The following is a 57,132-nucleotide window of genomic DNA, read 5'->3' as shown; positions in this document are numbered from 1 at the left end:
TCGTCGAAGCGCTTCGATAAAGTAGCGCGCCGAATTAATCTTGTCTAGGGCCAGACATTCGGGATCTGGCAGGGCATCATGTGACCTGCGCGTCGAAGCGCTTCGCCAACTGCAACGGAACTGGGCACACGGCCGCTAGGGTTTCTCCCGGCTGGTCGGAGCACGAGGGACGGAGGGCACCGCGTTGACCACGATCGACGACGTCGCACGCGCGGCCGGAGTCTCGGTGTCCACGGTCTCCTACGCGCTCTCCGGCAAGAGGCCGATCTCTGCCTCGACGCGCGAACGCATCGAGCGTGCGGTCCAGGACCTCGGCTACCGCCCCCACGCGGGCGCCCGCGCTCTCGCGTCGCAGCGGACCAACGTGCTCGCGCTCATGGCGCCCCTGCGCGTCGCCGTCAACGTCGGCGTGATCATGCAGTTCGTGACGGGCGTGGTCACCCGTGCCCGCGACTTCGAGCACGACGTGCTGCTGCTGACGCAGGACGACCACGCCGGCGTCGAACGGGTCGCGGCCGGCTCGATGGTCGACGCCGTGATCATGATGGACGTCGAGGCCGAGGACCCACGGCTCCCGATCCTGCGCCGCCAGCGTCAGCCGGCGGTCCTCATCGGCCTGCCCCGCGACTCCGCCGGGCTGTCGTGCGTCGACCTCGACTTCGAGGCAGCCGGCCGGCAGGCCGTCGACCACCTCGTCGGACTCGGCCATCGCGAGGTCGCGCTGATCGGGTCACCACGCGTCGTCATGGACCGCCACACGACCTACGCCCAGCGCATGGTCGCCGGCTTCCGAGCCGAGACCGAGCGGCTGGGCGTCGCCGGCGTGTTCGAGCCCTGCGAGTCGTCCCACGCGGGGGCGGCCGAGGCGCTGGAACGCGTGCTCGAACGCCTCCCGAACGTGACCGGTCTCGTCGTGCACAACGAGGTGGCGCTGCCCGCGGTGCTCGCCGGCCTGCGCGAGCGGGGCATCCACGTGCCGCGCGACATGTCGGTCGTCGCGGTCTGCCCCGAGGACGTCGCCCTCGGTCAGACCCAGCAGCTGACGTCGATCGACATCCCCGCGACACGCATCGGCGGCGTCGCCGTCGAGATGGTGATGCGCCTGCTCGACCACGGCGACGAGATGGAGACCCGCCTGCTCGGCCCCGAGCTCACCGTGCGCGCGACGACCGACCGGGCCTCATAGCCACGCGCCTGCGCGCAGCACACGCACCGGGCGCAGGTCGTCGTCGGTCACGACGACGTCCGCGCGCCTGCCGGCGGCCAGAGCGCCGAGGTCCCGCCGGCCCAGGACGTCCGCAGGAACCGTCGCCGCGGCCAGGACGGCGTCCTCGAGCGGCACGCCCGCCGCCACCACGGTCCGCACGACGTCCAGCAGGTGAGCGGTCCCGCCCGCGATGGCACCGCCCTCGACTATCCGCGCGACGCCGCCGTCGACGTGGACCGCCATCGGGCCGAGCTGGTAGGAACCGTCGGGCATACCCGCGGCCGCCATCGCGTCCGTGACCAGCGCGATCGAGCCCGCGCCCAGCAGGTCGAAGACCGACAGCACGGTCGCGTCGGCCAGGTGCGTGCCGTCCGCGACCAGCTCGACGACGAGCTCACCGCGCGCTGCGGCGGCCAGGCTCGCCGCGACCGGTCCGGGATCCCGGTGGTGCAGAGGCCGCATCCCGTTGAACAGGTGCGTCGCGGTCAGCCGGCGGTTCGTCCTGGCCGCCAGGAGGTCGAACCCGCGGTCGACGGCCGCCTCGACCTGCTCCGCGGACGCGTCGGTGTGGCCGATCGACGGGATCACGCCCGCCTCGACGAGCGCCGGCAGCGCCTCGTCGGCCACGCCGGGCACCTCGGGGGCGATCGTCATCGTGACCAGGTGGCCCCGCGCGGCAGACTGCAGGTCCGCCACGAGCGACGCGTCGCCGACCTGCATGTCTGCCGGGTTCTGCGCCCCGCAGCGGTCCGCCGAGAGGAACGGCCCCTCGAGGTGGATCCCGACGATCTCGCCCGCGTCGGCAAGGTCCGCGAGCAGCGCGGTCCGCTCCAGCAGGACGTCTCGCGGAGCCGTGACCAACGACGCGACCAGGCTCGTGGTCCCGTGCCGCCGGTGCTCGTCGACGGCGACCTGGGCCGCTGCGGCGTCGAGGGCGTCCGGGAAGCTCGCTCCCCCGCCCCCGTGGCAGTGCAGGTCGACGAGGCCCGGCAGGAGCGTGTCGTCGGTCGGCTCTGGAAGCACCCACGCGGGAGGCAGCCCGTCCGACGGACCGACCCAGACGATCGTCGCATCGTCGACCACGACCGCTCCGTCGTCGACGATGCCTCGGGGGGTCACCAGGCGTCCGCGCAGGACGAGGGGCTCGTTCACGGGTCCATCCTGGCCCACCGCGTCACTCGGTGACGGCACGCGTCGCCGCCCCGTCCTCGACCTCTTCGTCCGACGGGTGCCGGCGCGCGCGTGGCGGCCTGCCGGACCACCAACGGGCTCCCCCGGCGCCGACCGCCCCTTCAGCCGCCGCGACGAGCCACCCGAGACCGCCGCCCGGCGCCCACCCCACGAGGGCGCAGATCGCGACGCTGAGGACCGCGCCGACCAGCGCGAAGGCGAGGACGTGGACGCCCAGGCGCGGTTCGTCCTTCAGGAGCTCGGTGAGCAGCCGGCCCGCCGGGTACCCGACGAGCAGCACCGGCACCGCGGCGACGAGCACGACGAACGGCGCGACGACCAGGGTCGTCCCGACGGCCCCGTCGGGTGTGACGAAGGCCGGGAGCACGAACAGAGGCGCGTTGACGACGAACAGGATCACCAGGCATCGCCGGCACAGCCGCAGGACCCCCGCCGGGCCGCGGACGGGAATCGTCGCACGCCTCGCCGCTGGACCTGTGGGGTGCGTCGGCGCGGCTCTGCGCACTAGAAGAGCCGCGAGCCGCTGTCGTCGACGCCCTTCATGGCGTCGTAGTCCAGGACGAGGCAGCCGATCCCGCGGTCGGTGGCGAGCACGCGCGCCTGCGGCTTGATCTCCTGCGCGGCGAACACCCCCCGGACGGGCGCCAGGTGCGGGTCACGGTTGAGCAGCTCCAGGTAGCGGGTCAGCTGCTCGACGCCGTCGATGTCGCCGCGGCGCTTGATCTCGACGGCGACCGTCCCGCCGGCGGGGTCCTTGGCCAGGATGTCGACCGGCCCGATCGCGGTCGGGTACTCGCGGCGCACGAGCGTGTGGCCGGTGCCGAGCAGGATGATCTGCGCGGCGAGGAGCTCCTGCAGGTGGGCTTCGACGCCGTCCTTGACCAGCCCCGGGTCGACGCCCAGGTCGTGCACGGAGTCGTTCTGGACCTCGTGCAGCTCGATCTCGAGCCGGTCGTCCGACTTCTGGTGCTGGACGGTCCACACCTGCGTGACACCGCGCTCAGCAGCCTCGTCGGACGGCTCCAGCACCGCGAGCGTGCACGGCGGGCTCATCCAGTTCAGCGGCTTGTAGGACCCACCGTCGGAGTGCAGGAGCACGCTGCCGTCCGCCTTCACGACGAGCAGCCGGGTGGCGAGGGGCAGGTGGGCGTTGAGCCGACCGCTGTAGCGCGCCGAGCAGGACGCGACGACGAGGCGCATGGAGCTCGTTTCTGTCAGGTGACCGAGTTGACGCGCATCGGCGTCGCCTCGATCCAGGACGTCAGGCCCGTGTAGGCCTCGGCGCTCAGCAGGAGGTAGAAGTCCTCGGTGGACCGGCAGGTCGCCACGATGAGCCGGTCGCCGGCCGCTGCGTCCGCATCCTGCCAGCGGCGCTCGACGACCGTCAGCCCGACGCGGTCCCAGCGGATCCGCGGGCGGGGCGCCAGCGAGTAGCGGCGCCAGAAGTAGAGCTTGGCCGAGCCGTACTGTGCGACCCCTGCCGTCCACGGTCCCTCGGCGCTGGGACTGTTCCAGCAGTGGAACGAACCGACGCGACGGTCGAGGGTGTGGACCCGGGAGAGCCAGAGCGCGAACGTGACCAGGGCGAGCAGGGCGGCGCCGATCACCAGCGCGACGACCACCCCGCTCACTGCGTCAGTGACCCGTCGGAGCCGCGGGGCGCGTGCCGACCACGGCGTCGTCGACGACGATCGTCAGGTGGTTGGAGTCGAACGACAGGAACCCGCCCTCGACCTGCCAGCGCTCGGGCTGGCCTCCCCCGACCGGGAACACGCGGACCTCACCGGGCTGGAGCACGGAGAGCACGGGCTCGTGACCGGCCAGGATGCCGATCTCGCCCTCGCCGGCCTTCGCCGAGACCTGCCGGGCGGTGCCGGACCAGAGCTTGCCCTCGGCGCCGACGATCTCGACCTCGATGTCTGCCATGAGCCCTCCTTCGAAAGTATGTGGCGGCTAACGATGCGCACGGACGCCGTCAGAGACGGCGTCCGCGCGGGACCAGCAGGATCAGACGCCGTAGTCCTTCTGGATACGGGCCCAGTTGCGCTCGAGGTCCTCGAGGCCACCGATGTTGAAGAACGCCTGCTCGGCGATGTGGTCGAACTCGCCGTCGGCGATCTTGCCGAAGGCCTCGACCGTCTCGCTCAGCGGCACCGTCGAACCGACGACGCCCGTGAACTTCTCGGCCATGTACGTGTTCTGCGAGAGGAACTGCTGGATGCGGCGGGCACGGGCCACGACCGTCTTGTCCTCCTCCGACAGCTCGTCGACACCGAGGATCGCGATGATGTCCTGGAGCTCCTTGTTGCGCTGCAGGATCGACTTCACGCGGGTCGCGGCGTCGTAGTGCGCCTGGCCGACGTAACGCGGGTCGAGGATCCGGCTGGTGGAGGTCAGCGGGTCGACGGCGGGGTAGAGACCACGCGAGGCGATCTCACGCGACAGCTCGGTCGTGGCGTCCAGGTGCGCGAACGTCGTGGCCGGGGCCGGGTCGGTGTAGTCGTCGGCAGGCACGTAGATCGCCTGCAGCGAGGTGATCGAGTGACCACGCGTCGAGGTGATGCGCTCCTGCAGGAGGCCCATCTCGTCGGCGAGGTTCGGCTGGTACCCGACGGCGGACGGCATGCGGCCGAGCAGCGTCGAGACCTCGGAACCGGCCTGCGTGAACCGGAAGATGTTGTCGATGAAGAGCAGCACGTCCTGCTTCTGCACGTCGCGGAAGTACTCCGCCATCGTCAGGGCGGACAGGGCGACGCGCAGACGCGTGCCCGGCGGCTCGTCCATCTGGCCGAAGACGAGCGCCGTCTTGTCGAAGACGCCGGCCTCCTCCATCTCGACGATGAGGTCGTTGCCCTCACGGGTGCGCTCGCCGACACCGGCGAACACCGACACACCACCGTGGTTGAGCGCGACGCGCTGGATCATCTCCTGGATCAGGACCGTCTTGCCGACGCCGGCGCCGCCGAAGAGGCCGATCTTCCCGCCGAGCACGTACGGGGTCAGCAGGTCGATGACCTTGATGCCGGTCTCGAACATCTGCGTCTTCGACTCGAGCTGGTCGAAGGGCGGGGGCGTGCGGTGGATCGGCCAGCGCTCGGTGACCTCGAACTTCTCGCCCTCCTTGAGGTTCAGCACCTCGCCGATGACGTTGAAGACGTGGCCCTTGGTGATGTCACCGACGGGCACGCTGATCGCCTCGCCGGTGTCGCGCACGAGCGCGCCGCGGACCAGGCCGTCGGTCGGCTTCAGCGCGATCGCGCGGACGAGCGAGTCGCCGAGGTGCTGTGCGACCTCGAGCGTCATCTCGACGCCGCCCTCGGCCTCGCCCTCACCCTGCGCGGACAGGTCGATGGTGACCTTGAGCGCGTTGTAGATGTCGGGGATCTGGTCCGACGGGAACTCGATGTCGACGACGGGGCCGATGACCCGGGCGACGCGGCCCACGCCGGGACCGCCAGCGTGCTCGACGGCAGCTTCGGTGGTGGTGGCAGTCATGTTCTTCTCCGGTTGGATTCTCGGAAGGGTCTGGTGGGATCAGCCGGCGAGCGCGTCGGCGCCCGACACGATCTCGCTGATCTCTTGGGTGATCTCGGCCTGGCGGGCCTGGTTGGCGAGGCGGGTGTACATGCGCACCAGGTCCTCCGCGTTCTCGGTGGCGGTGTGCATCGCACGTTGACGAGCAGCGAGCTCGGACGCCGCGGCCTGCAGCAGGCAGGTGTAGATGCGGCTGCGGATGTACCGCGGCAGGAGGGCGTCCAGGACGTCCTCGGGCGACGGCTCGAACTCGTACAGCGGAGCGATCTCGTCGTCGCCGGTCGGCTCGACGCCATCGACGATCTCGAGCGGCAGCAGCCGGATCACGCGCGGGGTCTGCGTCACCATGTTCTTGAAGTGCGTGAACACGACGTGCAGCTCCGAGACGCCGCCCTCGTCAGCCGGCGCTCGGAATGCCGCGAGCAGGGCGTCGGCGATCTCGTCGGCCGTGTCGACCGTCGGAGCGTCCGAGTTGCCCGTCCACTGACCGGCCAGCTCGCGTCCACGGAACGCGTAGTACGACACGGCCCGGCGACCGGTCGCGTACACGACCGGCTCCTTGCCCGCCGTGGTGAGCCGACCGATGAGGCGCTCCGCCTCCCGGATCGCGCTCGCCGAGTACGCCCCCGCCATGCCGCGGTCGCTCGTCACGACGAGCACCGCCACGCGCTGGGTGTCGGTGCGCTCCGTGAGCAGCGGGTGCGTCACGTTGGAGTGCGTCGCCACCGCGGACACGGCTCGGGTGAGCGCACGAGAGTACGGCGTCGCCGCCGTCACTCGCGCGCGGGCCTTCCCGATGCGCGAGGCAGCGATGAGCTCCATCGCGCGGAAGATCTTCTTCAGCGACTGTGTCGACCGGATCCGCTGCCGGTAGACGCGCTGCTGACCTGCCACGGTCAGCCCTTCTTCTGCCGGACGATCTGCTCCTGCTCGACCTCGACACCTTCGCCGTCGTCGGCCGTGCCGACGAGCGTGGTGCCGTCACCCACGAGGAAGCCGTTGCGGAAGTCGTCGATCGCGGCGCCGAGCGCCTTCTCGGTGTCGTCGTCGAGCTTGCCCGAGGACGCGATGGTCGAGAGGACCTCGGTGTTGCGGCGCAGGTGGTCGAGCAGCTCGGTCTCGAACCGGCGCACGTCGCCGAGCGGGACGTCGTCCAGCTTGCCCTTCGTGCCGGCCCAGATGGACGCGACCTGGTCCTCGACCGGGTACGGCGAGTACTGCGCCTGCTTGAGCAGCTCCATCAGGCGGGCACCACGCGTCAGCTGCGCACGGGACGCCGCGTCGAGGTCCGAGGCGAACATCGCGAACGCCTCGAGCGAGCGGAACTGCGCCAGGTCGAGCTTCAGCGTGCCGGAGACCGACTTCATCGCCTTGACCTGTGCGGCACCACCGACGCGGGACACCGAGATGCCGACGTCGACGGCGGGGCGCTGGTCGGCGTTGAACAGGTCCGACTGCAGGAAGATCTGGCCGTCGGTGATCGAGATGACGTTGGTCGGGATGTACGCCGACACGTCGTTCGCCTTGGTCTCGATGACCGGCAGACCCGTCATCGAGCCCGCGCCGAGCTCGTCGGAGAGCTTGGCACAACGCTCCAGCAGGCGGGAGTGCAGGTAGAAGACGTCACCGGGGTACGCCTCGCGGCCCGGCGGACGACGCAGCAGCAGCGACACGGCGCGGTACGCCTCGGCCTGCTTCGACAGGTCGTCGAACACGATCAGGACGTGCTTGCCCTGGTACATCCAGTGCTGGCCGATGGCCGAGCCGGTGTAGGGCGCCAGGTACTTGAAGCCGGCCGGGTCGGACGCCGGAGCAGCGACGATCGTCGTGTACTCCAGGGCGCCGGCCTCCTCCAGGGCGCCGCGGACGGCGGCGATGGTGGAGCCCTTCTGGCCGATGGCGACGTAGATGCAGCGGACCTGCTTCGTCGGGTCGCCGGTCTCCCAGTTGGCCTTCTGGTTGATGATCGTGTCGATCGCGATCGCCGTCTTGCCCGTCTGGCGGTCACCGATGATCAGCTGACGCTGGCCACGGCCGATCGGGATCATCGCGTCGATGGCCTTGAGGCCGGTCTGGAGGGGCTCGTGGACCGACTTGCGGTCCATGACGCCGGGGGCCTGCAGCTCGAGCGCGCGGCGACCCTCCGTCTCCAGCTCGCCCAGGCCGTCGATCGGCTGGCCCAGCGGGTCCACGACGCGGCCGAGGTAGCCGTCGCCGACGGGGACCGAGAGGACCTCGCCCGTGCGGCGGACCTCCTGGCCCTCCTCGACGCCCGTGAACTCACCCAGCACGACGACGCCGATGGTGCGGACGTCGAGGTTCAGAGCGAGGCCGAGCGTGCCGTCCTCGAAGCGGAGCAGCTCGTTCGCCATCGCGCCGGGCAGACCCTCGACCTGCGCGATGCCGTCGGCCGTCAGCGTCACGCGGCCGACCTCTTCGGTCACCACGCCGCTCGGCTCGTAGGACTTCACGAAGCTGTCCAGCGCGGCCCGGATCTCGTCCGGCCGGATCGTCAGCTCAGCCATTGCTCTTCTCCTGTCGTGACCACGCGGTGCGCGGTCGTACGTTCGTTCACGTCGTTCGATGGGCCGGCCTGGGGCCGATACTCAGCTGGCAAGTCGTCGTCGTGCGTCGGCGAGCCGTGCGAGCACGGTCGAGTCGACCACGTCCGCCCCCACCTGGATGCGCAGACCGCCGAGGATCTCGGGGTCCACGGTCACGTTGAGCTGGACGTCCTGCCCGTAGGCCTGCTGCAGGATCGAGCCCAGTCGGTCCATCTGTGCCTGCGACAGCTCCGAGCCGGAGGTCACCGCGGCGACGAGGCGGTTCCGGCGCTGCGCGGCCATCTCGGCCACGTCGCCGAGCGTGGCGACGAACCGCTTGCCCCGCGGCGACGCCGTCGCGCGGCGGGCGATCTGGAGGGTCGCGTCGGCCACCTTGCCCTGGAGCAGGTTGTCGACGAGCTGCACGCGGTTCTCCCGCGTCCCCCGCGGGTCGAACAAGGCCGAGCGCACCTCGCGCTGCCCGACGAGCGACCGCGTGATGCGGAACAGCTCGTCCTCGACCTGCTCGAGCTGCTTGCCCGCCTCGGCCGACGCCAGCACCGCGTCGAACCCCAGCTGCTCGACCGCGTCGCCCAGGTCGTTCTCGGACGTCCAGCGCGACCGCGCCAGACCCGAGACGGCCGTCACGACGCGCTCGTCGGAGCGGGCCAGGACCGCCGAGACCAGACCGGCCTTGGCGTTCGCTTCGATCGCGGGGTCGGACAGGGTGCGCCGCAGCGAACCCGAGGAGTCCAGGGCGTCCACGACGGCGAACAGCTGCTCACCGAGGTCGGCCGCCTGCTTGCCCGCCGCGGTCAGGACCGGCGCGAACCGCTCCTGGACCGCCGTGAGCGAAGCGAGACTCGTTCCGCGCATCAGTTCTCCTTGGCCGCAGCAGACGCGGCAGTAGACGCCTCGAGGTCCTCGAGGAACCGGTCGACGACGCGCGACTGGCGTGCCGTGTCCTCAAGGGACTCGCCGACGATCTTGGATGCCAGCTCGGTCGCGAGTGCACCGACGTCAGCACGCAGGGAGACGGCCGCCTGCTGGCGCTCCGCCTCGATCTGGCGCTGGGCCGTCTCGACGGTGCGTGCCGCGTCCGCGGTCGCCTTCGCCTTGATCTCGGCCGAGATCGCGCCACCCTCGACGCGCGCCGCTTCCTTGATGCGGGCCGCCTCGGTGCGCGCGTCGGCGAGCTGCTGCTCGTACTCGGCACGCAGCGCCGCTGCCTCGGCCTGTGCGGCCTCGGCGTGCTGCAGACCGCCCTCGATCTTCTCCGCGCGCTCGTCCAGCACCGCCTGGAACTTCGGCAGGGCGTACTTCTGGAACACGAGGAAGAGGATCACGACGATGACGAGCGACCAGATGATGTCGTACGTCTCGGGCAGGAGCGGGTTCAGCTCCTCGGTGTCTGTTGTCTCCGCCACGCTCTGCGCGGCAGCGACGAGCGTCGCGGTGATCACTTCAAGAAGAAGGGCGTGGCGATCGCGAGGAGCGCCAGGATCTCGATGAACGCCAGGCCGATGAACATCGTCGAGCGGAGCTGGCCGGACATCTCAGGCTGGCGCGCCATGCCCTCGATCGTCTTGCCGAACAGGATGCCGAGGCCGATGCCGGGGCCGATGGCCGCCAGACCGTATCCGACGAGGGCGAGGCCGGTGATTTCCACTGGATCTGGTTCCTTTCATCTGCGCGCCGCTCGGCGCGTCCGTTGCGGGCGACGGTCCGGGTTCAGCCCGTCGCTGGGGGTGCGTCGATCAGTGCTCTTCGGTGATCGACATCTGCAGGTAGACGGCGGTGAGGATCGAGAACACGTACGCCTGGAGCAGCGCGACGAAGACCTCGAGCAGGAAGAACGCGAACCCGGCGACGAAGGTCACGGCGCCGAACGCCTTGAGCCCGGCCGACGCCTCGAAGAACAGGAAGGAGGTCGCCGCGAAGCACAGGGCCAGCAGGAGGTGTCCGGCCATCATGTTGGCCAGGAGTCGGATGACGAGCGTCGCGGGCCGCAGCAGGAACACCTGCAGGAACTCGACGGGCGTCAGCAGGAGGTAGATCGGCCACGGCACGCCGGGCGGGAAGAGGCTGTGCTTGAGGTAGCCGCCGACGCCGAACTTCTTGACGCCCTGTGCCAGGTACATGAAGTAGACCCAGAGCGCGAAGATGATCGGCAGGCCGATCACCGAGGTCCCCGCGATGTTCAGGAAGGGGATCACGCCGGTGATGTTGAAGAAGAAGACCGCGAAGAAGATCGTCGTGATCATCGGGACGTACTTCTTGCCGTCCTTCTCACCGAGGATCTCGTACGCGATCTGCGTCCGGCAGAAGTCGAGCCCCATCTCGAGCACGCTCTGGAAGCGCCCCGGCACGAGCTTGGCGCGACGGGCGCCGATCACGAAGATGACCAGGAACGCGATGACGGCGATGAAGCGGACCAGGATGATCCGGTTGATCTCGAACGGCGTGCCCTCGAACCAGATGGCCGGCGGGAAGAAGTCGATCAGCGAAGGGGCGTGGAACCCACCGCTGCCGTCATCCGTGGCAAGCGGCAGGATCGTCGCAAGGCTGGACAGGGCGGTCTCCTGGTGGTCGTGTGCGCCGCGCCGGCCGCATCAGTGCGGGCACAGGCACGGCGCCGGGCCGTCGTGGATGGTCGAAGCCTAACCTATGAAGTCTGTTGGTCCCGACCCTGGCCGGCGGCGTCCGAGGGGCCCTGGACACCCGTCTGGGTGGGCTGCTCGTCGAAGTACGTGATGCGTCCGCGCTGCACCGCGCGGGCGTCGAGGATGGCCGAGCCGATCACCCCGACCATGAGCACGACCGCGAGCACCTGGGGGTTGTAGAAGTCCAGGTGACGGATCGATGCGAGCACGACGATGACCACGATGAGCTTGCCGAGCCACGCCCCCATGAGGACCGCGAGCATCGTCGTCGGGTTCGACCTGGAGGTGCGCCACACGGAGATCACGGTGGTGCCGGAGAAGATCAGCGCGACGAAGACCCCGATGAGTGCACCCCAGACACCGGCCATGCCGTCGACGAGGTAGCCCACGGCGACGCCGACGACGGTGAGGACGCCCAGGAGCACGAGCATGTCGCGCAGCGCCTGACGGAACACGGCGTCGGCGGCGGTCGGGTGGGACGTGGTCACGACGTGTGCTCCAGGGGCGGTGTGGTGGCACGACCGCGCAGTGGGCCGAGCGTGAGGATCGTGGCGACGATGACGGCGGCGCCGAACAGCAGCAGCACGGTCGTCGTCGACCACTTGTACAGCGCGATGACGCCGAAGGCGAAGACCGCCGTCCAGACGTACATGATCGCGACCGCGCGGCGGTGGGAGTGGCCCAGCGCGAGCAGGCGGTGGTGCAGGTGCATACGGTCCGGGTGGAACGGCGACTTGCCCTTGCCGACCCGGCGCACGATCGCCAGACCCATGTCGAGCAGCGGCAGGAGCAGGACGGCGAACGGCAGCAGGATCGGCAGGAACGCGGGGAACTGCTGGCGCTCGAGCACCTGCTCGGTCTGCCCGGTCACGACGATCGCGGCCGCCGAGAAGACGAACCCGAGCACCATCGCGCCCGAGTCCCCCATGAAGATGCGTGCCGGGTACACGTTGTGCGGCAGGAAGCCGACGCACGCGCCCACCAGCACGATGAGCACCAGCGCGGCGAGGCTCGCGTTCGCGTAGGTGCCCGAGTTGACGTCGCGTGTCAGCAGGTAGGCGTAGATGAAGAACGCGGAACCGCCGATCGCCAGCACGCCCGCAGCCAGGCCGTCGAGTCCGTCGACGAAGTTCACCGCGTTCATCGCGATCACCACCGTCAGGACCGTCAAGAAGGTCCACAGTCCCCACGAGCCGACGGTCAGGCCGCCGATCGGCAGCTGGTAGAGCCGCACGCCCTGCCACACGAGGAAGCCGGCCGCGAGGACCTGGCCCATGAGCTTGGTCAGCCAGTCGAGGTCCCAGATGTCGTCCGCGACGCCCAGCGCGCAGACGATCCCCGCGCCTCCGACGATGCCGATCAGCGGGCGCGGGTTCGCGTACACGCTCTCCAGGAACGGCAACCTGCTGGCCATCACGACCGCGACCAGGATGCCCGCGAACATCGCCATGCCACCGAGACGCGGCGTCGGGATCGCGTGCACGTCGCGCTCACGCACGGCGGTGATCGCGCCCCAGCGCAGCGCGAACCAGCGGGCCAGCGGGGTGGTCAGGTAGGCGACGGTCGCCGCGATGAACAGGAGGAGCAGATAGACCCTCACGGGGCGGGTGCCTCCACGTCCGTGACCTCGCGCAGCTCCTCGAGGCTGATCGCTCCCGCACGCACGAGGCGCAAGGTCTCCCCCGTCGCGTCGACGATGCTCGACGCGACCTGCCCCGGGGCGTCGCCGGCGTCCAGGTACACCGCGACGGCGTCGCCGAGCTGGTCGTATGCGCCCTGCGCGCTCACCGCAGCAGGCTGTCCGGTGGTGTTGGCGCTCGACACCGCCAGCGGGCCCGTGCGCTTGAGCAGCGCGAGCGCGGTGGGGTGGTCCGGCATCCGCAGCGCGACCGTGCCGTGCGTCTCGCCGAGGTCCCAGGCGAGCGACGGCTGCGCGTGCACGATGAGCGTCAACCCGCCGGGCCAGAACTGCGCGGCGAGGGCACGCGCGCCGACGGGCACGTTGATCGCGAGCCCGTCGAGGGTGGCCACGTCGCCGATGAGCACCGGCGGCGGCATGTGCCGTCCGCGGCCCTTGGCGTCCAGGAGCGCCTGCACCGCGGGCGGTGTGAAGGCGTCGGCACCGATCCCGTAGACCGTGTCGGTCGGCAGGACGACCAGGCCGCCGCGCGAGACCACGTTGACCGCCTCGTCGATCGCAGGCCCCCAGGTCGCGGGGTCGCTCGCCGGCGTGATGCGCTCGTTCACGGCGCCGAGTCTGTCACGAGAGGGCGGGAGTTCCGGCGCGCGACGAGCATCCGCGGACGTCCGGTGAGGTCGTCGCGCGACTCGATCTGCTCGAACGCGCCCGTCGCCTGGGCATCCGCCCGCGCTGCCGCGTCCTGCACCTCGGCGTGCTCCATGACGAGCAGACCACCGGGCTTGAGCAGCCGAGCGGCCGCGCGCAGGACCGCGCGCGGGACCTCGAGGCCGTCCAGCCCGCCGCCGTACAGGGCCAGGTCGGGGTCGTGGTCGCGCACCTCGGGATCGACCGGCTCGGCGTCCGGGGGGATGTACGGCGGGTTGGCGACGAGGACGTCGACGGACCCGTCCAGCTCACGCAGGAGGTTCGCGTCCGCGACGTCACCGACCTCCGCCAGGAGGCTCGAGGCGCCGTTGTGCAGCGCGTTCCGCCTGGTCAGCGCGACCGCCTCCGGTGAGAGGTCCACCGCGTGCACGGTCGCCGTCGGCACCTCCGTGGCCACCGCGATCGCGATGCCGCCGGCGCCGCAGCACAGGTCGACGACGAGCGGGGCCGCCTTCCGGACCGCCTCGTCGATCGCCGCCTGGGCCACGACCTCCGTCTCGGGCCGTGGCACGAACACGCCGGGCTCGACCAGCAGGGTCAGGTAGCGAAACCCCGTGGAGCCGACCAGGTGCTGCAGCGGCTCACGGTTGCGGCGACGCTCGACCAGCGCCGCGTAGGTCGTCGCGAAGCCGTCCGGCAGCGGGGGTGCCATGGCGAGCTCGAGGCGTTCGAGGCCGAGGACGTGCGCGGCGAGCGCGGTGGCGTCGTGGCGGGGCGACTGCACGCCTGCCTCGTCGAGGAGTCGCGTGGCCCCCTCGACCAGGTCGCGGATGCTCGGCCGGCGCGGGGTGCTCGTCGTCACGCGTCGCCTGCCGCTGCGAGCCGCGCGGCCTCGTCGGCGTCGATCGCGGACTGCACCACGGGCGCCAGGTCGCCGCCGAGCACGGCGTCGAGGTTGTACGCCTTGTAGCCCGTGCGGTGGTCGGCGATGCGGTTCTCGGGGAAGTTGTACGTCCGGATGCGCTCGGAGCGGTCGACCGTGCGCACCTGGGAGCGACGCGCCTCGCTCGCCGCAGCGGCTGCCTCTTCCTGGCGGGCTGCCAGGATGCGCGCACGCAGGACGCGCATGCCCTGCTCACGGTTCTGCAGCTGCGACTTCTCGTTCTGCATCGACACGACGATGCCCGTCGGCAGGTGCGTGATGCGGACGGCGGAGTCGGTCGTGTTGACGGACTGCCCACCGGGGCCCGACGAGCGGTAGACGTCGATGCGCAGGTCGTTGGCGTCGATCTCGACCTCGGCCTCGTCCTCGACCTCGGGGAAGACCAGCACGCCGGCGGCCGAGGTGTGGATGCGGCCCTGCGACTCCGTGACCGGCACGCGCTGCACGCGGTGCACGCCGCCCTCGTACTTCAGGTGCGCCCAGACGCCGTCCTCGGGCGCGACCGTGCCACGGCTCTTGATGGCCAGCTGCGCGTCCTTGTAGCCCCCGAGGTCGGAGTCGGTGGCGCCCAGCAGCTGCGTCGCCCAGCCCATCTTCTCGGCGTAGCGCGTGTACATCCGCAGCAGGTCGGCCGCGAAGAGGGCCGACTCCTCGCCGCCCTCCCCCGCCTTCACCTCGAGGATCACGTCGCGGGCGTCGTCCGGGTCGCGCGGGATCAGGACCTCGCGCAGACGCGCGCCCGCCGCGTCCGCCGCCCGCTGCAGCGAGGGCAGCTCGGCGGCGAAGCTCTCGTCGACCTCGGCGAGCTCGCGCGCGGCATCGGCGTCGTCGCTCGCTGCCTTCCAGGCGGTGTACGCCTGTGCGACCTGTCCCAGCTCCGCGTAGCGCCGGCCCAGCTTGCGCGCGTTCGCGGCGTCCGCGTGCACCGCAGGGTCGGCCAGCTGGGCCTCGATCTGCGCGTGCTCGGCGAGCAGCGGCTCGGCGGCGGCGAATGCCTCGCTCATGGGATCCCTCGGCGTCGGTCGTGCTGCGGTGAGCTCGGTCGTGCTCGTCCTCGGCGCTCTTGCTGGGGTGCTCCGAGAACGACGCAGCGCCGGCGCCCGCGCGGACACTGCCATGGAGGGCAGTCGTCCGCGCCGGGCACCGGCGCTGCGGGGTTGCTAGTTGGCGTCCTTCTTGCCGTAGCGCGCCTGGAACCGGGCCACGCGGCCACCGGTGTCCAGGATCTTCTGCTTGCCCGTGTAGAACGGGTGGCAGGCGTTGCACACGTCGGCGTGGATCTTGCCGCTGGTCACCGTCGACTTCGTGGTGAACGTGTTGCCGCAGGTACAGGTGACGACGGTCGCCACGTACTCGGGGTGGATGTCAGCCTTCACAGAACTTCTCCTTGGGTGGGTGTCTCCGGGTCCGGACGCGCGTAACGGCGCCGGTGAACCGCAGACCAGCGAACCATTGTGCCAGAACAGCGAGGTGGCCCGAAATCATCCCGTCGCAGCTTGGCCGATGACGTCGATCACGTCGGCTGGGCGTCCAGGCGGGCTTTCTCGACCTCGACGTCGAAGTCCGCCGGCGGCCAGCCCAGGTCCAGGGCCTGGAGCGCGTCCCGCAGAAGCCGGCCGACGGCCATCCGCGCGTACCACTTGGAGTCCGCCGGGACGACGTACCAGGGCGCGTGCTCGGTGCTGGTGCGGTCGAGGACCGCCTGGTAGGCCTCCTGGTAGAGCGGCCACTGCGCGCGCACGTCGACGTCGCCCGGGTTGTACTTCCAGTACTTGTCGGGGCGCTCGAGGCGCTCGCGCAGCCGCGCCTTCTGCTCGGCGGGAGAGACCATCAGCGCGACCTTGACGATCGTGGTGCCCGCGTCGACGATCTCCTTCTCGAACGCGTTGATCTCGTCGTAGCGCGGCTCCCACACGTCGCGCGGCACCAGCTCGTTGACCCGGACGACGAGCACGTCCTCGTAGTGCGACCGGTCGAACACCCCGATGTGCCCCGGCGTCGGCAACGCCTCGCGGATCCGCTGCAGGTAGTGCTGCGAGCGCTCCTTCTCCGTGGGCACCCCGAACGACCTGTGCTGCACGCCCTGCGGGTCGACCAGGCCGATCACGTGACGCACGATCCCGCCCTTGCCCGCGGTGTCCATGCCTTGCAGGACCAGCAGCACCGACCGGGTCCCGCCGGTGCGACCGTCCGCGAACAGGCGCTCCTGCAGCTCCCCCAGCCGCTCGCCGTTCGCCGCGAGCCGCTTCTCCCCCGCCGTGCGCCCGTGGTCCCACCCGGGCCTCGACGAGGGGTCGAAGTCCGCCAGATCGAACCCGGGTCCGACCCGCAGGGCCTCCCCCGGCAGTGTGGTCCACTTCTTCATCGATCGGCTCCCTCGCACGGCCCGGACAGGACACGCCGCACGCTAGCGGGTCGACAGATCCGCCGCCCGACGCCGACATGACGACGACCGCACCCCGACGGGGCGCGGTCGTCGTCCGAGCCGGTCTCAGATGGTGCGGCCGGCGTTGTCGTCCGCGAACGTGTTGCCCGGGGTCGTCTTCTGGACCTGGAGCAGGAACTCGACGTTCGACTTGGTGTCACGAAGCTTGCCGATGAGCAGCTCGATGGCCTGGGTCTGGTCGAGGGCGCCCATCACGCGACGGAGCTTGTAGATGATCTTCAGCTCGTCGTTCGCCATGAGGATCTCCTCGCGGCGCGTGCCGGACGCGTTGACGTCCACCGCCGGGAAGATGCGCTTGTCGGCCAGGTTGCGGGAGAGCCGGAGCTCCATGTTTCCCGTGCCCTTGAACTCCTCGAAGATGACCTCGTCCATCTTGGAACCGGTCTCGACGAGCGCCGACGCGAGGATGGTGAGCGAGCCACCGTTCTCGATGTTGCGCGCTGCGCCGAAGAACCGCTTGGGCGGGTAGAGCGCCGAGGCGTCGACACCACCGGAGAGGATGCGACCGGACGCCGGAGCGGCCAGGTTGTAGGCCCGCGACAGACGCGTGAGCGAGTCGAGGAGCACCACGACGTCCTGGCCCAGCTCGACCAGCCGCTTGGCACGCTCGATGGCGAGCTCCGCGACGATCGTGTGGTCGGACGCGGGGCGGTCGAAGGTCGAGGCGATGACCTCGCCCTTGACCGTGCGCTCCATGTCCGTGACCTCTTCGGGGCGCTCGTCGACGAGCACGACCATGAGGTGGACCTCGGGGTTGTTGGTCGTGATCGCGTTGGCGATCTGCTGCATGATGATCGTCTTGCCCGCCTTGGGCGGCGCGACGATGAGGCCGCGCTGGCCCTTGCCGATGGGCGCGACGATGTCGATCACACGGGGCGTCAGCTTGGTCTGCTCGCTCTCGAGGCGCAGACGCTCCTGCGGGTAGAGCGGCGTGAGCTTGTTGAACTCAGGACGGTTCTTCGACGCGTCCGGCTCGGCACCGTTGACCGAGTCCAGCCGCACGAGCGCGTTGAACTTGCTCGGACGGTTGCCCGGCTGCTGCGGCGGCTGCTCGCCCTCACGGGGCTGACGGACCGCACCGGTGACCGCGTCACCACGGCGCAGGCCGTACCGCTTGACCTGGTTGAGCGAGACGTACACGTCGTTGGCGCTGGGCAGGTAGCCCGTGGTGCGCACGAACGCGTAGCTGTCCATCAGGTCGAGGATGCCTGCGACGGGCAGCAGGACGTCGTCGTCGCTGACCTCGATGTCGTCGAGACCCGCGAGCTCGCCCGCACCCGGACGGCGCGTGCCACGGCCCTTGCGGTCCCGGTCGCGGTCGCGGTAGCGGTCGCGCGAGCGCCGACGACGACCGCCGCGCTCCTCGCCGTCCTCGCCGTCCTGGAAGCCCTGCTCACGACGCTGCTGGCCGGGCTGCTGAGCCGCGGCCGGCTGGCGGTCCTGCTGCTGGTTCCCGGCAGGCTGGCTCGCGCCCTGCTGGCGGTTGCCCTGCTGACGGTCCTGCTGACCGTTGCTCTGCTGGCGCTCCTGCTGCGTGGCGCTCTGCTGGCTGTTCTGCACGGCCTCGTCGCCGCCCTGCGGGGCGCCGGCGCCCCGACCCGAACGACGCGAGCGACGCTCGCCGGTCACGGTGCCGACGGCGTCCGCTGCGCGAGCGGCACGGTCGTCGACCGGCGCGAGCTTGGCGTCCAGCGCGGCCTCCAGGCCGGCGAGCGCGTCACCCTTCGGCGCCTGCGTGGTCTCGCCGCGCGGAGCGCGCTCGGTCTGCGTCGGCACGTCCAGGTCCAGCTGCGGCGCCTGGTTGCGCGGCGCGCGAGCGGCTCGGGGTGCCTTGGCGGGCGGCTCGGCGACGACCGTGCTGGCGCTGCTCTCAGTGCGGCGCGGCTCGAGCGGCTGGGAGCGCGATCCCCCGCGAGCGTCCGAGATGGCCTGGACGAGGTCGCCCTTGCGCATCTTGGAGGTGCCCTTGACGCCCAGCTCGGACGCCATCGCCTGCAGCTCGGGCAGGCGGAGCGTCGAGATCGCGGCGCCGCGGGACGACCCGCCGGAACTGCTCACGGCGGGCTCGATGGTGTCTGTCACGAAGGACCCTTCCCCTCGTCGGTGGCCGGGACCCGAGTGGTTCGGGGATCGGCCGACGTCCGGTCGTGCTGACCGAGACGGTGGTGGAGCCGCACACGCTGCGTACGACGACGTCTGCGCGCGATGGGCTGGATCGTTCCCGGGTCGTCGACTCTTCTTCTGCGGCGGACCGGGTCAATCACGACGCGGGCTACCGAGGACGAGGTCCGGGGAACGCATCGATGTTATCACTTTCGGCTCGTCCACCTGGACGGGTGACCGTCCGGCGCGTACTTCACCCGGTCGGTTCACGTGCTGGACGGAACGACCGTCGCACCGGTGCGGTCGACGGCGAGGCGCAGGATCCGCCAGCCCCCCATCGCGCCCCCGAACGCCGCCGCGATCGCCTCGTCGGCGTCGGTCGTGGTGGCACCTGCGCCACCTGCGGCGCGCGCGAGCACCAGGACCGTCGGTCCCGCGCCGGACACGACCGCCGCGATCCCCTGCGCCCGCAGCGCATCGATGAGGGCGAGCGAGTCGCGCATCACCGAGCGGCGGTACTCCTGGTGCAGCCGGTCCTCGGTCGCGGTGAGCAGCAGCTCGGGCCGGCGGCCCAGCGCCTCGACCAGCAGCGCCGCGCGACCCGCCTGGAACGCCCCGTCGGCGTGCGGGATGGTGGCTGGGAGCACGCCTCGCGCGGCCTTGGTGGACAGGTGCGTCGGCGGCACGATCGCGATCGGGACGACCGACGCGTCCACGTCCAGGCCGATCGCCCGGAAGCCGGAACCGTCCTTCCACGCGAGCGTCGCACCGCCGAGGACCGCGGGGGCGGCGTTGTCGGGGTGGCCCTCGATGCCTGCCGCGAGATCGATCACGACGTCGTCAGAGAGCGCCTCGGGCTCGGCGATCAGGCCACGCGCGGCGATGATCCCGGCGACGACGGCGGCGGCCGACGAACCGAGTCCCCGACCGTGCGGGATGCGGTTGTGGCAGACGAGGTGCAGGCCGGTCTGCGGTGCGCCGACGTGGTCGAGCGCCGCGCGCAGCGAGCTGACGACCAGGTGCTGCTCGTCGTCGGGGACCTGACCGGCGCCCTCCCCCGTGACCTCGACACGGACGCCGGGCGAGCCGAGCGCACGCACGTCGAGCTCGTCGACGAGGTCCAGCGCGAGGCCGAACGCGTCGAAGCCCGGCCCGAGGTTGGCGCTCGTGGCCGGCACGCGGACGCGGACGTGGTCCGCCCCGAGGCGCATCGTCCCGGCCTCAGTCGAGGCCGAGTGCGGTGGCGATGGACACGACGTCCGACGTCACACGCACCGGGACAACGTCGCCGCCGTCCGGTGTCCGCAGCGCCCACTGCGGGTCCTTGAGCCCGTGCCCCGTGACCGTGATGACGATCTGCGCTCCGGCGGGGACGCGGCCTGCGTCGTGCAGGGCGAGCAGCCCGGCGACGCCCGACGCGGACGCCGGCTCGACGAAGATGCCGACCTCGGCCGAGAGCACGCGGTGCGCCGCAAGGATCTGCTCGTCGGTCACGGACTCGATGAGACCGCCCGACACGTCGCGCGCCTCCACGGCCTGCTGCCAGGACGCGGGGTTGCCGATCCGGATCGCCGTCGCGATGGTCTCGGGCTGGTCGATCGGGTAGCCGCGCACGATCGGGGCGGCGCCGTCGGCCTGGAAGCCCCACATGACGGGGGTACGAGTAGACACGGCCGGCTGCCCTGAATCCAGCCCGGCGTACTCGCGGTAGCCCTTCCAGTAGGCGGTGATGTTGCCCGCGTTGCCGACAGGCAGGACGTGGATGTCCGGGGCGTCGCCCAGGGCGTCGACGATCTCGAACGCGGCGGTCTTCTGACCCTCGATCCGGTCCGGGTTCACCGAGTTGACCAGCTCGACCGGGTACGCCTCGGCGAGCTTGCGGGCGGCCACGAGGCAGTCGTCGAAGTTCCCGTCGACCTGCAGCAGCGTCGCGCCGTGGGCGACCGCCTGGCTCAGCTTGCCCATGGCGATCTTGCCGTCCGGGACCAGAACCGCGCAGACCATCCCGGCGCGCGTGGCGTAGGCGGCGGCGGACGCGCTCGTGTTGCCGGTGGAGGCGCAGACGACCGCCTTGGCTCCGCGGGCCGCGGCCGCCGACATCGCGGTCGTCATGCCGCGGTCCTTGAACGACCCGGTCGGGTTCATGCCCTCGACCTTGATGTGGACCTCGGCCCCCGTCAGCTGCGAGAGCGTCGGCGAGAACACGAGCGGCGTGCCGCCCTCGCCGAGAGTCACGACGTGCGTCTGGACGTGCGCGGGCAGTCGGTCGGCGTACTCGGCGATCACGCCGCGCCACTGGTGGGCCATCAGGATCCTTCGACTCGGAGGACGGAGACGACGCGCTCGACCACGTCGAGGCGCTCGATGGCCTCGAACGTGCTGCGCTGGGCGTGCTCAGGGGCGGCGTGCGTGGTGATGACGAGGTGCGCGACGTCGGCGCCTCCCTCGGTCGACTGCCGGACGGTCTCGATGGAGACGTCGTGGCCGGCCAGGACCGCGGCCACCTGGGCGAGGACGCCCGGTCGGTCGACGACGTCGAGGCGCACCTGGTAGCGCGTGCGCGCCGCGTCGGCGGGGAGCACGGGCAGCTCGGCGTACCGCGACTCGACGGGACCGCGTCCCCCGAGCACCCGGTGCCGCGCGACGGAGACGACGTCACCGAGGACGGCCGACGCGGTGGGCTGGCCGCCGGCGCCGCGCCCGTAGAACATGAGCTCCCCGGCGGCCTCGGCCTCGACGAACACCGCGTTGTAGGCGCCGCGGACGCCGGCCAGCGGGTGCGTGACCGGCACGAGCGCCGGGTGGACGCGCACCAGCACGCCCTCGGCACCGTCCGACGCACGGCGCTCCGCGATCGCCAGCAGCTTGATGACGTAGCCGGTGCGTTCGGCCCACAGCACGTCGTCCGCGGTGATGCTCGTGATCCCCTGGCGGTCGACGTCGTCCAGCGAGACACGGGTGTGGAAGGCCAGCGACGCGAGGATCGCGGCCTTCGCGGCGGCGTCGTAACCCTCGACGTCCGCCGTCGGGTCCGCCTCGGCGTAGCCCAGCGCCTGGGCCTGCTTGACGGCCTGCTCGAAGTCGAGGCCCTCGGAGGCCATCTTGTCGAGCACGTAGTTGGTGGTGCCGTTGACGATCCCCAGCACGCGGTTGATGGTGTCGCCGGCGAGCGACTCCCGCACCGGGCGCACGATCGGGATGGCACCCGCGACGGCGGCCTCGAAGTAGAGGTCGACGCCTGCCTCGTCGGCCGCGGCGTACAGCGTCGGTCCGTCCTGGGCCAGCAGCGCCTTGTTGGCGGTGACGACGGACGCCCCGGAGGCGATCGCCCGCAGCAGGAGCGAGCGCGCGGGCTCGATGCCCCCCATGAGCTCGACCACGACGTCGGCCTGCTCGACGAGCTTCTCGGCGTCGGTGGTCAGCAGCGCGGGATCGACCACCGCGTCGCGCTCGACCTCGGTGTTGCGGACCGCGACGCCGACCAGCTCGAGCTTGGCGCCGACCCGGGACGCCAGGTCGTCCGCCTGCGTCGTGAGCAGCCGCACCACTTCCGTGCCGACGACGCCGCAGCCGAGGACGGCGACGCGCAAGGGCAAGCGGGCGGGCACGGGCGAGGACACAGGAGGGCCTCCAGTCGGGGGTGGTCGATGGCGCCCCCAGGATAGGGGCACGCGTCGTCGGTGATCGCGGGTGGTCAGCCCTGGTCGAGCGCGAGCAGGTCGTCCTCGGTCTCGCGCCTCACCAGCACCGTCGTCGACCCGTCCGAGACGGCGACGACCGGCGGTCGGGGGACGTGGTTGTAGTTCGACGCCATCGAGCGCCCGTAGGCGCCGGTCGCCGCGACCGCGAGCAGGTCACCCGCGCGGACGTCGGCGGGCAGCTGGACCTCGTGCACCACGATGTCGCCGCTCTCGCAGTGCTTGCCGACGACACGTGCCAGGACGGTCGGTCCGTCGGACGGACGACCGACGACCTCCGCGTGGTACTGCGCGCCGTAGAGGGCCGGGCGGATGTTGTCGCTCATGCCGCCGTCGACCGACACGTACGTGCGGATCGAGCCGTCGTCGATGCGGACCGGCTTGACCGTCCCGACCGTGTAGAGGGTGAGTCCCGCGGGTCCGACGATCGCGCGACCGGGCTCGATGGAGAACCGCGGCAGCGGGGTGCCCAGGTCGTGCGCGCTGGCGGCGACCGAGCTCGCGATGTCCTTGGCGATGCGGTCCGGGTCGAGCGACACCTCGCCGGGCAGGTAGGCGATGCCGTAGCCGCCGCCGAGGTCGATCTCGTCGACGAGCACCCCTGAGCGTTCGGCGAGCTGCGCGCGCAGGGTCAGCACCGCGCGGGCCGCGACCTCGAAACCGGACGGGTCGAGGATCTGCGAGCCGATGTGCGAGTGGATGCCGAGGAGCCTCAGCTCGGGGCGCGAGAGGACCTTGAGGAGTCCCTGCATCGCAGGGCTGTCTCCAGAAGGCGCATGGATCGACAGGCCGAACTTCTGGTCCTCGTGCGCCGTCGAGATGTACTCGTGGCCGCCCGCGTGCACCCCGGTGGTCACGCGCACCATCACGGGCGCCGGATGCTCGACGGAGGCTGCGTCGGCCACCCGGTCGATCTCCACGAGCGAGTCGACGATGATCCGTCCGACCCCGGCGGCGAGGGCGCGCGCGATCTCGGAGTCCGACTTGTTGTTGCCGTGCAGGCCGATGTCCTCGCCGGGGATGCCGGCCCGCAGCGCGACCGCGAGCTCACCACCGGTCGCCGTGTCGACGCGCAGGCCCTCCTCGTGCACCCAGCGCGCGACCGCGACGCTCAGGAACGCCTTGCCCGCGTAGTAGACGTCGACGCCCGCGCCGATCTCGGCGAACGCCGTCTCGAACGCGCGCCGGTAGCCGCGGGCGCGCGAGCGCAGGTCGGCCTCGTCGAGCACGTAGGCAGGCGTGCCGTGGGTCGCCGCGAGAGTCGGGACGTCGACGCCGGCGACGCTCACGACGCCGTCCACCGACCGGGAGAACCCGGTCGACCAGGGCTCGCCGCTCACAGAGCTTCCTCGTTCGCACGCCTGCGGGCGACCACGCCCTCCGGCGCGCTCACATCCGCTCCGGCGCGCTCACACCCAGCAGGCCGAGCCCGTTGACCAGGACCTGGCGTGTGGCGTCGTTGAGCCACAGCCGCGTGCGGTGCACGTCGCCGACGACCTCGTCGCCGAACGGCGCGACCCGGACCTGGCCGTACCAGGTGTGGTACGCGCCGGCCAGCTCCTCGAGGTACCGCGCGACGCGGTGCGGCGCCCGCAGGTCGGCGGCCTGCGCGACGATCCGAGGGAACTCGGCGAGCTGGCCCAGCAGGACGGAGTCGCTCTCGTGGTCGAGCAGCGACGCGTCGAACCCGTCCTCCCGGCGCACACCGGTCGCCTCGGCGTTCCGGTCGACCGAGGCCGAGCGGGCGTGCGCGTACTGCACGTAGAACACCGGGTTCTCGTTCTTGGCGCTCGCCAGCAGATCCAGGTCGAGGTCGATGCTCGAGTCCGCGGACGAACGCGCCAGGGCGTACCGGGCCGCGTCGACGCCGACGGCGTCGACCAGGTCGTCGATCGTCACGACCGTGCCCGCCCGCTTGCTCATCCGGACCGGGGCGCCGTCCTTGACGAGGTTGACCAGCTGTCCGATGAGGATCTCGAGGTTCACGCCGGGGGTGTCACCGAACGCGGCGCAGATCGCCATCATGCGGCCGATGTACCCGTGGTGGTCCGCGCCGAGCATGATGACGACGCGGTCGAAGCCGCGTTCCCGCTTGTCCAGGTAGTACGCGATGTCACCGGCGATGTAGGCGGCCTCGCCGTTGGACCGGATGACGACGCGGTCGCGGTCGTCGCCGAACGTGGTCGTGCGGAGCCACACGGCGCCGTCGGCCTCGAAGATGTGGCCCAGCTCGCGCAGCCGGGCGACCGCGTGGTCGACCGCGCCGGACTTGTGGAGCAAGTCCTCGTGGAAGTAGACGTCGAAGTCGACGCCGAAGTCGTGCAGCGACTGCTTGATCTCGCCGAACATGAGCTCGACGCCGCGGGCGCGGAACGCCTCGTTCGCCTGGTCGGTCGGCAGCGTCCGGGGGTCCGGTTCACCGGCCGCGAGCGCGTCGGAGACGACCTGCTCGGCGATCTCGGAGATGTACTGGCCGCCGTAGCCGTCCTCGGGAGCGTCCCGCCCGAGCGCACGCGCCTCCAGCGAGCGAGCGAAGCGGTCGATCTGTGCGCCGTGGTCGTTGAAGTAGTACTCGCGCGCCACCGAGGCACCGGACGCCTGCAGCACCCGGGCGAGGCTGTCGCCGACGGCCGCCCAGCGCACACCGCCGATGTGCAGCGGGCCGGTGGGGTTGGCGGAGACGAACTCGAGGTTCAGCGAGACGCCGGCCAGGGCCTCGTTCGTGCCGTACTCGCCGCCCAGCTCGACGATCGACCGGGCCAGCTCGCCGGCCGACGCGGCGTCGAGGCGGATGTTCAGGAAGCCGGGACCCGCGACCTCGACGGTCGCCACGCCCTCCGTGGCCTCGAGCCGGCGTGCCAGCTCCTCGGCGAAGGCGCGGGGGTTGGTGCCGGCCTTCTTGGCCAGCTGCATCGCGACGTTCGTGGCCCAGTCGCCGTGCTCGCGCTGACGGGGTCGCTCCAGGTGCACGGTCGCGGGGATCGCGGCCGGGTCGAGGGCGAACGTGCCGTCGTCGACGGCGTGCACGAGAGCGGCCCGGAGGGCCTCGGAGAGCTGGGCGGGAGTCACGCCGCAAGGGTACCGACGCGCGCGGACGTGCCCGAACCGGCGCTCAGTGCACCGGCGGCGCTGCGAGCGCGGCGTGCTCCGCCACCGGCTCGTCCCCGAGCATGGTCGGCCGGCAGGCGAACCACGCGGCCACCAAGAGCAGGACGAGCAGCGACAGGAGCACGACGAACGGCGCGGTCCACGAGTCGGTCGCCTCGTGCAGCATCCCGATCCCCACCGGCCCCGCGATCGCCAGGGCGTAGCCGAGGCCCTGCACCATCCCGGACAGCGCGGACGCGATCGCGGGCGTACGGGTGCGCAGGCCGATGAGCGCGAGCTGCACCGGGAACGCGCCCGGCCCGAGGCCGCACAGGATCATCCAGACCGCCGTGCCCTGCGTCGGCGAGAGCCACAGCCCGAGGTAGCCGACGATCCAGCAGCCGACGAACCCGACGATCAGCGGGTACGGGTTGCGCATCCGGGCGGTCAGGACCGGGGCGAAGAGCGCCGCGGGCAGCCCCAGGATGGCGAACACCGCGAGCCAGCGTCCGCCGACGTCGGCGCCCAGACCGGCGTCGGCAAGGATCTCGGGCAGCCACGCGAACATCACGTAGGTGCCGGTGGTGTTGGCGAAGAACGTGAAGACGAGCGCCCAGCCGAGTCGCGAGCGCCACACGAGCCGCGACTCCCGCGCGCCGCTTGGAGCCGGGAGCGCCGGCCGGTCGACCCGGGGCGCCCGCCGCACGATCTCGCGCAGGTGCGAGCGCGCAGCCACGGAGCGCGCCACGACGACGAGCCACGGCACGATCGCCGCGAGCCCCACGACGGCCCACATGCCCACCGACACGCGCCAGCCGGCGGCCTGCGCGACCGGCAGCGCGACCAGCGGCGGCACCGCGGTGCTGACCGTCAGGGCGACCGAGTACGACGCCGTGACCGCGCCGATGCGATCGGGGAAGTAGCGCTTCACCAGCGGCGGCAGCAGGACGTTGCCCATGCCCATGCCGCCGAGCGCGAGCGCGGACCAGACGAGGAACACCGGCATGTTCGGCGCGACGGCGCGCAGGAGCTGGCCGACGACGGCGAACCCCATCGCGAGGATGATCGCCGGCTCGAGACCGAGCTTGCGTCCGATCGGGGCGGCGAGCGTGCCGAACACCGCGAACGACGCGACCGGGATGGTGCCGAGCAGCCCGACCTGCGTCGTCGAGACTGGGAACGTCTCACGGAGCACGCTGAAGATCGGCGAGACCGCCGCGACCGCGAGCCGCAGGTTGAGCCCGACCAGGACGATGGCGGCCAGGACGACGAGGCGACCGCGCCATGGTGCGACGACGCGCCCGGTCACGGGGGCGGACGTCGTCACGGCTGGCACTCCTGATCTCGCACGCTTCAGGACGCAGATCATCCCTCGCAGGTCTGGCGTCGGGCCCGACTGCCGGTGTTGACTGCACCGCATGCCTGGACTCGGAGCCTAACCGGATGCCACGACGGACCGGACTGATCGACACCGCGGTCGACGAGCTCCGCGAGCGGATCACCACGCAGGAGTGGGCGGTCGGGGCACGCATCCCACCGGAGCCCGCCCTCGCCGAGCTCCTCGGCGTGGGACGCAACACCGTGCGTGAGGCCGTGCAGTCGCTCGTGCACGCCGGCCTGCTCGAACGCCGTCAGGGATCCGGCACCTACGTCCTGTCGCGCTCCGAGCTCGCCGTCACGATGGGCCGCCAGATCGCCGACGCCCGCCAGCGCGATGTCGTCGAGGTCAGGCGCGCTCTCGAGGTCGAGGCCGCGCGGCTCGCGGCACGTCGGCGCACGTCCGTCGACGCCACCGCACTGCTGGAGCGTCGCGACGAACGGTCGGCGGCCTACAAGGCAGGCGACCTCGATGCGATGGTCGCGACCGACCTGGCGCTGCACCGCGCGATCGTCCGCGCGGGCGCCAACCCGGTGCTGACCGAGCTCTACGAGAACCTTCTGGCCGCGATCGGCGAGAACATCCGGTTCAACTTCGTCACCGACACCCACGGCCACGACTCGCACGACGCGCTGGTCGACGCCGTCGTCGACGGCGACCACGCGCGAGCCGCAGACGAGACGACCCGCTACCTGTCCGCGCTGCTCGGCGAGAGCCGCTGAATCACGTTCGAACCGGCCCTGCGTCGGCTGGTAGTGTCGGGCACCGCGACGTCTACGGACGCCGCCCGGCCCGCGTAGCTCAGTGGATAGAGCGTCTGCCTCCGGAGCAGAAGGTCGAAGGTTCGAGTCCTTTCGCGGGCACATATCACTGCAGGGCAGAGCGCCTCCGGATCGTTCCGACGGATTCGTCAGACCAGCCATGATGGAGCCGTGGGCGTACCCAAGGAGACTGCTACAAGCATTGAGCTACCGGTCACGCCCGATCTCGCATGGCAGGGGCTCTTGGAGGTGGCCGGTGCCTCTGCGGTTGAGGCCGACGTCATGTGGCGCTTCGAGCACGCCGACGTCGCCCTCGACTCCGCTGTCGCCGGCAAGGGAGCCTCCGGGAGCGGACGCTGGGTCGGGATCGACTACCAGGTGTCGGCCCACCTCCTGCCTCGCGGCGAGAGCGGCACCCTTCTCATTCTCGCCGCCGACCCACACACCGCATTCGGGAGCTACGGTGGCGGCGTCCGCGACTTCCGGTCCCGCCGTCGCGCACGCGCGGACCTCGAGACCATGGCCCAAGCGGTCGGCGCGTGGGTCGTCGCCCGAGCGAAGGATCAGCCCCGCTAGGCGCGAGAACCTGGGCCCGTAGTGCCGCGGATCATTGCCGGGCCATCGCGATGCGCAGGCGTTCCTCGGGACTGATCAGGTGGTCGTTGTCGTCAGCGCCGAGGTCGATCTGGACCCAGTTGATCCTTCCGGTGAATCTGCTGGTGGCGGCCGTGTAGTCGGGAGTCACGGTGGATCCGGACTCGTAGCCGATGTCAGTCGTCTCGTCGGCGGAGAACACCATCGGCTGGGTCATGGCGACGCGACCCCTGCCGACCTCGACGCCGTCGTAGTAGAGGGTGACCTCGCCGCCCTTGGCCAGCCCTCCGCCGTCGTAGGCGAACTCTGCACGGACCTGGTGGTTTCCCGGCGGGATCGCCGAGTCAGCCTGGATCGAGAACGAGTGGATGCCGAGCACGTTGTAGACGAATCTCGCGCGCCCCTCCTTGGCGAAGAACGACCAGCCGCCGAACCGGCCGCCTTGCGCGATGAGCACCCCGTTGGCGCCGCCGGTCGGCACGTCGACCTCGGCGGTCACGGAGAACGACTTGTTCTTGATGCTGACCACGCTGTTCTCGGACAGGCGGCCCATGCCGGGGAAGAACTGCTGGGACGTGCCGTGGATCAGGGTCGGTCGCCCGGCCATGGACGGTTCGAGGCGCTCGCCGGTGCGGTCGTCCAACGGCAGCACGTTGTACTTCGTGGCCTCGATCAGCCACAGCCGCTGGAGGGTGGCCAGCTTCTCGGGGTGCTCGCCGACCAGGTCGTGCGCCTGGCTGAAGTCGGTGCTCCCGTCGTACAGCTCCCAGACGTCGTCGTCGAAGGCCGGAACCGTCCCGCCGACCATCACCCACGGGGTCTTGTGCTTGGTGACGGCGCTCCAGCCGCGGTGGTAGATGCCTCGGTTGCCGAACATCTCGAAGTACTGCAGGTCGTGCCGCTCCGGGGTGCCGGGCTCGTTGAACGTGTACAGCATCGACGTGCCCTCGATGGGCGACTGCTGCACGCCGTTCACCATCGTCGGCTCCGGCAGGCCGGCGGCCTGCAGGATGGTCGGCGCGATGTCGATGACGTGGGTGAACTGCGACCGCAGCCCGCCCGACTCCGTGATCCCCTGAGGCCAGTGCACGATGGTTCCGTTGCGGGTGCCGCCCCAGTGGGAGGCGACCTGCTTGGTCCACTGCAGCGGTGAGTTCATCGCCCAGGCCCAGCCGACCGAGTAGTGGTTGTACGACGACGGCGAGCCGAGCTCGTCGATCTTGCTGAGCAGGAACTCCGGCGTCTCGATCGCGGCCATGCCGTTGAAGTTGGCCATCTCGTTGAACGCACCGTTGACGGTTCCCTCGGCCGAGGCCCCGTTGTCGCCGACGATGTAGTAGACGAGCGTGTCTTCCAGGACTCCGAGGTCCTCGATCGCGTCGATGAGCCGCCCGACGTGGTGGTCGGTGTGCTCGAGGAAGGCGGCGTAGACCTCCATCTGGCGGGCCAGCACCGGCTTGAGCTCGTCGGGCATGTCGTCCCAGGCCGGGATCTCGGCGTGCCGCGTGGTCAGCTCGGTGCCCGCGGGGACGATGCCGAGCTCCTTCTGCCGGGCGAAGGTTCGCTCGCGCTGCACGTCCCACCCGTCGTCGAACTGCCCGGTGTACTTCTCGATCCACTCGGGCGGGACGTGGTGCGGGGCGTGGGTGGCGCCGGGGGCGAAGTAGACGAAGAACGGCTTGTCGGGCATGAGCGCCTTCTGCTGCCGTACCCAGCTGATGGCGTGGTCGGCGAGGTCCTCGGTGAGGTGATAGCCCTCTTCCGGGGTCGCCGGAGGCTCGATCGGCGTGGTGCCCGAGTACAGAGCCGGGTCCCACTGGTTGTTCTCCCCGCCGATGAAGCCGTAGAACGTCTCGAACCCGCCACCACCCGAGGGCCAGGCATCGAACGGACCCATCGGTGAGGACTGCCAGACCGGCACCTCGTGGCACTTGCCGAACTGCGCGGTCGAGTACCCGTTGAGCTTGAGGGTCATTGCCAGCGGCGCCTTGGTGTTCGGGCGCAGCGAGCTGTTACCGGGAGCCGATGTGGCTGTCTCCGTGATGCTGCCCATCCCGACCGAGTGGTGGTTGCGACCGGTGAGCATCGCCTGACGTGTGGGGGCGCACAGGGCCGTGGTGTGGAACCGGTTGTACCTCAGCCCACCGGCGGCGAGACGGTCCGCGGTGGGGGTACTGCACGGCCCGCCGAACGTGCTCGATGCCCCGAAGCCCACGTCGTCGAGCAGCACGATCAGCACGTTCGGTGCCCCCTCCGGCGGGAGCAGCGGCTCGATCGGTGGGAACGCGGTGTCCGGGTCCTTCGCGTCGTACGTCGTCAAGCCCGGTGCGGGCCGGTCCGGGATGGGCAACATCGTCCGCGCGTGACGATCAGGACTCACGAAGACCTCCGAGCGACGAAGATGGCTTTGGTGATTTGGACGCTAGCGGTCGAATGAACCCGTGCATACCTGGCGGGAAGACCGGCCCCGTCGCGACCGGGGCGGTCTTGACGGTCAGGCGAGCAGGCTGGGCCTGCCGTCCGCCTGGGGAGCCACGGCCCGAGGACGTACCACGCACCGGAACCCGATGTGCGTGGTCGCGGAGTCGATCGACTGCGGCGACCGGGCGGCCGGCCGAAACCTCAGGCAGTACTCAGGCGCGCACAGGTGGGAACCGCCCTTGAGCACCTTGCGCACCGAGGGGTCGACCGGCACCGGGGCGTCGTCGGCCGCCACGGCGCGACCCTGGGCAGCCGAGGGAGCGCAACAGGCCGGGGTCGTGCGGGCGTGCACGTCATGCTGCTCGGCGTAGTCGTCAACGGTCCACTCCCAGACGTTCCCGATCATGTCGGACAGCCCGTAGCCGTTCGGTGGGAACGTCCCGACCGGCGACGTCCCGACCCAACCTTGGGCACCACGGTTGTCGTGCGGGAACCGCCCCTGCCAGGTGTTCGCCAGCAGCGCGCCGCCCGGGCGTGGTTCGTCGCCCCACGCGAAGTCCTTGCCGACGAGACCGCCGCGCGCTGCGAGCTCCCACTCGGGCTCCGTCGGCAAGGACCGCCCGGCCCACTCTGCGTACGCCTGGGCGTCGACGTAGCTCACCTGCACGACCGGATGGGTCTCCTTGTCTCGCAGGTCCGAGCCCGGACCGAACGGGTGACGCCACGACGCACCACGCTGCCAGCGCCACCACTGCCGCCAGTCCGTCAGCGGGACCGGGCCCGGCGTCGACCGAAACACCAGCGCACCCGGCTCCAGGTCCGCCTCCGCCACACCTGGGTACAGCACCGCATCCAGCGCCTGCTCGGCGACGGTCACATAGCGGGTCTCGTGCACGAAGGCGGCGAACTGGGCGTTCGTCACGGGATGTGCCTCGATCTCGAAGCCGTGGACGTCGACGGAGTGCACAGGCTGCTCGTCCGCGTAGTAGGACGTCGAACCCATGAGCAGCTCGCCGCTCGGGACGCCGACCAACGCTGTGAGGCCTGCCCCGGTCACCATTCCCCGATAGTCCCCTCTGTTGGTCGTCCAGACCAGAAGAGGCGACCGGTGTCGGGTGGTTTGTCGCCACCGCCCGCGCCGAGCGACGCCACGACCGAAGACCGTGACGTCGACGAGGCGGCCGTCATCCGTCGACCGATCCCACGTGCCGGCCAGCGCCGGCTCCCGACTGAGTCTCCGTCCCGCCTGCGTCGAGCTCGGCCTGGCGTCGGGCGGCGCCGAGGTGCACCGCTTGCGTGAGTAGCCGAACCCCGGCACCGAGCAGGATCAGATTGAGAATGATCTGCACCATGACCACGATGCGCGCGACCTGACTTGTGGCATTGATGTCACCGAAGCCGACCGTGCTGAAGACGGTGAGTGTGAAGTACAACGTGTCGGTTCGGGTGAGGTCGGGGAGGTTGAAGTTGCCCGAGTCCGCCTGGGCCATCACGTAGTAGCCCGTGGCGAAGACGACCAAGAACACCGAGAGGTAGACCGAGATGGCTTCGATGGCGCGGATCGTCGGGTTCGTCGCGTTCACGATCGATCGAATCAGCCAGGCAGCCCATGCCAGGAGCAGGAGTATCCCGCCCAGCAGAGGCACGGTGACGGGCACCTCCGCAAGCAGCTTCAGCGGAATGACGTAGTAGAGAGCGATCACGAGAGTGGCGGTGGTGACCGCACGCAAGACGACGCGTCCGACGATGCGACGCCCTGGAACGGCCGGTGGACTGCCGTGAGTCATTTCAGCCTCCGAGAACCATCGTGAAGCGCGCGCTCGGTCGACCCGCGCATGCGCGACGTACCGCCTTACCCTGGCACTTCTGCCCTGCACTGCTTTGCGAAGTGACCGGCGACGCATCGCATGTTCGGGCGTCCGGTCCGGCACGGGCTGACCCGGCACCGACGGCTCAAGGGGTGGTGGAGCTCACCGGCCCGGTGCGATCGACGAGAGCAGCTGTGGCAGGTCGACGAGTGCGACCCGGATGGCTGCGTCGCTGCAGCCGTACGGCAGGACGAGCGTGTCGCCGTGCAGCAGCGCACCGCACGAGTAGACGACGTTGGGCACGTACCCGTCGCGCTCGTCGGCGGCCGGGGTCAGCAGCGGCTCCGTGAGGCTGCCGAGGACGCGACGCGGGTCGTCGAGGTCGAGGAGCATCGCGCCGATGCTGTACTGCCTCATCGGGCCGACGCCGTGCGTGAGGACGAGCCATCCGGCGGGCGTCTCGATCGGTGACCCGCAGTTGCCCGCCTGGACGATCTCCCACGCCCGGTCGGGCGCGCTCAGCGTGCCGAGGTCGTCCCAGTGGCGCAGGTCGGAGGACCCAGCCAGCGAGTTGCTCTCCCGGTCCCAGCGAGAGAGCGCCAGGTACCGGCCGCCCACCGTGCGCGGGAAGAGCGCCATCCCCTTGTTCTTCGCGCCGGGACCGGTGAGCCGGCTCATGCGGAACGAGCGGAAGTCGTCGGTGGCGACGAGGTGCGGCGCGACGGTCTCCCCGTCGAACGCCGTGTAGGTGCCCAGATAGCTGCGCCGGCCGTCGGCGTACTCGACCTCGACGAGCCTCAGGTCCTCGATGCCGTTGCGCTCGGCGGGACTGCTCGGAAGAAGAACACGAGAGCTGAGCGCGCTCTCCACCGAGAACGCGACGTCGTACGCGCACGCCGCCAACCACTCCAGCCTCGGGCTCCCCTCGACGGCCGAGGCAGGGAAGGTGGCAGGAAGTGAGCGCAGGAGCACATCGGCCTCGTCCCCGTCGCCCTCCAGCTCCTCGTTCTGCCGCCGCAGGTCGTCGCGAGAGTGCACGCTGTCCTGGCGCCGGGGCACGACGGTCGTCGGGCCGACGACGTCGAAGGTGATCTCGTCGGCAGCGTCGACTGTGCCGGTCCGCAGCTCGACGCACGAGACGTGCCCCTCACCCACCCCTCGGACGCTCATCACGAACCGGGTGCTCCCGGGTGCCAGCCCGGTCTGATCGGGGTGCGCGACCATCGACGGGTTGAACAGGGCGGCCGACTCGATCGCGTACTCCTGGCTCATGCACGCCCCGACGAGCTGTCGCCGCTCGAGGGAGAGTCCCCCCGGGGCGCCGACATGGCGTGCGACGAGGTCGAACCGCTCGTCGAGGAGGGCGACGAGGTCGTCGTGGCGCTGACCGAAGGACGTGAGCACACCGGCGAGGGCGCGCTCCACCTCCGCGTCGGGCAGCGCGAGCAGGCGCCCGAGCACGGCAGACATGCGAGAGGTGCCCGCCCCGTGGATCTCCTCACCCGGCAGGAACGGGGTGCTGACCACCCGCGTCGCGTCCGGCCGCAGCACGTGCGTCGTGCGGCGCACCAGCTGCGGGGCGTCGACGAGTGTCACGCCACGGCCTGGACGAGCGCCAGGCGCCCGAGCTGCATGGTCGACAGGGCCGCGAGCGTCGACTCGGCACCCTGGTTCTGGTTGACCCCGTGCGAATGCAGGCCGTCGAAGCCGCCACCGGTGCAGCGGTCGTAGAGCGCCATCCCCGCATCGTTGTCGCCCAGGAACCAGCCGACGCAGCGATCGAGGTACGTCAGCCAGACCTCGTGCCGCGTCGCGCGGAAGGCGCGCCAGCACGCCTCGGCGAGGGCCGCGACCTCGATGGGCTGCTGGTCGAAGCCGGGCCGATCGTCGCCGACCGGCCGGCCTCCCACAGGAGTCATCGAGAGGTGGCCTTCGTGGGTCTCCTGCGCCACCAACCAGTGCAGCAGGTCGAGTCCCGCCTTCGAGGTCTCGTCGTCACCGGTTGCGACACCGATGGCGATGAGCGCCTCCGGGAGCACGGCGTTGGCGTACGTCAGGCGCGCGTCCGGCCATGGCCAGGTGGGGTCGTCGGGGCATGCGAGGAGCGTGCGTGCGTCTGCGAGCAACCCGTGGGCGGCACGGTTGCCGGGCTGGACCTCGAGCACCGCGGCCGCGCCGAGCGTCGCGTAGGCCATGGCATGCCACCAGGGAGAACGCCGCTGCAGGCTCACGGCGGCCGCGTCCAGGGTGGCCCGACGCACACGAGCGTCGCCGGTGGCGGCGGCCGCCGCGCCGAGGGCCCAGAGGGCACGGCCCCAGTGGTCCTCGACGGTCGCGCTGTCGGTCCAGCGGCCGCCCACGTCGCGCCTGTTGTGGAACCGCCCGAAGCCGTCCTGCGCGAAGAGCGTGAACCGCAGGTAGGTGTCCGTCAGCGCATCCACCTGCGGCGTCGCCCCCTGCTGACGCGACGTCACCACGAGCCCCCGTGCGACGTCGTCCAGGCAGTAGCCGTGCTCGGGGCGCGGCTCGGTGAGCAGCGCGTGCTCGAACAGCCCGATCGGGGTGCTCAGGTGTGCGAGGTGGTCGAAGACCGGAACCGGGTACATCAGGCGGCCGACAGTGTGCGCGCCTGCAGCAGGCCCGCGCCGAGCTCCACGTACTGCTCCGCCACGGCGCTCCAGAGCAGTCCTGGCGCGACTGCGCGGGCCGCGGCGGCCATCGACTGGGCGAGTCCGGGCTCGGTGAGCACCCGTCGCAGCGCCACCGCGATCGCCACGGGGTCGCGCCGGGGCACCAGGATCCCAGCCCCACCCGACAGCAGCTCCACCGCGTGCGGGAACGCCGTCGAGACGACAGGCCTCCCGGCGACGACGGCCTCGGTCAGGACCCCGGACGTCACCTGGTCCGGGGAGTCGTAGGGCAGAAGGACGACGTCCGCCGAGCGCACGATGCGCTGCAGCGTCGGGACGTCGAGGTAACGGGCGTCGAACTGCACCATCGGTCCGAGGTGCAGGCGGTCGACGAGCCGCTCGAGCCGCCGGCGGTACGCCTCACCGTCACGCTCGAGGACCTTCGGGTGGGTCTGACCGACGATCTGGTACGTGGGTCTGGGGCGCAGGTCGCCCAGGCCGGCCAGCGCCTCGAGCGCCCACTCGATGCCCTTACCCTCGCCGAGCAGCCCCCAGGTCAGCACCGTCGGCGACGTGCGCACCGGCATCACCTCGTCGTGGTGCGTGCGGTCGTCCCGGGCGCCGTGGGCGATCACGCTGACGGACGCGGGGTCGACGCCCCAGCCCGCGATGAGCCGCCGGCGACCCGCCTCGGTCATGGTCACCGTCATCGCCGACGCGGCGACGACCTTCGCGAGCACCTCGTGCTGGTGGGGCGTCGGGTGGGCGAGCACGGTGTGCAGGACCGTGATGACGGGTACACGCACCCGGGCGAGGACGTCGAGGACGTCCTCACCGTCGCGACCACCGAAGATGCCGTACTCGTGCTGGACCAGGGCGACGTCACAGGCGTTGAGCGCCGCCGCCGCTGCCCGCGCCTCGTCCGGCGCTCCCGTGACCAGCTGGTGGGACACCAACGGAAGCGGGGGTTGCAGGCTGTCGACGACGCGGACGATCGAGACGTCCACGCCGGCATCGATGAGGTGCGCGGCCAGCGCTGACGAGAACGTGGCAAGGCCGCACTGCGTGGGGGGAAACGTGCTGAGGATGCCGAACCTGGTGGCCATGAAGGCCCTTCGTGCTGGTGACGCTTGCAGCGGATTGCGCTACCGACCTCGGGCGGGGCCTGATCGACATCCCCGGGCGTCCTGGCCCGCCGGTCGCTGCGCAGCCGGGCCTGGCACCGCATGGCTAGGCTACCAGTCGCGGCCTCTCCCCCAGGGAACGACGACCGCCCCAGCCGTGGAGGCACCCCGTCAAGATCGCCGTGCTCGCCTCGATCGCCCACCGCACGCCGCCGCGATCGTACGGACCGTGGGAGCAGGTCGCCTCGACCCTCACCGAGGGGCTGGTCGAGCGGGGCCACGACGTCACCCTGTTCGCCACCGCCGACTCGCAGACCCGTGCTCGCCTGCACGCCGAGGCGCCGACCGGCTACGAGGAGGACCCGACGATCGACGTCAAGGTGTGTGAGTCCTTGCACATCGCGGCGGTGTTCGAGCGAGCGTCGCTGTTCGACGTGATCTCCAACCAGTTCGACTTCCTGCCGCTCACCTACAGCCGCCTCACGCCGACGCCCGTGGTGACGACCGTCCACGGCTTCTCCTCGGAACGCGTCGTGCGCGTGTACCGCGCGTACGACGACATCGCGCACTACGTGTCGATCAGCAGCTCCGACCGGCACCGGGACCTCACGTACGCCGCGACGATCCACCACGGTCTCGACCTCACGCAGTTCACCCCGGGCGCGGGCGACGGCGGGTACCTGCTGTTCCTCGGCCGCATCCACCCCGACAAGGGCACCCATCTGGCGATCGAGGTCGCGCGGCGTTCCGGTCGGCCTCTTGTCATCGCCGGCGTGGTGCACGACGAGCCCTACTTCCGGTCGCTCGTCGAGCCGCACGTCGATGGTTCGCGGGTGCGCTTCGTCGGCTCGGTCGGACCCGCCGAGCGGGACCGGTTGCTGGGCGGTGCGGTCGCGTTGCTGCACCTCATCGACTTCGAGGAGCCGTTCGGGCTCTCGGTCGTCGAGGCGCTCGCCGCGGGCACGCCCGTCATCGCCACCCCGCGGGGCTCCATGCCGGAGCTGATCCGCAACGGTCGCAACGGATTCCTCGTCCGCGACGAGGACGACGCTGTCGCTGCGGTCGGTCGCCTGTCGGAGATCGATCGGGCGATGTGCCGGATGGACGCGGAAGCTCGGTTCAGTGCCCGGCGCATGGTCGACGACTACGAGCGACTCTTCGAACGGATCATCGCCGCGGAGCGCTGACATCGGTGCCGGGCGAACCCCTCGTCGGCGGTCAGCCGCGGGCCGAGGGCGGGCGCGTGACGCTCGTCAGGCCCCGTCGAGCCGGGTGCGCAGCTCGGCGTCGAGCACGAGGTCGAGCGCGCCCAAGGTCTCGTCGAGCTGCGCGACCGAGTGGGCGCCGACGATCGGGATGACCGGCGTCGGCCCACCGAGCAGCCACGCGAGCGCGACCTGGTTCGCCGTGGCGCCGGCGTCGCGCGCGACCTCGTGCAGCACCTCGACCCGACGCCGGCTGCTCGGGTGGTCGGCGCCGCCGAACAGCGGCTTGTCGGCGCGTGTGTACGCCCCCTGGTGCAGCGGCGAGTACACCGTCACGGCGAGCGGCGGACGGCCGTCGGCCCCCGTGGACGCGGCGTAGTCGAGCAGGTCGCCGGACACCCAGTTGAACCGGAACGGCGTCGGGCTCGGGTACACGTAGCTGCCCTGCTGCTGGACGACGCCGTACGGCTCGACGCCCAGTCGGGCGGCCGTCTCGCGTGCCTCGACGACGCGCCACGTCGTGACGTTGGAGATGCCCGGCACGCCGATCACCCCGTCGGCCACGAGCTTGCCGAAGGCTCCGACGGTCTCCTCCAGGGCGGTGTCGTGGTCGTCCACGTGCCCGTAGAAGACGTCGATACGGTCGACGCCCAGGTGGCGAAGGCTCGTGGCGGCCTCACGGTGGATGGTCTCGGCGCTGAGGCCCTGGTAGTTCGTCGGGGGTGTGTTCGACAGGGGCAGCGCCGGGTCCTTCTTTGCTGCGCCGCACTTCGTCGCGATGCGGACGCGGTCCCGCAGCCCGCGTGATGCCAGCCAGGCGCCGATCACGTCTTCGCTCTCGTGCCCGTGACCGCCCTCGTCCCAGGCGTTGTAGTTGTTCGCGGTGTCGAGGAACGTGCCGCCGGCATCCACGAAGCGGTCGAGGACCTCGAAGGCCGTCTCGCGCGGTGTGTGCGTGCCGAAGTGCATGGTGCCGAGGCACAGGACGCTGACGTCGGTGGTGGTGGGGCCGGAGCCGATGGTGAGCTGCTGCATGGCGTTCTCCTCGTGACGGCTGTCGTTTCGGTGACAGATCCGACGCTAGACAGGCAGCGGACCGGGAGTACGGTCCATTCTTGTGGCAGACGACCAGACCAATCGGTGGGTCGGCGACGCGCTCGTCACCCTCGAGGGCGGCCAGCCGTTGCACGTCGCGCTGGAGCGGGCTCTGCGTGCCGCGGTCCGCAAGGGCCGCCTCCGCCCGGGCGACCCGGTGCCGCCGAGCAGAGCGCTGGCCCGTGACCTGGGCGTCTCGCGCTGGGTGGTCACGCAGGCGTACGGAGGCCTCGTGGCCGAGGGGGTGCTGGACGCTCGCACCGGCGCGGGCACCCGCATCGCGTCCACGTCGTGGCCCACCCTCACGCCGGCCCGAGCCCCCGATCGCGCGGTCCGTCCGCGGCCCGAGTTCGACCTCGGGCCAGGCGTGCCGGACCTGCGCCACCTGCCGCGCGCGGCCTGGGTCTGGGCCGTTCGCACGGCCGTCGCGTCCGCCACCCCGGGCGACCTCGTCGCGCCGGACCCCCGCGGTGTGCCCTCGCTGCGGCAGGCTCTCGCCGATCGCCTGACCGTGACGCGTGCGGTGCTCGTCGATGCGGACGCCGTCGTCGTGACGCACGGCGCAATGGACGGCATGACGCGCTTGGCGAGATCCCTGCGCGCCGCTGGGCATGACTCCGTGCTCGTCGAGGACCCGAGCTGGCCGCGGCTGCGCGACGTCGCCGCGGCGGCCGGCCTGCACCCTGTGCCGGTGCCGGTCGACGAGGACGGGGTGGACACCGACGCGCTCGTGGAGGCGGCCGAGCGCACCGGCGCTCGCGTCGCGCTGGTGACGCCCTCACACCAGTTCCCCGTCGGCGCCGCGCTCGTCCCGGCGCGGCGTGAGGCGCTCGTGCGATGGGCCCGCTCGGTCGACGGAGTCATCGTCGAGGACGACTACGACGCCGAGTTCCGCTACGACCGCCGCCCGGTGGCGGCCCTGCGCGCGCTCGCACCGGACCGCGTCGCCCTGGTGGGCTCGTGGAGCAAGACGCTCGCTCCAGGGCTCGGCGTGGGGTGGCTGGTCCCTCCCGACGACGTCCCCGCCGCGCGCGCGGCGCTCGACGTCGACGCGCCCGCTCCGCCGTCGCTGCACCAGCTCGCGTGCGCCGCGCTGCTCACCGACGGCGGATACGACCGGCACCTCCGTTCGGCCCGCGCCCGGTATCGGCGCCGACGGGCGTCGCTGGTCGCCGCGCTCGACCGATGGCTGCCGGGCCTGCCCGTGACGGGGCTCGCCGCGGGGCTGCACGTCGTGCTCGGGCTGCCGCCTGGGGTCGACGAGGACCGCGTGGCCCGGCTGGCTGCGCGACGCGACGTGCGTGTGGTGCAAGCAGGTCGCTATCGCGTCGGGACCGCGGCCCGCCCACCGGCGCTCGTCGTCGGGTACGGCAACCTGGTCGACGCACGGCTGGACGAGGCGGTGGCCCGCTTGGCCGCGGCCATCAGCGAGGCTGCGTCGTCCGGGGCACGCGAGCCTGCCGGCTGACGAGGTCCGAGAACCTCCGCCCCCCGACCCGGGCGGTTAGCTGCTCTCGGCCGGCCATCCCTCGACTGGGACAGCTAGCCGCTGGTTCCGCTGCCACCGGATCCACCGGATCCACTGGTCCCGCTGCTGCCGCTGTCGCCACCGGATCCACTGGTCCCGCTGCTGCCGCTGTCGCCACCGGATCCACTGGTTCCGCTGCTGCCGCTGTCGCCACCGGATCCACTGGTTCCACTGCTGCCGCTGTCGCCACCGGATCCACTGGTTCCGCTGGTTCCACTGGTGCCGCTGTCGCCACCGGATCCACCGGATCCGCTGGTTCCGCTGGTTCCGCTGGTTCCGCTGGTTCCGCTGCTGTCCAACTTCTCTGCGTCGACCTCGTTGCGGCTGTCATCACCGGTGTCGGCATCGTCGCTGTCGCCCTGCTCGTCCGTAGCCGTCTCCTCGCCGCCGTCGGCCTCGTCCGCGACGTTCACAGCGGCTGGTACCTGCGGAGGCGCATCGACCAGGCGTGGTGGAGGACTGACCTGCGGATCGCTCGGAGCGCCCGCCGCCGGAGCTGCCGGGCCATCGGGCACGACGACCGAGTCCCGGTCGCCTCCAGGAAGCGGCGTCCCGATCGCCGACGAGTCCGCCGGGGTCGTGCCGGGCGCGTCGGTCGAGGGGGGAACACCGGCCCACGGACCGCTCGCGATCGCTGTCGACATGGACAGCACGAGACCGATCGCTGCCGTGCTCTTGAGCGCGCCCACGGTGGTCATCCTCTGAACGGCAGAAGGTAGGTCACCGGCGAAGGACGGCAGGCCGGGCAGGATCGAGAAGATGCTCAGCGGGCCAGCAGCTCGGTGCAGCTTGCCCAGTCCGATCGCGAGAAATGCCCGGACGACCTCCGGGTCGAACTGCTCACCCGCACATCGCGCCAGCTCTGCGCGGGCAGCGGATGCGGGCAGGGCCCGCTTGTACGAGCGTGCCGACGTGATCACGTCGTACGCGTCGGCCACCGCGACGATGCGGGCGCCTCTGCTGATCGCCTCCCCGGCCAGGCCGGCGGGGTAGCCTCCACCGTCCCAGCGCTCGTGGTGCTGGCCGATCACATCCAGCCACGGACCGAGCCACTCGGCGAGCGGCTCGGCAATCTCCATGCCGGCCTCGGGATGCTCGGTCAGGACGGACCAGTCTTCGGTCGAGGGAAGCCCTGGCTTGCTGAGGACGCTGGCCGGGACGCGAAGCTTGCCGACATCGTGCAGCAGGGCGGCCCAGCTGAGCTTGGCGGCCTCCTCGCCGGACATGCCCAGCTCTCGGCCGATCAACGCCGAGTAGGCCTGGACCCGTTCGCTGTGACCACGGGTGAGCTCGTCGTGGTCGCTCATGGCCGCGACGAGGCCCAGGATGCGAGCGGCATGCTCGTCCTGCGGACGTAGCCGGCGCGCGCGCCCGGACGTCTCGAACCTCGCCTGCAGCGCGTCCGGCGAGTAGTGCCGCATCGCCACACCGAGCCGCGACGGGGCCCGATCGGGGAAGTACAGGGTCAGGCGGAGCAGCGTCGTCAACGGCATGAACCTGCGCGCCATCCGCGTCACGAGGACGAGGGTCAACGTCGCGCAGCACATCTCTGCGAGGAGCCAGATCCACGGATTGACACCGAGCCGGCGTGGCGGGAACCAGTGCACAGCGGCCAGGCCGAGGCCGACTGTGAGAACGATCGGCACCACGGCGATCAGTCCCCTGGTCGCCGTCGCCAGGACCGGGCGACCCTTCCATGCGCCGAGACTCGCGTCGTCGTAGTTCTGAGTGGGACCCAAGGCGGCCATCTACTCATTTCGACAATGGGATCCCCGCTCTTGAGACACGATCAGGTGACCATCACGGCACTTCACCCGCGAGCCGCTCAGGACTGGCGTGTGTCGACGACCGGGTCGACAGAGCCCGTCCTCAGTGCTGCACTCTTGGCTCGCGTGGCCGAGCCCTCGAGGCGGCGCAGCACCAGCAGCGCGATGCCCGCGGACAGGACCTCCCCCGCGGCCAGGCCGGTCCAGGTGCCGGTGGGCCCGGTGTGGCCGAGGGCGAGCACGAGCGGGACCTTGACGACCAGGAGGGTTCCGACGGAGAGGAGGTAGGACGGTCGTGGTCGGCCGAGGGCCTGGAAGTACGCGGAGACCAGCGGTGTGACGCCGGCAGCGGCGAAACCGATCGCCAGGATGCGCAGAGCGTCGACGGACTCGGTCTGGATGGTGGCGTCGTCGACGAAGGCGGCGGTGATCGGCTCGGCGAGCAGCGCGACGGTCCCGGCGGCGAGGGTGCTGTAGACGAGGGTCGCGCGCAGCGAGAGGGTCCGGGTGCGTCGGACGCGCGCGGTGAACCGGCGTCCGGCGTTGTACCCGACGATGGGCTGCATGCCCTGGCTGATGCCGAGCTGGGGCATCGCGACGAACGTCTGGATGCGCGAGCTGATCGCGAAGGCGGCGAGGGCCGCGGTGGCGGCGGCCGCCTGGGACAGCGAGGTGTTGACGACCACGACGAGCAGGGTGGCGCCGAAGCCGGCGAGGAAGGAGGGGGCGCCGATGCCGACGAGGGTGCGGACCGTGGGGAGGTGCAGGCGCAGGTCGTTCCGGTGGACGCGGTAGGGGCGATGCTTCTGGACGAAGAAGAACCACAGGCTCATCGCGGCGGAGACGGCCTGGCCCCCGACCGTTCCCAGGGCGGCTCCGCGGACGCCGAGGTGCAACCCGAAGATGAGCAGCGGATCGAGGGTGATCTGGACGGCGACGGGGACGACCCAGAGCATCGTGGCAAACCGCATCCGACCTTCGGCGCGGACGAGGCTGGAGAACCCGGTCGAGACGATCGCTCCTGCCAGGATGACGACGGCGTAGTCGCGTGCGTAGTCGAGGGTCGGGCCGTGGGCGCCGAGCAGCCGCAGGAGCGGCTCGAGCCCGCTCAGCCCGACCGCCGTGGTCGTGACGGCGGCGGTCCAGAACACGATGAAGGCGTTCCCGGCCGCGCGTGCGGCCGTGCTCGTGTCCCCGGTGCCGAGGTGCCGGGAGACGACCGACGCGGCGCCGACGCCGAGTGCGGACGAGACCGCGCCGAGCGCCAGGAGCAACGGGGCGACGAGGTTGACCGCTGCCATCGCGGTGGCCCCGACGCCGCGGGCGACGAACCAGGCGTTGGTCAGCGCGTAGATCCCGTAGACCCCGACCGCGATGGTGGTCTGGGTGCAGGCGTGCCACAGCAGCCGCCCGACGGGCCGTTCTCCCAGGGCGGTGATGTCGAGCGTGCGCCGCGTGGGCGCGCCGGCATCCCGGGTGCTCACGGTTCGGTGAGCTGCCGCATCATCAGGTCGATGTGCTCACGTGCCAGGTCATACTGCGTGGGCGTGGTGTGTCCGCGGTACACCGTCTCGATCGCCATGATCAGGACCAGGTGCAGGCAGTACAGGCGCCGACGCAGCTGCTCCCTCGGGGTGAGCTCCGCATGGCCGTAGCCGCGCATGAACGCGGTGGAGTCGCCGAAGAAGGGCAGCTGGGTGCCCGAGAAGCCGGCCTCCATCAGCGGGTCCCCGTACAGGGCGCGCTCGTGGTCGATGATCGTGACGATCCCGCCGTCGCGGACCATGACGTTGGAGTCCCAGAGGTCCCACTCGACGAACCTCGGCTCGGTGACGTCATCGAGAACGTCGGCGTGCTGGGCGAGCACCTTGCGGACCTCGTCGTAGTCCCGGCCGATGTCGACGTTGCGGGCCTCCCCGTCGGCCAGGACATCCTCGACGAGGCCGGTGAAGACGACCCGCCAGGACCGGTCACCCGGGCCGGCGAGCGGTCCGAACCAGCTCCCGCGGATCGAGTTCAGCTCGCGGTTGGCCGCGCCGAGCGCCTCGTTGTACGCGTCGCGCTGCTCGGCGCTCAGGTTCTCGATGATGATGCCGAAGTTCTCGGCGTCGACGAACGGCATGAAGAAGTAGTCGGCGTCGACGAGCTCGTGGCTGAGGTCGGCGTGGTCGACGTGCGGGACCGGGACGTCGGTGCGCGCCGCGATCAGCGCCAGCGAGTCGAGCTCGATGCGCATCGCGCCGCGCTCGTAGGTCATCACCGGCACGTCCCGCGGCGGCGCGATCTTCAGGGCCACGGCCCGGCCGTCGCGGAGCAGGATCCGGTACGCGACGTTGAACCAGCCGTGCCCCAGCTCCTCCAGCCACGTGTCCGGCTCGCCCGTGGGCACCTGCTCGGCGCCGTAGGCGCGCTCGACCATCGCGCGCAGCGTCGCGGGCGTCTGGCGGTTCTTCGTGATGCTCTCCATCGAGTCCTCATCGTGGTGCTAGGCGCGCCAGCCCTGGGCGGCGCGTCGTCGGGTCGCCAATCGTGCCGCAACTCTAGGGCCGCAGCACCGGTTCGCGGTCCTGGTCAATCGACGACCGTGTGCCGCCCGCGCTGGACGACGAGCGGGTCGACCTGGCCGATGACGTCCTCGTCCTTGCCCTCGTAGGAGAACTGGCTCAGGAAGTAGCGCATGGCGTTGAGCCGGGCACGCTTCTTGTCGTTGCTGCGGATCGTGATCCACGGCGCGTGATCGGTGTCCGTGCCGGCGAACATCGCCTCCTTGGCGGCGGAGTAGAGCTCCCAACGGCCGAGCGACTCGAGGTCCATCGGGGACAGCTTCCAGCGACGGACCGGGTCGATCTGGCGGATCGCGAAGCGGGTGCGCTGCTCGCGGCGGGTCACCGAGAACCAGAACTTCGTCAGATGGGTGCCGTCGTCGATGATCAACCGCTCGAACTCCGGGGCCTGGCGCATGAACGCCGCGTACTCGTCGTCGGAGCAGAAGCCCATCACCCGCTCCACGCCCGCGCGGTTGTACCAGGACCGGTCGAACATCACGATCTCCCCCGACGTGGGGAAGTGCTGGACGTAGCGCTGGAAGTACCACTGGCCCTGCTCCGTGGTCGTGGGCTTGTTCAACGCCACGACGCGCGCCGCGCGCGGGTTCAGGTGTTCCGCGAACCGCTTGATCGTGCCGCCCTTGCCTGCGGCGTCACGTCCCTCGAACACGAGGATGTGCCGCTCGCCGTTGTCTTCCGCCCAGTACTGCAGCTTGAGCAGCTCGACCTGCAGCCGGTACTTGGCTACCTCGTACTCCTCGCGATCCATCAGCACCTCGTACGGGTAGTCCTCACGCCACGTCTCGACCGCCTTGCCCCCTGGGTCGATGAGCACGGGGTCGGCACCCTCGCCGCCGCCGACGGTGTAGCCCTCGGCCACGAGCCGGTCGATGTACTCGCGCAGGTTGTCGTCGGCGTCAGGTCGGTAGCCGTCGAGATCGAGCGTCGGGTCCATGGAGTCCTCCTGGCAGGACGGGAGGACGTCGACTGTAGCTGCGTCGTTCCGACGGCACCACGATGTGACCGAGGCCGGCATCGCGATCAGCCACACGGCTCGTCCTCGTGATCACAGGTCGGGCAACGCGCCTCTGCTCAGGTTCGTCACGGTCGCCGTCATCGCGCTCGCGCGGTCGGAGGCGAGGAACGCGACGGTGTCCCCGAGGGCGGCGAGCGTGAGCTCACCACGCAGGAGCGCGCCGGGCACCCCGAGTCCACCCGCCGTCATGACCGCATCGAGCGTCGATCCGTTCGCCTCGGCCGCCCGCGACCACATCGCGCCGGCATACGACCCCGCGGCCACGGAGCCCGGGACGGCGTCCGCGCGGACGCAGACGACCCGGACACCGTGCGGTCCGACCTCACCGGCGAGCTGCCGGGCGAACGCCTCGACGGCGGCGCACGCGGGACCGAACCCGTCGGACGGCAGCGTGACGCGCGCCGCGGTCGTGGAGAGCAGGACGATGACGCCCTTGCCGACTGCGGTCATGTGGATGGCTGCCGTCGCACCGGCGACGAAGGCGTTGGTCGTGATCGCCGTGATGGGTGCCAGGTAGTCCGCGAGTCCGACCTCGCGGAGGGGGACACCCTGGGCGTGGTCGCCACCCGTCGCGTCGACCACGATGTCGAAGTCGCCCGCCTCGTCGACCACGCCGTGCAGGAAGGCGTCGACCGCGCCCCAGTCGGACAGGTCGACTGCGGCCGCGGATGCCTGGCCCCCCGACGCGACGATCTCGTCGGCGACCGCCCGCGCCGCGGTCGACGAGCGACCTGTCAGGTAGACCCGCGCGCCCTCGCGCGCGAGCGCCCTCGCCACTGCACCGCCCACGGCGCCGCCTCCGCCGTACACCACTGCCACTCGCTCTTGGAGTTCCATGACGTGATGACGCGCGAGACTCGCTCGACTCGACGACCGCTCGCACGACGTTTTCCTGGTCACCCAACCGTGCAGTCCGGGAGGGCGTCGTACTGCAAGGCACGTGCGCGGCGCCCGCACCCGTGGGCAGCCAGAGCCACCGCCCCCTCCCGTTGCGCGAGGTCAGGGAGCAGGTAGCGTCGCGGGCACGGCCTGGCGGAGCTGCACAACGTCGTCATCGTCCGATGCACGGTGACGTCAGGTCGTCGCTCACGACGACTTGGGGCCTTCATGCGTACTGCGCACCTGACCACCTCCTCGCCCGTCCGGGGAGCCCGCCATGTCTGACGTCGCGGCGGGGATCCCGACCGAGTCCGGGTTGCGCGGGTTCCTGAACCGCGGAGGCTTCTGGCGGTTCCTCCTGGTCCTGGTGGTCTACCTGGCGATCTACCAGCTCGCGGGCTTCGTCGGCGGCAAGATCGGTGGCCACTACCTCGACGACGAGCTGCTCAGCAGCGTCGGCGCCATCCTCTTCCAGATCACGTTCAGCCTCGCCGTCGGGGCGGTCGTCCTGCTCGCCTTCTCGTCGTACATGGGCTGGACCCGGGAGCTGTTCGGCCGCCAACCGATCTACAGGTCGTGGTGGATGTGGATCGCCCCCGTCGTCGTGCTGATCCCGATCGTGCTGCGCCTGCTCGGGATCGACTGGGGCGCGCACAGCGCGGCGGTCGTCGTCTTCATGCTCGCCACCGGACTGCTGATCGGGTTCGTCGAGGAGCTCACCTACCGAGGCCTCGGCGTGAAGATGCTGCGCGACGGCGGTCACGGCGAGTGGGCGGTGGCGGCGCTCTCCTCGCTGCTCTTCGGGCTCTCCCACCTCGTCAACCTCATCGGCGGGCAGTCGTTCACGACCGTCGGGCCGACGGTCCTCTACACGCTCGCGTTCGGCGTCCTCATGTACCTGACCATGCGCGTGACCGGGTTCCTCGCGGTCGCGATGGTCCTGCACGGTCTCACCGACCCGACCACGATCCTTGCCACGGGCGCGGTCGACGAGCTCAAGACGGGCGCCGCGGAGAACGGCTTCCTGTCCGGCGCGGCGGTGGCGACGTTCCCGCTCATCGCCATCGGCCTGATCCTGCTGATCTTCATCCGCGGCCGCGTCGCAGACCGCCGCACGCGGGAACCGCTGCCGGCATGACGGGGGTCCGTCCAGCGGCTCGCATCACCCCGTCCGTGCCCGTCGCCGCCGTGGTGTTCGTCGTCTACGTCGTGCTCGTCGTCGGGCTCATGCGCGTCTCGGGCGTGCAGTACGAGCACTTCTTCGACACGGCGAGCACGACCCTGCGCTCGGCGGTCCTGCCGCTGGCCGTCGGCGCGGTCTGGCTGATCGCGTTCCTGGCGTGGTCGCGGTGGGACTTCGTCTTTCGCGACGCCCGTCGGCTCTCGGCCGGCGGCGTGGTGTGGGCGCTCCCGATCGTGATGGCAGTCAGCCTCGTCCTCGGACTGCTCGGTGTGTCCTGGGACCAGCTCGACGCAACCCACGTCCTGGCGGTCCTGGTGGCGAGCGTCCTGGTCGGCTTCACCGAGGAGACGCTGTTCCGCGGGATCGTGCTGCGCTCGTTGCGGCAGGGCACGCGGTCCGAGGCCGCCGCCCTCGGCTGGACCACGCTCTGGTTCGGGGCTTTCCACCTGACGAACCTCCTGCTGGGCGAGCCCGGAGCGGTCCTGCAGATGTTCTTCGCCGGCCTCGCGGGCCTGGGCTTCTACCTCGCCCGACGAGGCACCGGCGCGCTCGTCGCGGCCATGGTGCTGCACGGGTCGTGGGACTTCTCGACGTTCCTCAGCGGCCTGCACCCCGGCGACGGGGTCGTCAACGACGTGGGCGCGTTCCTCCTCCCCGTCGTGTACCTCCTCGCCGCAGGGACCCTGGTCGTCGTGCTCGTCCGCTACCGCCGGACACCCGCCCGCGAGGCGATCACGCCCGTGCCCTGAGCGGCTCGCGCGGCGAACTAGCCCGGGGGTCAGTCGTCCCCATCGCTCGACTGCTGGGTGGAGACCCTGCCGTCCCAGGTGGCCCGCGCCCCGGAGTCGCCGGCGCGTACCACCGCGACGATCGTGCCCGCGGCGACGACGACAGCCAGGACCCCGCCGACGATCCCGAGCCAGCGGTCCCGCCCGCTGCGCGCCCCGTCGTGCCCGTCGACGTAGCGGCCCCAGAGCCAGACGGCGACCGACAGCGCCGAGAGCGCCAGCGCCCACGGAAGGATCTGGTCGCCGAGCTCGGCGTGCTCCTCCACCAGGTCCGAGTGCGGCACGTGACCCTCGAGCCACTCGCCGTAGTGCGTCGTGAGCGGCACGAGGAACGTGGCGCCGAGGGTGAGCAGCGGCGTCAGCACCCCGAGCTTGCGCCGCAGGGTCGGCCACCACGCGGTGACCGCCACGAGCAGCGCGGCGAGCGGGAGCAGGACCACCACCGCGTGCACCAGCAGGATGTGCGTGGGCAGACCGTTGACCTCGTTCACGCCGACCTCCGTCGTAGGGGATGCGAGCGGGACGCTACGGACGGATTCTCAGAGGTTTCTCACAGGTGGCGACGGGTTGGCAGCGCGCTCCGAGAATCCTCTGAGAACGCAGCGACAGACTCCTCGCATGGCAACGACCACCGCTCACGTCGCACGTCCGACGGTCGCCGCCCCGGCGGCACGGCGTCCGGGGCGGCGTCCCTCGGGTGTGCTCGCCGCGCTGTGGGCGGGCTCGCTCGGGATGCTGGCGTTCTGGTGGCTGGGGACGTCACCGCTGGTCGGTGCGACGCCCGGTGGTGCGGTGATGAGCCTCGGAGAGCTGGCCGGTCTGCTCGGGTCGTTCCTGGTCTGCGCGCAGCTGCTGCTCATCGCGCGGGTGCCCTGGTTCGAGCGGTCGGTCGGGCTCGATCGCCTCGTGTCGTGGCACCGGTCGCTCGGCACCACGGTCGTCCTGCTGATCGCCACCCACGTCGTCCTCATGATCGTCGGCGGCGCGTGGCTGGACCGGACGACGTTGTGGTCCGAGGTGCCGGGCATCCTGGCGACGCAGCCGTACCTGTGGCCCGCCGTGATCGGCACGGCGCTCTTCCTCGCCGTCGGGCTGTCGAGCGCCCGCCTGGCGCGGCAGCACCTGTCGTACGAGGTCTGGTTCGCGGTGCACCTGACGAGCTACGTGGCGATCTTCCTGACGTTCTTCCACCAGATCGCGGGCGGGACGCACTTCGTGTCGGACCCCCTTGCCCGGCTCGCCTGGATCCTCCTCTACGCGGGGACCGCGGCGGCGATCCTCACGTGGCGCGTGGCTCTGCCGCTGCTGGACCACAGGCGGTACCGACTGCGGGTGACGGCGGTCGTGCCCGAGGGGCGCGGGCTGGCGAGCGTGTGGCTCGAGGGCGCGGGCCTGCAGCGACTCGGCGCCCAGGGTGGCCAGTACTTCCTCGTGCGCTTCCTGACGCGCGGCCACCTCGGTACCGCCCACCCCTACTCGCTGTCCATGGTCCCGACGGACGACAGCCTGCGCTTCACCGTCGGCGCGCTCGGCGACCACTCGTCGGCCGTCGCGCAGGTCCGCGCCGGGACGCGCGTGCTCGTCGAGGGACCGTTCGGCCGGTTCACCGCGGAGCGCGCGACCGCCCCGAAGGTGCTCCTGGTCGCGGGCGGCGCCGGGATCGGACCCATCCGCGCGCTGGCGGAGGAGCTCCTGCGGCGCGGGCACGAGATCGTCGTGATCCACCGCGCGCACACCGCGGACGGGCTGGCCCTCGCCGAGGAGTTCACGTCGTCCCGGTGGCTGCGCTACCTCCCGCTGCCCGGCCGGCGGGCACAGCTCCGGCACGACCCGCTGGCGCCCACGTACCTGGCCCGGGCGGTCCCGGACATCGCCGAGCGGGACGTGTTCGTCTGCGGACCCGACGCGATGATGACCACCGTCGCCCGCTCGGCCCGCGCCCTCGGGGTGCCGGCTGCGGCGATCCACCGAGAGGAGCTGGGCTGATGGCCTCCCGACCCTGGCGAGGGACGTTGATCTTCGTCGGAACCGCCGCGGCGATGGCGGCGGCCGGTGTCAGCCGGTTCGCCGGCGTGGTGCCTGAGCCCGCCGCCCCGGCGGCCGCCGCCTCAGGGGTGGAGAGCCCGGCGTCGACGGCCCCGGCAGCGCCCAGCGGTTCGACGAGCACGGCCAGCGGCTCCGCCACGACGTCCGACACCGTGACGATCGTGGGGTCGGTCGCGCAGAACCGCTACGGCGCGGTGCAGGTCGCCGTGACGTTCACGGGCAGCCAGATCACCGACGTGCAGACGCTGCAGGCGCCGAACCGCGAGCGCGAGAGCGCCCAGATCTCGGACCGCTCCGTCCCCGTGCTGGCCCAGGAGGTGGTGGCCGCGCAGTCGGCGCACATCGACACCGTCTCGGGCGCCACGTACACGTCACAGGGGTACCGCGAGTCCGTCCAGTCGGCGATCGACCAACGGGGCTGACGCGTCCTGCGCGAGGTCCTGGGGTCGGGCGGGCCGGCGGATCCTCACCGGCCGGTCGGGTGCGGAGCTGCCGGCAGCTCGAGGGTGATCACCGCTCCTGCGGCCCCGCCCGGACGCGACGACGCCCGCACCGAGCCCCCGTGCTGGGACGCGACCTCGGCGACGAGCGCGAGGCCGATCCCGTAGTGGCGCCGCTCCGGGTCGCCGTCCGTCGCGTTCCGGTGCGACGCGAACCGTCGGAACAGGTCGGCCTCGTCGGCGGACAGCCCCGGACCGTCGTCCTGCACCGAGACCATGACGCGGTCGTTGGCCACCTCGACAGCGACCTCCACGCTGCGGGCCGCGTGGTCCAACGCGTTGTCGACGAGCGCCGTCACGGCACGCCGGACCGAGGCCGTCGAGGCCAGGGCGACAGCCCGGGGATCGCCCGACCGGGTCAGCGTGATGCCGCGGCGCTCCCCCGAGGCCCGCGCCGCCTCGACGACGTCGTCGGCCACACCGGCGACGTCGACCGGGACCGGGTCGACCGACCGGGCGTCCGCCGCCAGGAGCATGTCGTCCAGAACGGCTGTGAGGGCGGCCGTGTCGGCCAGGAGCCCGTCGACGTCGTGCTGCACGCGGTCCGGCGGCGACGTCCCCCAGTCGGCCGTCATGTGCCGGTCCAGCAGCTGGGCCCTGGTCGACAGCAGCGTCAGCGGCGTCCGCAGCTCGTGGCTGGCATCGGCGACGAACCGCCGCTGCAGGCTCAGGGCACCCACCATCGGCCGCACCGCCCGACGCGCGAGCCACGCACCACCGAGCCCGGCCAGCGCGACCCCCACCCCGCCGGCGACCAGCAGCGCCGCGACGAGCCGCTCGCGCTCCTCGTGCCCGGCGCGGGGGTCGAGAGCGGCCTGCACGACCCGGTCCCCGGAACGCCCGGTGAGGACCGTGACCTCACCCGCGCTGGTCGAGACCGTCGTGCGCACGTCGCTCCCGTTCTCGGCCACCTCGCGCAGGGCGTCGGCGTCGGGGAGTCCGGTCGGCAGGTCGGCCGAGGTCTCCAGGTCACCGTGGTGGACGACCGCGACCCACATGCCGGCAGGAGCGTCGTGGACGTCGTCGATGGAGTGCACCGCCGCGCGCGCCTGGGACAGGGCCGCGGCGTGCTGCGACCGGCTCACGACGACCAGGACCGTGGCGGACACCGCGGCGAGCACGACCAGTGCGAGCCCGGCGATCTGGAGCCCCAGCCGCCACGACGTGCGCCGGACGACGCGTCGCTCGTAGGCTGTCAGGTCCGTCATGCGTCACCCAGGCGGTACCCGGAGCCCCGGACGGTGGACACGCTCGTGCGCCCGAGCTTGCGACGTAGGTAGTACACGTAGGTGTCGACCACGCCCTCGTCCTCGGCGTCCGGGAACACGCGGTCCAGGAGGTCCGGTCGGCTGAACACGTGCCGGGGCCGCCGCGCCAGCACCTCGAGGAGCGCACTCTCGCGTTCTGTCAGGCTCACGGACCGTCCGCCGGCGAGGGCGACCTCCCGGGAGCCGACGTCCAGCGAGCCACCCGGCACCCGGATCGTCGTCGCCTCGTCGTGGTGCCGCCGACGCAGGGCGCGCAGCCGCGCTGCGAGCTCGTCGAGGTCGAACGGCTTGCTCATGTAGTCCTCGGCCCCGGCATCCAGACCCGCCACCCGATCAGCCGGGTTCCCGAGCGCGGACAGGACCAGGGCGGGCGTCAGGACGCCCCGGGAGCGCAGGCGGGCCAGGAGGTCGAGGCCCTCGATCGCGGGCAGGCCGCGGTCGAGCACCATGACGTCGTAGCTGCGGGTCAGACCCAGGTGCAGGCCGCGCTGCCCGTCCGGTGCGACGTCGACGTCGTACCCCTCGCCGGCGAGGATCTGCTCGAGCATCTCGGCCAGCTGCCGGTCGTCCTCGACCAGGAGCAGCGGCACCCCAGTCCCCACTCCGGGCTCCACCGGTGGCCCTAGAGACCCGACACACCGAGGAGCCGGCCGACGGCATAGGTCACGGTCATGGCCACGGCACCCCCGACGACCAGCCGCACCATGGCCGGGACACGACGGGCGCCACCGAGACGCGCGCTGATCCCGCCGGTGACGGCCAGCGCGACCAGGACCGCGGCGAACGTCACCGCGACCCGGACCGACGCCGGGGCGAGCGTGACCGCCAGCAACGGCAGGAGCGCCCCGGCCGTGAAGGAGACACCCGACGAGACGGCCGCGTGCACCGGGTTCGTCAGCGCCCCGGGGTCGAGCCCGAGCTCGACGTCCAGATGAGCCGCGACCGGGTCGATGGCCGTCAGCTCCTCCGCGACCGCGCGGGCCGTGGCACGCGACAGGCCCTTGGACTCGTACATCCCGATGAGCTCGTCCAGCTCGCCCTCGGGGTCGTTCTCCACCTCGTGTCGCTCCTGCTCGATCAGCGCGCGTTCCGCGTCGCGCTGGCTGCTCACCGAGACGTACTCGCCGAGTGCCATCGACACCGCGCCCGCGACCAGTCCCGCGATGCCCGCCACGAGGATCGGCCCGATCTGCGTCGTCGCCCCCGCGACACCCACGACCAGGCCGGCGGTCGAGATGATCCCGTCGTTGGCACCGAGCACCCCGGCGCGCAGCCAGTTCAGGCGCGCAGCGTCGCGACCCCGACCGTTGTCGACCAGTCGGGCCGTCGATCCCCCGAGCGCTGCCATGAAGTCGACGCTAGGCCGCTCGACGACCCGGCGCCACGAAGGTGTGGCTCGCCTCTCCTGGCTGCGGTCCGTCGCCACGACGGGACTTCGGACCCTGTCCACGCGCCGGACGAGCCGAGGAGCGTGGACATGTCGGAGGAACTCGCGAGGCACCCATCGGAGGTGCGAGATGAACCGGACGATCGTCGTCGGCTACGACGGCTCCCAGCACGCCGACGAGGCGTTGAGATGGGCCGCGGCGGAAGCCGCCCGCCTCCGCGCCCCGCTGCGCATCCTGCACGTGGCCCACACGATCGTGGACACCTATGTCGTCGCCGGCTCCCACCTGGACCTGACCACCCAGCTCGGGAACCAGGTTCTCGCGGGAGCCGTCGAGCGCGCGTACGGCGTGGACCCGGATCTCGAGGTGACCACCCAGCTCGAAGTTCGCGAGAGCGTGGCCGCCATGCTCGTCGAGGCGAGCGCCAACGCCCGCCTCGTCGTCCTCGGCTCACGGGGCCGAGGCGGCTTCGCCGGCCTGCTCCTGGGATCGGTCAGCGTCGCCGTCGCTGCGCACGCGCACTGCCCTGTCGTCGTGCTGCGCGGCGGCGCACCCGGACCGTCGGACCCGACGCTCCCTGTCGTCGTCGGCGTCGACGGCTCACCCACGAGCGTCCGAGCCGTCGACCTCGCGTTCGACCAGGCGTCCCGACTCGGTGTCCCGCTGGTCGCCGTCCACGCGTGGGAGCCGCCCCCGATGGCCGGCCCCGTGCCGGGCTGGACGCCGGACGAGCTCGAGGAGCTCCGAATCGCCGAGAAGGCCCTGCTCGCCGAGAGCCTGGCCGGGCACGCCGACCGCTATCCCGAGGTCGAGGTGCGACCTGTCGTGCGACGCGGACATCCCGCGCCGGTCGTCCTCGCCGCCGCCGAGGACGCACGACTGCTCGTCGTGGGTTCCCGGGGCCGCGGAGGTTTCCGCGGGCTCCTGCTGGGATCGGTGAGCCAGGCCGCTCTGCACCACTCGCCGTGTCCCGTGCTCGTCGCGCGCCCCGCGTAGGTCGCGACCGCGCCGCGTCGGGTCGGGACGTTGTGCCCTATCTGCCGCACGTGCTCAGGCGAAGTGTGAGACGTGGGGAGAACCCCACCACTCGGGCGGGGCGACCTCGTCGGGTGGAAGGGAGCAGGTGCCATGACACGGACCTGGAAAGTGGCGATCTACCTGTTCGACACGGATGACCCGAGGCACGAGACGGGGCTGACCAAAGCGCACGCCGTGCTCTCGACGTCGAGCGGGACCACCCTGGACGGCTACGGTCGCGCACGCCGTGCGCCCCAGGACCTCGACGTGCCCGAGATCGGCGAGGAGCTCGCCGCGGCGCGTGCGCTGCGGAACCTCGCGGACCGGCTGCTCGAGGCGACGTCCGACGACATCGAGGCGATCGAGCACGAAGACGTGCAGATCGTCCACCTACGGCCATGAGCAGGAACGTGGTCGTCCTCGGCGCCGGAACCGCAGGGACCATGCTGGTCAACAAGCTTCGGCGCCGGCTCGACGACACGTGGACGATCACCGTCGTCGACCGCGACGATGCCCACGCCTACCAGCCGGGCTTCCTCTTCGTGCCGTTCGGCGGCACGGCCGACGACCTCGTGCGATCACGCCATGCGTTCGTGCGCGACGGCGTGGAGCTCGTGCTCGAGCCCGTCGACCGGATCGACGTGGCCGCGCAGGAGGTCCTGCTCCTGGACGGCCGCCTCCTGCCGTACGACTACCTCGTCATCGCGTCCGGGACGGTCCTGCGGCCCGACCAGACACCCGGCATGCTCGGCGCGGAGTGGCGGAAGAGCATCTTCGACTTCTACACGCTCGACGGTGCGAAGGCCCTGGCCGCGGCGCTGCAGGACTTCCGCGGCGGACGGCTGGTGGTCCACGTGACCGACATGCCGATCAAGTGCCCGGTCGCGCCGCTCGAGTTCACGTTCCTTGCCGACGCCTGGTTGCGTCGGCACGGGCTGCGCTCCGAGACCGAGCTGGTGTTCGTCACTCCCCTGGACGGGGCGTTCACCAAGCCGATCGCGTCCGAGCGACTCGGCACGATGCTCGCCGAGCGCGGGGTCGCCGTGGAGGCCGACTTCCTCGTCGAGCACATCGAGGGCACGACGCTCGTCTCCTACGACGGTCGGGAGGTCCCGTTCGACCTGCTGGTAACGGTCCCGCTGCACATGGGCTCGGACTTCGTCACCCGCTCAGGGCTCGGAGACGAGCTGGGGTTCGTCCCCGTCGACAAGCACACGTTGCAGTCCACCGCCGACCCTCGGATCTTCGCGGTCGGCGACGCCTCGGACATCCCGACCTCCAAGGCGGGTTCCGTCGCGCACTTCGCGGTCGACGTCCTCGTCGACAACCTGGTCGAGCTGGCAGCGGGGCGGACCATGACCCACTCGTTCGACGGGCACGCCAACTGCTTCATCGAGTCGGGCGACGGCAAGGCCCTCCTGCTCGACTTCAACTACGACACCGAGCCCATGCCCGGCACGTTCCCCGCGCCGTACGTGGGCCCGATGAGCCTGCTCAAGGAGACGCGGGCCAACCACCTCGGCAAGCTCGCGTTCCGCTGGGTCTACTGGAACGTCCTCCTGCCCGGGCGGCCGATGCCGCTCGCCCCGGCCATGTCGATGGTCGGCAAGCAGACCCCCGTCAGTACCCCCTAGGAAGAGGTGTGCCATGCCAGTCACCGTTCTCGACGGTCACCAGGTCCACGTCGACGCGGAGGGGTTCCTCACCGACCTGTCCGAGTGGGACGACGAGCTCGCGACCGTTCTCGCGCAGCAGATCGGTCTGACGCTGACCGACGAGCACCGCGCCGTGCTCACGTTCCTGCGTGAGGACTTCGCGCAGCGTGGCGAGACCGCGACCCTGAGGCGGGCGTCGGCCGGCAGCGGGGTCGCCGTGAAGGACCTGTTCCGCCTCTTCCCGCAGAAGCCCGCCAAGAAGATGGCCTACGTCGCCGGTCTGCCCAAGCCCGTCGGCTGCGTCTGACCCGAACGACGACGAGAGGCAGTGCCATGACCACCATCGAGACCGAGACCGAGACCGTCGTCGTGCCCCAGTTCGGCGACGACACCTCACCGGGTCGGACGCTCGCGATCATCTGCTCCAAGGGCAACCTCGACATGGCCTACCCGGGCCTGATCCTGGCCAACGCGGCGCTCGGCGAGGGCGTCGAGACCCACCTGTTCTTCACGTTCTGGGGCCTCGACATCATCACCAAGGCGACGATGGCCGACCTGAAGTTCACGATGCTCGGCAACACGGCGACCCACATGCCGCAGGGCCTCGGCGGGTTGCCAGGCATGACCGCCATGGCCACAGCCAAGCTGAAGAAGGCGATCGCGGACCTCGACGTGCCTGACGTGCCCGAGTTCCTCGAGCAGATCGTCGCGTCCGGCGGCCACCTGTGGGCGTGCCGGCTCTCCGCCGACATGAACCACCTCACGCTCGCCGACCTGGACGAGGACGTCGAGGGCATCATCAGCGCCAGCGACT

General features: G+C 71.2%; 56 protein-coding genes and 1 tRNA gene (1 of these 57 cut by a window edge). 15 read left to right on the top strand and 42 right to left on the bottom strand.

Annotation, left to right across the window (positions count from 1 at the left end; genetic code table 11):
• The first annotated feature begins 184 nt into the window (after positions 1–184).
• On the top strand, positions 185–1,186 hold the full coding sequence (locus tag AC1DPN_RS09925) for a LacI family DNA-binding transcriptional regulator (protein ID WP_477084563.1): 1,002 nt from the start codon (positions 185–187) through the stop codon (positions 1,184–1,186).
• On the opposite strand, the gene AC1DPN_RS09920 is transcribed toward AC1DPN_RS09925, so the two are convergent.
• The 26 genes from AC1DPN_RS09920 to AC1DPN_RS09795 all read right to left on the bottom strand — a co-directional run bounded on the left by AC1DPN_RS09920 (position 1,181) and on the right by AC1DPN_RS09795 (position 27,029).
• Positions 1,181–2,359, bottom strand: coding sequence for an N-acetylglucosamine-6-phosphate deacetylase (locus AC1DPN_RS09920; RefSeq protein WP_477084562.1), 1,179 nt, complete (start codon positions 2,357–2,359; stop codon positions 1,181–1,183). The two genes, AC1DPN_RS09925 and AC1DPN_RS09920, sit on opposite strands and share 6 nt — an antisense overlap.
• 22 nt (positions 2,360–2,381) lie before the next feature.
• Positions 2,382–2,798 (bottom strand): hypothetical protein, encoded by a 417-nt coding sequence (locus tag AC1DPN_RS09915; RefSeq protein WP_477084561.1) that lies wholly within the window; start codon positions 2,796–2,798, stop codon positions 2,382–2,384.
• Between the two features lie 104 nt (positions 2,799–2,902).
• Complete coding sequence (gene nucS / locus AC1DPN_RS09910) at positions 2,903–3,598, bottom strand: endonuclease NucS (RefSeq protein ID WP_477084560.1); 696 nt, start codon at positions 3,596–3,598, stop codon at positions 2,903–2,905.
• A 14-nt stretch (positions 3,599–3,612) separates the two neighbouring features.
• Positions 3,613–4,029, bottom strand: coding sequence for a DUF2550 family protein (locus AC1DPN_RS09905; protein WP_477084559.1), 417 nt, complete (start codon positions 4,027–4,029; stop codon positions 3,613–3,615).
• A 4-nt stretch (positions 4,030–4,033) separates the two neighbouring features.
• A complete protein-coding gene (locus tag AC1DPN_RS09900; protein WP_477084558.1) occupies positions 4,034–4,324 on the bottom strand; it encodes a F0F1 ATP synthase subunit epsilon in 291 nt (96 codons plus the stop codon).
• An 81-nt stretch (positions 4,325–4,405) separates the two neighbouring features.
• Entirely contained in the window at positions 4,406–5,893 is a 1,488-nt protein-coding gene (gene atpD / locus AC1DPN_RS09895) for a F0F1 ATP synthase subunit beta (protein ID WP_477084557.1), read from the bottom strand.
• Between the two features lie 39 nt (positions 5,894–5,932).
• Positions 5,933–6,826 (bottom strand): F0F1 ATP synthase subunit gamma, encoded by an 894-nt coding sequence (locus tag AC1DPN_RS09890; protein ID WP_477084556.1) that lies wholly within the window; start codon positions 6,824–6,826, stop codon positions 5,933–5,935.
• A 2-nt stretch (positions 6,827–6,828) separates the two neighbouring features.
• Positions 6,829–8,457 (bottom strand): F0F1 ATP synthase subunit alpha, encoded by a 1,629-nt coding sequence (gene atpA / locus AC1DPN_RS09885; RefSeq protein ID WP_477084555.1) that lies wholly within the window; start codon positions 8,455–8,457, stop codon positions 6,829–6,831.
• Between the two features lie 81 nt (positions 8,458–8,538).
• On the bottom strand, positions 8,539–9,351 hold the full coding sequence (locus tag AC1DPN_RS09880) for a F0F1 ATP synthase subunit delta (protein ID WP_477084554.1): 813 nt from the start codon (positions 9,349–9,351) through the stop codon (positions 8,539–8,541).
• The gene (locus AC1DPN_RS09875; protein WP_477084603.1) at positions 9,351–9,935 is read right to left on the bottom strand and encodes a F0F1 ATP synthase subunit B; all 585 of its coding nucleotides are present in this window, start codon (positions 9,933–9,935) and stop codon (positions 9,351–9,353) included. Before AC1DPN_RS09875 ends, AC1DPN_RS09880 begins: the two co-directional genes overlap by 1 nt.
• A complete protein-coding gene (gene atpE / locus AC1DPN_RS09870) occupies positions 9,935–10,144 on the bottom strand; it encodes an ATP synthase F0 subunit C (RefSeq protein ID WP_370504580.1) in 210 nt (69 codons plus the stop codon). The genes AC1DPN_RS09875 and atpE overlap by 1 nt, the downstream gene beginning before the upstream one ends.
• A gap of 88 nt (positions 10,145–10,232) precedes the next feature.
• Positions 10,233–10,901, bottom strand: coding sequence for a F0F1 ATP synthase subunit A (gene atpB, locus AC1DPN_RS09865; RefSeq protein WP_477084602.1), 669 nt, complete (start codon positions 10,899–10,901; stop codon positions 10,233–10,235).
• Positions 10,902–11,140: 239 nt separating this feature from the next.
• Positions 11,141–11,626, bottom strand: coding sequence for a hypothetical protein (locus AC1DPN_RS09860; RefSeq protein WP_477084553.1), 486 nt, complete (start codon positions 11,624–11,626; stop codon positions 11,141–11,143).
• Positions 11,623–12,738, bottom strand: a complete 1,116-nt coding sequence (locus tag AC1DPN_RS09855; protein ID WP_477084552.1) for an MraY family glycosyltransferase — start codon at positions 12,736–12,738, stop codon at positions 11,623–11,625. The genes AC1DPN_RS09860 and AC1DPN_RS09855 overlap by 4 nt, the downstream gene beginning before the upstream one ends.
• Complete coding sequence (locus AC1DPN_RS09850) at positions 12,735–13,385, bottom strand: L-threonylcarbamoyladenylate synthase (protein ID WP_477084551.1); 651 nt, start codon at positions 13,383–13,385, stop codon at positions 12,735–12,737. Before AC1DPN_RS09850 ends, AC1DPN_RS09855 begins: the two co-directional genes overlap by 4 nt.
• Positions 13,382–14,287 carry a peptide chain release factor N(5)-glutamine methyltransferase gene (gene prmC, locus AC1DPN_RS09845; protein WP_477084550.1) on the bottom strand — a complete coding sequence of 302 codons (906 nt, stop codon included), beginning with the start codon at positions 14,285–14,287 and terminating at the stop codon, positions 13,382–13,384. The genes AC1DPN_RS09850 and prmC overlap by 4 nt, the downstream gene beginning before the upstream one ends.
• Positions 14,284–15,372, bottom strand: a complete 1,089-nt coding sequence (gene prfA, locus AC1DPN_RS09840) for a peptide chain release factor 1 (protein ID WP_477084549.1) — start codon at positions 15,370–15,372, stop codon at positions 14,284–14,286. The genes prmC and prfA overlap by 4 nt, the downstream gene beginning before the upstream one ends.
• Positions 15,373–15,528: 156 nt before the next feature.
• On the bottom strand, positions 15,529–15,744 hold the full coding sequence (gene rpmE, locus AC1DPN_RS09835; RefSeq protein WP_477084548.1) for a 50S ribosomal protein L31: 216 nt from the start codon (positions 15,742–15,744) through the stop codon (positions 15,529–15,531).
• Positions 15,745–15,881: 137 nt separating this feature from the next.
• On the bottom strand, positions 15,882–16,733 hold the full coding sequence (locus AC1DPN_RS09830; RefSeq protein WP_477084547.1) for a polyphosphate kinase 2 family protein: 852 nt from the start codon (positions 16,731–16,733) through the stop codon (positions 15,882–15,884).
• Positions 16,734–16,859: 126 nt separating this feature from the next.
• Positions 16,860–18,896 carry a transcription termination factor Rho gene (rho, locus tag AC1DPN_RS09825; protein WP_477084546.1) on the bottom strand — a complete coding sequence of 679 codons (2,037 nt, stop codon included), beginning with the start codon at positions 18,894–18,896 and terminating at the stop codon, positions 16,860–16,862.
• 287 nt (positions 18,897–19,183) lie between these two features.
• Positions 19,184–20,128 (bottom strand): homoserine kinase, encoded by a 945-nt coding sequence (thrB, locus tag AC1DPN_RS09820; RefSeq protein WP_477084545.1) that lies wholly within the window; start codon positions 20,126–20,128, stop codon positions 19,184–19,186.
• 10 nt (positions 20,129–20,138) lie between these two features.
• On the bottom strand, positions 20,139–21,224 hold the full coding sequence (thrC, locus tag AC1DPN_RS09815) for a threonine synthase (protein WP_477084544.1): 1,086 nt from the start codon (positions 21,222–21,224) through the stop codon (positions 20,139–20,141).
• Positions 21,224–22,537 (bottom strand): homoserine dehydrogenase, encoded by a 1,314-nt coding sequence (locus AC1DPN_RS09810; RefSeq protein WP_477084543.1) that lies wholly within the window; start codon positions 22,535–22,537, stop codon positions 21,224–21,226. Before AC1DPN_RS09810 ends, thrC begins: the two co-directional genes overlap by 1 nt.
• 74 nt (positions 22,538–22,611) lie before the next feature.
• A complete protein-coding gene (gene lysA / locus AC1DPN_RS09805; protein WP_477084542.1) occupies positions 22,612–23,955 on the bottom strand; it encodes a diaminopimelate decarboxylase in 1,344 nt (447 codons plus the stop codon).
• A 49-nt stretch (positions 23,956–24,004) separates the two neighbouring features.
• On the bottom strand, positions 24,005–25,684 hold the full coding sequence (gene argS / locus AC1DPN_RS09800; protein ID WP_477084541.1) for an arginine--tRNA ligase: 1,680 nt from the start codon (positions 25,682–25,684) through the stop codon (positions 24,005–24,007).
• A 43-nt stretch (positions 25,685–25,727) separates the two neighbouring features.
• Positions 25,728–27,029 (bottom strand): MFS transporter, encoded by a 1,302-nt coding sequence (locus tag AC1DPN_RS09795; protein WP_477084540.1) that lies wholly within the window; start codon positions 27,027–27,029, stop codon positions 25,728–25,730.
• Between the two features lie 116 nt (positions 27,030–27,145).
• Between AC1DPN_RS09795 and AC1DPN_RS09790 the strand changes: the two genes are divergently transcribed.
• The 3 genes from AC1DPN_RS09790 to AC1DPN_RS09780 all read left to right on the top strand — a co-directional run bounded on the left by AC1DPN_RS09790 (position 27,146) and on the right by AC1DPN_RS09780 (position 28,417).
• Complete coding sequence (locus AC1DPN_RS09790; RefSeq protein WP_477084539.1) at positions 27,146–27,802, top strand: FadR/GntR family transcriptional regulator; 657 nt, start codon at positions 27,146–27,148, stop codon at positions 27,800–27,802.
• Between the two features lie 68 nt (positions 27,803–27,870).
• Positions 27,871–27,943, top strand: a tRNA-Arg gene (locus AC1DPN_RS09785).
• A gap of 69 nt (positions 27,944–28,012) precedes the next feature.
• Entirely contained in the window at positions 28,013–28,417 is a 405-nt protein-coding gene (locus AC1DPN_RS09780) for a hypothetical protein (protein WP_477084538.1), read from the top strand.
• Positions 28,418–28,448: 31 nt separating this feature from the next.
• Here AC1DPN_RS09780 and AC1DPN_RS09775 read toward each other — a convergent pair whose 3' ends face one another.
• From AC1DPN_RS09775 to AC1DPN_RS09750, 6 genes are all read right to left on the bottom strand, one after another.
• Positions 28,449–30,815 (bottom strand): sulfatase-like hydrolase/transferase, encoded by a 2,367-nt coding sequence (locus AC1DPN_RS09775; protein WP_477084537.1) that lies wholly within the window; start codon positions 30,813–30,815, stop codon positions 28,449–28,451.
• A 114-nt stretch (positions 30,816–30,929) separates the two neighbouring features.
• On the bottom strand, positions 30,930–31,916 hold the full coding sequence (locus AC1DPN_RS09770) for a formylglycine-generating enzyme family protein (protein WP_477084536.1): 987 nt from the start codon (positions 31,914–31,916) through the stop codon (positions 30,930–30,932).
• Between the two features lie 124 nt (positions 31,917–32,040).
• The gene (locus tag AC1DPN_RS09765; RefSeq protein WP_477084535.1) at positions 32,041–32,559 is read right to left on the bottom strand and encodes a potassium channel family protein; all 519 of its coding nucleotides are present in this window, start codon (positions 32,557–32,559) and stop codon (positions 32,041–32,043) included.
• Positions 32,560–32,826: 267 nt separating this feature from the next.
• Positions 32,827–34,260, bottom strand: a complete 1,434-nt coding sequence (locus AC1DPN_RS09760) for a glycoside hydrolase family 130 protein (protein WP_477084534.1) — start codon at positions 34,258–34,260, stop codon at positions 32,827–32,829.
• Positions 34,257–35,270: a glycosyltransferase gene (locus AC1DPN_RS09755; protein ID WP_477084533.1), complete on the bottom strand. Its 1,014-nt coding sequence runs from the start codon at positions 35,268–35,270 to the stop codon at positions 34,257–34,259. The genes AC1DPN_RS09760 and AC1DPN_RS09755 overlap by 4 nt, the downstream gene beginning before the upstream one ends.
• On the bottom strand, positions 35,270–36,400 hold the full coding sequence (locus tag AC1DPN_RS09750) for a glycosyltransferase (RefSeq protein ID WP_477084532.1): 1,131 nt from the start codon (positions 36,398–36,400) through the stop codon (positions 35,270–35,272). Before AC1DPN_RS09750 ends, AC1DPN_RS09755 begins: the two co-directional genes overlap by 1 nt.
• A 200-nt stretch (positions 36,401–36,600) precedes the next feature.
• Between AC1DPN_RS09750 and AC1DPN_RS09745 the strand changes: the two genes are divergently transcribed.
• On the top strand, positions 36,601–37,605 hold the full coding sequence (locus AC1DPN_RS09745) for a glycosyltransferase family 4 protein (protein WP_477084531.1): 1,005 nt from the start codon (positions 36,601–36,603) through the stop codon (positions 37,603–37,605).
• A 66-nt stretch (positions 37,606–37,671) separates the two neighbouring features.
• Here AC1DPN_RS09745 and AC1DPN_RS09740 read toward each other — a convergent pair whose 3' ends face one another.
• Positions 37,672–38,658: an aldo/keto reductase gene (locus AC1DPN_RS09740; protein ID WP_477084530.1), complete on the bottom strand. Its 987-nt coding sequence runs from the start codon at positions 38,656–38,658 to the stop codon at positions 37,672–37,674.
• Positions 38,659–38,740: 82 nt separating this feature from the next.
• Between AC1DPN_RS09740 and pdxR the strand changes: the two genes are divergently transcribed.
• On the top strand, positions 38,741–40,186 hold the full coding sequence (gene pdxR / locus AC1DPN_RS09735; RefSeq protein ID WP_477084529.1) for a MocR-like pyridoxine biosynthesis transcription factor PdxR: 1,446 nt from the start codon (positions 38,741–38,743) through the stop codon (positions 40,184–40,186).
• A 74-nt stretch (positions 40,187–40,260) separates the two neighbouring features.
• On the opposite strand, the gene AC1DPN_RS09730 is transcribed toward pdxR, so the two are convergent.
• The 5 genes from AC1DPN_RS09730 to AC1DPN_RS09710 all read right to left on the bottom strand — a co-directional run bounded on the left by AC1DPN_RS09730 (position 40,261) and on the right by AC1DPN_RS09710 (position 46,431).
• Positions 40,261–41,985: an HD-GYP domain-containing protein gene (locus AC1DPN_RS09730; RefSeq protein WP_477084528.1), complete on the bottom strand. Its 1,725-nt coding sequence runs from the start codon at positions 41,983–41,985 to the stop codon at positions 40,261–40,263.
• An 86-nt stretch (positions 41,986–42,071) separates the two neighbouring features.
• On the bottom strand, positions 42,072–43,496 hold the full coding sequence (locus AC1DPN_RS09725) for an MATE family efflux transporter (protein WP_477084527.1): 1,425 nt from the start codon (positions 43,494–43,496) through the stop codon (positions 42,072–42,074).
• Positions 43,493–44,479, bottom strand: coding sequence for a phosphotransferase family protein (locus AC1DPN_RS09720; RefSeq protein ID WP_477084526.1), 987 nt, complete (start codon positions 44,477–44,479; stop codon positions 43,493–43,495). The genes AC1DPN_RS09725 and AC1DPN_RS09720 overlap by 4 nt, the downstream gene beginning before the upstream one ends.
• Before the next feature lie 104 nt (positions 44,480–44,583).
• A complete protein-coding gene (gene ppk2, locus AC1DPN_RS09715) occupies positions 44,584–45,513 on the bottom strand; it encodes a polyphosphate kinase 2 (protein ID WP_477084525.1) in 930 nt (309 codons plus the stop codon).
• Between the two features lie 111 nt (positions 45,514–45,624).
• Positions 45,625–46,431, bottom strand: a complete 807-nt coding sequence (locus tag AC1DPN_RS09710; protein ID WP_477084524.1) for an SDR family NAD(P)-dependent oxidoreductase — start codon at positions 46,429–46,431, stop codon at positions 45,625–45,627.
• 319 nt (positions 46,432–46,750) lie between these two features.
• Here AC1DPN_RS09710 and AC1DPN_RS09705 point away from each other — a divergent pair, with 319 nt between their 5' ends.
• Positions 46,751–47,611, top strand: coding sequence for a CPBP family intramembrane glutamic endopeptidase (locus AC1DPN_RS09705; RefSeq protein WP_477084523.1), 861 nt, complete (start codon positions 46,751–46,753; stop codon positions 47,609–47,611).
• A 35-nt stretch (positions 47,612–47,646) separates the two neighbouring features.
• On the top strand, positions 47,647–48,405 hold the full coding sequence (locus AC1DPN_RS09700) for a lysostaphin resistance A-like protein (RefSeq protein ID WP_477084522.1): 759 nt from the start codon (positions 47,647–47,649) through the stop codon (positions 48,403–48,405).
• Positions 48,406–48,434: 29 nt separating this feature from the next.
• Here the strand turns inward: AC1DPN_RS09700 and AC1DPN_RS09695 are convergent, their stop codons facing one another.
• Positions 48,435–48,935 carry a DUF2231 domain-containing protein gene (locus AC1DPN_RS09695; protein ID WP_477084521.1) on the bottom strand — a complete coding sequence of 167 codons (501 nt, stop codon included), beginning with the start codon at positions 48,933–48,935 and terminating at the stop codon, positions 48,435–48,437.
• A 127-nt stretch (positions 48,936–49,062) separates the two neighbouring features.
• Between AC1DPN_RS09695 and AC1DPN_RS09690 the strand changes: the two genes are divergently transcribed.
• Positions 49,063–50,430: a ferredoxin reductase family protein gene (locus AC1DPN_RS09690; protein WP_477084520.1), complete on the top strand. Its 1,368-nt coding sequence runs from the start codon at positions 49,063–49,065 to the stop codon at positions 50,428–50,430.
• Complete coding sequence (locus AC1DPN_RS09685) at positions 50,430–50,912, top strand: FMN-binding protein (RefSeq protein ID WP_477084519.1); 483 nt, start codon at positions 50,430–50,432, stop codon at positions 50,910–50,912. Before AC1DPN_RS09690 ends, AC1DPN_RS09685 begins: the two co-directional genes overlap by 1 nt.
• A gap of 44 nt (positions 50,913–50,956) precedes the next feature.
• Here the strand turns inward: AC1DPN_RS09685 and AC1DPN_RS09680 are convergent, their stop codons facing one another.
• Genes AC1DPN_RS09680 through AC1DPN_RS09670 form a run of 3 tightly spaced genes read right to left on the bottom strand, consistent with a single transcriptional unit; the run spans position 50,957 to position 53,606 of the window.
• The gene (locus AC1DPN_RS09680; protein WP_477084518.1) at positions 50,957–52,198 is read right to left on the bottom strand and encodes a sensor histidine kinase; all 1,242 of its coding nucleotides are present in this window, start codon (positions 52,196–52,198) and stop codon (positions 50,957–50,959) included.
• Complete coding sequence (locus AC1DPN_RS09675; protein ID WP_477084517.1) at positions 52,195–52,860, bottom strand: response regulator transcription factor; 666 nt, start codon at positions 52,858–52,860, stop codon at positions 52,195–52,197. The genes AC1DPN_RS09680 and AC1DPN_RS09675 overlap by 4 nt, the downstream gene beginning before the upstream one ends.
• A 20-nt stretch (positions 52,861–52,880) precedes the next feature.
• Complete coding sequence (locus tag AC1DPN_RS09670; RefSeq protein ID WP_477084516.1) at positions 52,881–53,606, bottom strand: VIT1/CCC1 transporter family protein; 726 nt, start codon at positions 53,604–53,606, stop codon at positions 52,881–52,883.
• Positions 53,607–53,775: 169 nt separating this feature from the next.
• Between AC1DPN_RS09670 and AC1DPN_RS09665 the strand changes: the two genes are divergently transcribed.
• The 5 genes from AC1DPN_RS09665 to AC1DPN_RS09645 all read left to right on the top strand — a co-directional run.
• Entirely contained in the window at positions 53,776–54,642 is an 867-nt protein-coding gene (locus AC1DPN_RS09665) for a universal stress protein (RefSeq protein WP_477084515.1), read from the top strand.
• A 132-nt stretch (positions 54,643–54,774) separates the two neighbouring features.
• Positions 54,775–55,065, top strand: a complete 291-nt coding sequence (locus tag AC1DPN_RS09660; RefSeq protein WP_477084514.1) for a dsRBD fold-containing protein — start codon at positions 54,775–54,777, stop codon at positions 55,063–55,065.
• Positions 55,062–56,297, top strand: coding sequence for a type III sulfide quinone reductase, selenoprotein subtype (gene sqr / locus AC1DPN_RS09655; RefSeq protein ID WP_477084513.1), 1,236 nt, complete (start codon positions 55,062–55,064; stop codon positions 56,295–56,297). Before AC1DPN_RS09660 ends, sqr begins: the two co-directional genes overlap by 4 nt.
• Before the next feature lie 13 nt (positions 56,298–56,310).
• Complete coding sequence (locus AC1DPN_RS09650; protein ID WP_477084512.1) at positions 56,311–56,625, top strand: TusE/DsrC/DsvC family sulfur relay protein; 315 nt, start codon at positions 56,311–56,313, stop codon at positions 56,623–56,625.
• 26 nt (positions 56,626–56,651) lie between these two features.
• Positions 56,652–57,132 carry the 5' portion of a DsrE/DsrF/DrsH-like family protein gene (locus AC1DPN_RS09645; protein ID WP_477084511.1) on the top strand. It continues 41 nt past the right edge of the window, so 481 of the gene's 522 nt are visible here — the first part of the coding sequence; its start codon is at positions 56,652–56,654; the stop codon falls past the right edge of the window.

It is taken from the genome of Cellulomonas sp. P4_H4 (assembly GCF_056400865.1).
The sequence above is the reverse complement of the archived record's forward strand: the minus strand, read 5'-3'. Positions and strand labels throughout refer to the sequence as shown.

Bases quoted from the DNA above. Each gene is read 5' to 3' on its own strand.
- nucS (WP_477084560.1), bottom strand. From the start codon at position 3,598: ATGCGCCTCGTCGTCGCGTCCTGCTCGGCGCGCTACAGCGGTCGGCTC.
- AC1DPN_RS09900 (WP_477084558.1), bottom strand. From the start codon at position 4,324: ATGGCAGACATCGAGGTCGAGATCGTCGGCGCCGAGGGCAAGCTCTGG.
- atpD (WP_477084557.1), bottom strand. From the start codon at position 5,893: ATGACTGCCACCACCACCGAAGCTGCCGTCGAGCACGCTGGCGGTCCC.
- atpA (WP_477084555.1), bottom strand. From the start codon at position 8,457: ATGGCTGAGCTGACGATCCGGCCGGACGAGATCCGGGCCGCGCTGGAC.
- AC1DPN_RS09880 (WP_477084554.1), bottom strand. From the start codon at position 9,351: ATGCGCGGAACGAGTCTCGCTTCGCTCACGGCGGTCCAGGAGCGGTTC.
- prfA (WP_477084549.1), bottom strand. From the start codon at position 15,372: ATGAGCGAGGCATTCGCCGCCGCCGAGCCGCTGCTCGCCGAGCACGCG.
- AC1DPN_RS09830 (WP_477084547.1), bottom strand. From the start codon at position 16,733: ATGAAGAAGTGGACCACACTGCCGGGGGAGGCCCTGCGGGTCGGACCC.
- thrB (WP_477084545.1), bottom strand. From the start codon at position 20,128: ATGCGCCTCGGGGCGGACCACGTCCGCGTCCGCGTGCCGGCCACGAGC.
- thrC (WP_477084544.1), bottom strand. From the start codon at position 21,224: ATGGCCCACCAGTGGCGCGGCGTGATCGCCGAGTACGCCGACCGACTG.
- AC1DPN_RS09790 (WP_477084539.1), top strand. From the start codon at position 27,146: ATGCCACGACGGACCGGACTGATCGACACCGCGGTCGACGAGCTCCGC.
- AC1DPN_RS09770 (WP_477084536.1), bottom strand. From the start codon at position 31,916: ATGGTGACCGGGGCAGGCCTCACAGCGTTGGTCGGCGTCCCGAGCGGC.
- AC1DPN_RS09755 (WP_477084533.1), bottom strand. From the start codon at position 35,270: ATGTACCCGGTTCCGGTCTTCGACCACCTCGCACACCTGAGCACCCCG.
- AC1DPN_RS09750 (WP_477084532.1), bottom strand. From the start codon at position 36,400: ATGGCCACCAGGTTCGGCATCCTCAGCACGTTTCCCCCCACGCAGTGC.
- AC1DPN_RS09740 (WP_477084530.1), bottom strand. From the start codon at position 38,658: ATGCAGCAGCTCACCATCGGCTCCGGCCCCACCACCACCGACGTCAGC.
- AC1DPN_RS09720 (WP_477084526.1), bottom strand. From the start codon at position 44,479: ATGGAGAGCATCACGAAGAACCGCCAGACGCCCGCGACGCTGCGCGCG.
- ppk2 (WP_477084525.1), bottom strand. From the start codon at position 45,513: ATGGACCCGACGCTCGATCTCGACGGCTACCGACCTGACGCCGACGAC.
- AC1DPN_RS09710 (WP_477084524.1), bottom strand. From the start codon at position 46,431: ATGGAACTCCAAGAGCGAGTGGCAGTGGTGTACGGCGGAGGCGGCGCC.
- AC1DPN_RS09705 (WP_477084523.1), top strand. From the start codon at position 46,751: ATGTCTGACGTCGCGGCGGGGATCCCGACCGAGTCCGGGTTGCGCGGG.
- AC1DPN_RS09690 (WP_477084520.1), top strand. From the start codon at position 49,063: ATGGCAACGACCACCGCTCACGTCGCACGTCCGACGGTCGCCGCCCCG.
- AC1DPN_RS09685 (WP_477084519.1), top strand. From the start codon at position 50,430: ATGGCCTCCCGACCCTGGCGAGGGACGTTGATCTTCGTCGGAACCGCC.
- AC1DPN_RS09680 (WP_477084518.1), bottom strand. From the start codon at position 52,198: ATGACGGACCTGACAGCCTACGAGCGACGCGTCGTCCGGCGCACGTCG.
- AC1DPN_RS09670 (WP_477084516.1), bottom strand. From the start codon at position 53,606: ATGGCAGCGCTCGGGGGATCGACGGCCCGACTGGTCGACAACGGTCGG.
- AC1DPN_RS09665 (WP_477084515.1), top strand. From the start codon at position 53,776: ATGAACCGGACGATCGTCGTCGGCTACGACGGCTCCCAGCACGCCGAC.
- AC1DPN_RS09660 (WP_477084514.1), top strand. From the start codon at position 54,775: ATGACACGGACCTGGAAAGTGGCGATCTACCTGTTCGACACGGATGAC.
- sqr (WP_477084513.1), top strand. From the start codon at position 55,062: ATGAGCAGGAACGTGGTCGTCCTCGGCGCCGGAACCGCAGGGACCATG.
- AC1DPN_RS09650 (WP_477084512.1), top strand. From the start codon at position 56,311: ATGCCAGTCACCGTTCTCGACGGTCACCAGGTCCACGTCGACGCGGAG.